The organism is Nitrobacter winogradskyi (assembly GCF_006539545.1).
Lineage (GTDB): Bacteria > Pseudomonadota > Alphaproteobacteria > Rhizobiales > Xanthobacteraceae > Nitrobacter > Nitrobacter winogradskyi_A.
In genome coordinates this window covers 1-57131 of the sequence record NZ_BJNF01000072.1, presented here as the reverse complement: position 1 = coordinate 57131, position 57131 = coordinate 1, and the positions used below count along the sequence as shown (strand labels likewise).

The 57131-nt window shown below is 63.6% G+C and carries 51 protein-coding genes and 2 tRNA genes (1 of these 53 running past the window's edge); 30 read left to right on the top strand and 23 right to left on the bottom strand.

Annotated elements, in window-relative coordinates:
* From NWI01_RS13205 to NWI01_RS13195, 3 genes are all read left to right on the top strand, one after another.
* Positions 1 to 1532, top strand: partial view of a heparinase II/III family protein gene (locus NWI01_RS13205; RefSeq protein ID WP_141384280.1) — the 3' portion only. 223 nt of this gene lie to the left of the window's left edge; the window shows 1532 of its 1755 coding nt (coding positions 224-1755); its start codon lies beyond the left edge, outside the window; it ends in the stop codon at positions 1530 to 1532.
* A 102-nt stretch (positions 1533 to 1634) separates the two neighbouring features.
* Positions 1635 to 3227 carry a bifunctional phosphoribosylaminoimidazolecarboxamide formyltransferase/IMP cyclohydrolase gene (gene purH / locus NWI01_RS13200; protein WP_141384279.1) on the top strand — a complete coding sequence of 531 codons (1593 nt, stop codon included), beginning with the start codon at positions 1635 to 1637 and terminating at the stop codon, positions 3225 to 3227.
* Between the two features lie 93 nt (positions 3228 to 3320).
* Entirely contained in the window at positions 3321 to 3980 is a 660-nt protein-coding gene (locus NWI01_RS13195; RefSeq protein WP_141384278.1) for a c-type cytochrome, read from the top strand.
* 143 nt (positions 3981 to 4123) lie between these two features.
* Here the strand turns inward: NWI01_RS13195 and NWI01_RS13190 are convergent, their stop codons facing one another.
* The gene (locus NWI01_RS13190; protein ID WP_141384295.1) at positions 4124 to 5512 is read right to left on the bottom strand and encodes an MFS transporter; all 1389 of its coding nucleotides are present in this window, start codon (positions 5510 to 5512) and stop codon (positions 4124 to 4126) included.
* A 167-nt stretch (positions 5513 to 5679) separates the two neighbouring features.
* Between NWI01_RS13190 and ggt the strand changes: the two genes are divergently transcribed.
* From ggt to panE, 3 genes are all read left to right on the top strand, one after another.
* Positions 5680 to 7389, top strand: a complete 1710-nt coding sequence (ggt, locus tag NWI01_RS13185; RefSeq protein ID WP_244613757.1) for a gamma-glutamyltransferase — start codon at positions 5680 to 5682, stop codon at positions 7387 to 7389.
* A 44-nt stretch (positions 7390 to 7433) separates the two neighbouring features.
* Positions 7434 to 8783, top strand: coding sequence for an MATE family efflux transporter (locus NWI01_RS13180; RefSeq protein ID WP_141384276.1), 1350 nt, complete (start codon positions 7434 to 7436; stop codon positions 8781 to 8783).
* Positions 8784 to 8868: 85 nt separating this feature from the next.
* Positions 8869 to 9789: a 2-dehydropantoate 2-reductase gene (panE, locus tag NWI01_RS13175; RefSeq protein ID WP_141384275.1), complete on the top strand. Its 921-nt coding sequence runs from the start codon at positions 8869 to 8871 to the stop codon at positions 9787 to 9789.
* Positions 9790 to 9832: 43 nt separating this feature from the next.
* Here the strand turns inward: panE and NWI01_RS13170 are convergent, their stop codons facing one another.
* Positions 9833 to 10525, bottom strand: a complete 693-nt coding sequence (locus NWI01_RS13170; RefSeq protein ID WP_141384274.1) for a glutathione S-transferase family protein — start codon at positions 10523 to 10525, stop codon at positions 9833 to 9835.
* Positions 10526 to 10789: 264 nt separating this feature from the next.
* Between NWI01_RS13170 and NWI01_RS13165 the strand changes: the two genes are divergently transcribed.
* Entirely contained in the window at positions 10790 to 11596 is an 807-nt protein-coding gene (locus NWI01_RS13165) for an undecaprenyl-diphosphate phosphatase (RefSeq protein WP_141384273.1), read from the top strand.
* Between the two features lie 19 nt (positions 11597 to 11615).
* On the opposite strand, the gene NWI01_RS13160 is transcribed toward NWI01_RS13165, so the two are convergent.
* Entirely contained in the window at positions 11616 to 12584 is a 969-nt protein-coding gene (locus NWI01_RS13160) for a complex I NDUFA9 subunit family protein (RefSeq protein WP_141384272.1), read from the bottom strand.
* A 151-nt stretch (positions 12585 to 12735) separates the two neighbouring features.
* Between NWI01_RS13160 and NWI01_RS13155 the strand changes: the two genes are divergently transcribed.
* A tRNA-Leu gene (locus tag NWI01_RS13155) sits at positions 12736 to 12822 on the top strand.
* A gap of 187 nt (positions 12823 to 13009) precedes the next feature.
* Positions 13010 to 13582 carry a tetratricopeptide repeat protein gene (locus NWI01_RS13150; protein ID WP_141384271.1) on the top strand — a complete coding sequence of 191 codons (573 nt, stop codon included), beginning with the start codon at positions 13010 to 13012 and terminating at the stop codon, positions 13580 to 13582.
* 165 nt (positions 13583 to 13747) lie between these two features.
* Here NWI01_RS13150 and NWI01_RS13145 read toward each other — a convergent pair whose 3' ends face one another.
* Complete coding sequence (locus NWI01_RS13145) at positions 13748 to 14107, bottom strand: hypothetical protein (protein WP_141384270.1); 360 nt, start codon at positions 14105 to 14107, stop codon at positions 13748 to 13750.
* A gap of 66 nt (positions 14108 to 14173) precedes the next feature.
* Entirely contained in the window at positions 14174 to 14989 is an 816-nt protein-coding gene (locus tag NWI01_RS13140; protein ID WP_141384269.1) for an NYN domain-containing protein, read from the bottom strand.
* Positions 14990 to 15399: 410 nt separating this feature from the next.
* Between NWI01_RS13140 and NWI01_RS13135 the strand changes: the two genes are divergently transcribed.
* The 4 genes from NWI01_RS13135 (at position 15400) to lptB (ending at position 18766) form a co-directional block, all read left to right on the top strand.
* Positions 15400 to 16020, top strand: a complete 621-nt coding sequence (locus tag NWI01_RS13135; RefSeq protein ID WP_141384268.1) for a ribonuclease D — start codon at positions 15400 to 15402, stop codon at positions 16018 to 16020.
* Positions 16021 to 16228: 208 nt separating this feature from the next.
* Positions 16229 to 16921 carry an LPS export ABC transporter periplasmic protein LptC gene (gene lptC / locus NWI01_RS13130; protein WP_141384267.1) on the top strand — a complete coding sequence of 231 codons (693 nt, stop codon included), beginning with the start codon at positions 16229 to 16231 and terminating at the stop codon, positions 16919 to 16921.
* Positions 16918 to 17595 (top strand): LptA/OstA family protein, encoded by a 678-nt coding sequence (locus tag NWI01_RS13125; RefSeq protein ID WP_141384266.1) that lies wholly within the window; start codon positions 16918 to 16920, stop codon positions 17593 to 17595. Before lptC ends, NWI01_RS13125 begins: the two co-directional genes overlap by 4 nt.
* A gap of 166 nt (positions 17596 to 17761) precedes the next feature.
* Positions 17762 to 18766, top strand: coding sequence for an LPS export ABC transporter ATP-binding protein (gene lptB, locus NWI01_RS13120; RefSeq protein ID WP_141384265.1), 1005 nt, complete (start codon positions 17762 to 17764; stop codon positions 18764 to 18766).
* 57 nt (positions 18767 to 18823) lie between these two features.
* Here lptB and NWI01_RS13115 read toward each other — a convergent pair whose 3' ends face one another.
* Positions 18824 to 19237: a hypothetical protein gene (locus tag NWI01_RS13115; RefSeq protein WP_244613754.1), complete on the bottom strand. Its 414-nt coding sequence runs from the start codon at positions 19235 to 19237 to the stop codon at positions 18824 to 18826.
* Positions 19238 to 19272: 35 nt separating this feature from the next.
* Here NWI01_RS13115 and NWI01_RS13110 point away from each other — a divergent pair, with 35 nt between their 5' ends.
* From NWI01_RS13110 to ptsN, 4 genes are all read left to right on the top strand, one after another.
* Positions 19273 to 19653 carry a DNA-directed RNA polymerase subunit N gene (locus tag NWI01_RS13110; protein WP_141384264.1) on the top strand — a complete coding sequence of 127 codons (381 nt, stop codon included), beginning with the start codon at positions 19273 to 19275 and terminating at the stop codon, positions 19651 to 19653.
* 213 nt (positions 19654 to 19866) lie between these two features.
* A complete protein-coding gene (gene rpoN, locus NWI01_RS13105) occupies positions 19867 to 21504 on the top strand; it encodes an RNA polymerase factor sigma-54 (protein ID WP_141384263.1) in 1638 nt (545 codons plus the stop codon).
* A gap of 56 nt (positions 21505 to 21560) precedes the next feature.
* Complete coding sequence (hpf, locus tag NWI01_RS13100) at positions 21561 to 22157, top strand: ribosome hibernation-promoting factor, HPF/YfiA family (RefSeq protein ID WP_141384262.1); 597 nt, start codon at positions 21561 to 21563, stop codon at positions 22155 to 22157.
* A 248-nt stretch (positions 22158 to 22405) separates the two neighbouring features.
* Positions 22406 to 22867, top strand: a complete 462-nt coding sequence (gene ptsN / locus NWI01_RS13095; RefSeq protein ID WP_141384261.1) for a PTS IIA-like nitrogen regulatory protein PtsN — start codon at positions 22406 to 22408, stop codon at positions 22865 to 22867.
* A 287-nt stretch (positions 22868 to 23154) separates the two neighbouring features.
* Here ptsN and ilvD read toward each other — a convergent pair whose 3' ends face one another.
* The 5 genes from ilvD to NWI01_RS13070 form a co-directional block, all read right to left on the bottom strand.
* Complete coding sequence (ilvD, locus tag NWI01_RS13090) at positions 23155 to 24999, bottom strand: dihydroxy-acid dehydratase (protein WP_141384260.1); 1845 nt, start codon at positions 24997 to 24999, stop codon at positions 23155 to 23157.
* A 421-nt stretch (positions 25000 to 25420) separates the two neighbouring features.
* The gene (locus NWI01_RS13085) at positions 25421 to 25687 is read right to left on the bottom strand and encodes a BQ00720 family protein (protein WP_011313547.1); all 267 of its coding nucleotides are present in this window, start codon (positions 25685 to 25687) and stop codon (positions 25421 to 25423) included.
* A 97-nt stretch (positions 25688 to 25784) separates the two neighbouring features.
* Positions 25785 to 26210, bottom strand: coding sequence for an Hsp20 family protein (locus NWI01_RS13080; RefSeq protein ID WP_009796516.1), 426 nt, complete (start codon positions 26208 to 26210; stop codon positions 25785 to 25787).
* 330 nt (positions 26211 to 26540) lie between these two features.
* Positions 26541 to 26616, bottom strand: a tRNA-Ala gene (locus NWI01_RS13075).
* 194 nt (positions 26617 to 26810) lie between these two features.
* Entirely contained in the window at positions 26811 to 27224 is a 414-nt protein-coding gene (locus NWI01_RS13070) for a TIGR02300 family protein (RefSeq protein ID WP_141384259.1), read from the bottom strand.
* 166 nt (positions 27225 to 27390) lie between these two features.
* Here NWI01_RS13070 and aroA point away from each other — a divergent pair, with 166 nt between their 5' ends.
* The 4 genes from aroA (at position 27391) to rpsA (ending at position 32162) form a co-directional block, all read left to right on the top strand.
* A complete protein-coding gene (gene aroA / locus NWI01_RS13065; RefSeq protein WP_141384293.1) occupies positions 27391 to 28719 on the top strand; it encodes a 3-phosphoshikimate 1-carboxyvinyltransferase in 1329 nt (442 codons plus the stop codon).
* Positions 28716 to 29354 (top strand): (d)CMP kinase, encoded by a 639-nt coding sequence (gene cmk, locus NWI01_RS13060; protein ID WP_141384258.1) that lies wholly within the window; start codon positions 28716 to 28718, stop codon positions 29352 to 29354. Before aroA ends, cmk begins: the two co-directional genes overlap by 4 nt.
* Before the next feature lie 26 nt (positions 29355 to 29380).
* Positions 29381 to 30088: an FkbM family methyltransferase gene (locus tag NWI01_RS13055; protein WP_141384257.1), complete on the top strand. Its 708-nt coding sequence runs from the start codon at positions 29381 to 29383 to the stop codon at positions 30086 to 30088.
* A 370-nt stretch (positions 30089 to 30458) separates the two neighbouring features.
* A complete protein-coding gene (rpsA, locus tag NWI01_RS13050; protein WP_141384256.1) occupies positions 30459 to 32162 on the top strand; it encodes a 30S ribosomal protein S1 in 1704 nt (567 codons plus the stop codon).
* Positions 32163 to 32425: 263 nt separating this feature from the next.
* Here rpsA and nth read toward each other — a convergent pair whose 3' ends face one another.
* Positions 32426 to 33325 carry an endonuclease III gene (gene nth / locus NWI01_RS13045; RefSeq protein ID WP_375782184.1) on the bottom strand — a complete coding sequence of 300 codons (900 nt, stop codon included), beginning with the start codon at positions 33323 to 33325 and terminating at the stop codon, positions 32426 to 32428.
* Positions 33326 to 33347: 22 nt separating this feature from the next.
* On the opposite strand from nth, the gene NWI01_RS13040 reads away from it, so the two are divergent.
* Together NWI01_RS13040 and NWI01_RS13035 are read left to right on the top strand one after the other, a co-directional pair.
* On the top strand, positions 33348 to 33872 hold the full coding sequence (locus NWI01_RS13040) for a DUF2244 domain-containing protein (protein ID WP_141384254.1): 525 nt from the start codon (positions 33348 to 33350) through the stop codon (positions 33870 to 33872).
* A gap of 57 nt (positions 33873 to 33929) precedes the next feature.
* Entirely contained in the window at positions 33930 to 34832 is a 903-nt protein-coding gene (locus NWI01_RS13035; protein WP_141384292.1) for a methylated-DNA--[protein]-cysteine S-methyltransferase, read from the top strand.
* Between the two features lie 6 nt (positions 34833 to 34838).
* On the opposite strand, the gene NWI01_RS13030 is transcribed toward NWI01_RS13035, so the two are convergent.
* The 6 genes from NWI01_RS13030 to dnaK all read right to left on the bottom strand — a co-directional run bounded on the left by NWI01_RS13030 (position 34839) and on the right by dnaK (position 41099).
* Positions 34839 to 35462 (bottom strand): 2,3-bisphosphoglycerate-dependent phosphoglycerate mutase, encoded by a 624-nt coding sequence (locus NWI01_RS13030; RefSeq protein WP_141384253.1) that lies wholly within the window; start codon positions 35460 to 35462, stop codon positions 34839 to 34841.
* Between the two features lie 166 nt (positions 35463 to 35628).
* Positions 35629 to 36441, bottom strand: coding sequence for a 4-hydroxy-tetrahydrodipicolinate reductase (dapB, locus tag NWI01_RS13025; protein WP_141384252.1), 813 nt, complete (start codon positions 36439 to 36441; stop codon positions 35629 to 35631).
* A gap of 104 nt (positions 36442 to 36545) precedes the next feature.
* Complete coding sequence (locus NWI01_RS13020) at positions 36546 to 37124, bottom strand: NADPH-dependent FMN reductase (protein WP_181410478.1); 579 nt, start codon at positions 37122 to 37124, stop codon at positions 36546 to 36548.
* A 96-nt stretch (positions 37125 to 37220) separates the two neighbouring features.
* Positions 37221 to 37823 (bottom strand): class I SAM-dependent methyltransferase, encoded by a 603-nt coding sequence (locus NWI01_RS13015; RefSeq protein WP_141384250.1) that lies wholly within the window; start codon positions 37821 to 37823, stop codon positions 37221 to 37223.
* A 92-nt stretch (positions 37824 to 37915) separates the two neighbouring features.
* The gene (dnaJ, locus tag NWI01_RS13010; protein WP_141384249.1) at positions 37916 to 39052 is read right to left on the bottom strand and encodes a molecular chaperone DnaJ; all 1137 of its coding nucleotides are present in this window, start codon (positions 39050 to 39052) and stop codon (positions 37916 to 37918) included.
* Positions 39053 to 39206: 154 nt separating this feature from the next.
* Entirely contained in the window at positions 39207 to 41099 is a 1893-nt protein-coding gene (gene dnaK, locus NWI01_RS13005) for a molecular chaperone DnaK (protein ID WP_141384248.1), read from the bottom strand.
* 392 nt (positions 41100 to 41491) lie between these two features.
* Here dnaK and NWI01_RS13000 point away from each other — a divergent pair, with 392 nt between their 5' ends.
* Positions 41492 to 42430, top strand: coding sequence for a hypothetical protein (locus NWI01_RS13000; protein ID WP_141384247.1), 939 nt, complete (start codon positions 41492 to 41494; stop codon positions 42428 to 42430).
* A gap of 226 nt (positions 42431 to 42656) precedes the next feature.
* On the opposite strand, the gene grpE is transcribed toward NWI01_RS13000, so the two are convergent.
* Positions 42657 to 43250, bottom strand: coding sequence for a nucleotide exchange factor GrpE (grpE, locus tag NWI01_RS12995; protein WP_141384246.1), 594 nt, complete (start codon positions 43248 to 43250; stop codon positions 42657 to 42659).
* 93 nt (positions 43251 to 43343) lie between these two features.
* Complete coding sequence (gene hrcA, locus NWI01_RS12990; RefSeq protein ID WP_141384245.1) at positions 43344 to 44432, bottom strand: heat-inducible transcriptional repressor HrcA; 1089 nt, start codon at positions 44430 to 44432, stop codon at positions 43344 to 43346.
* 194 nt (positions 44433 to 44626) lie between these two features.
* On the opposite strand from hrcA, the gene rph reads away from it, so the two are divergent.
* The 3 genes from rph (at position 44627) to hemW (ending at position 47240) form a co-directional block, all read left to right on the top strand.
* Complete coding sequence (gene rph, locus NWI01_RS12985; protein WP_141384244.1) at positions 44627 to 45340, top strand: ribonuclease PH; 714 nt, start codon at positions 44627 to 44629, stop codon at positions 45338 to 45340.
* 117 nt (positions 45341 to 45457) lie between these two features.
* Positions 45458 to 46093 (top strand): RdgB/HAM1 family non-canonical purine NTP pyrophosphatase, encoded by a 636-nt coding sequence (gene rdgB, locus NWI01_RS12980; protein ID WP_141384243.1) that lies wholly within the window; start codon positions 45458 to 45460, stop codon positions 46091 to 46093.
* Entirely contained in the window at positions 46080 to 47240 is a 1161-nt protein-coding gene (hemW, locus tag NWI01_RS12975) for a radical SAM family heme chaperone HemW (RefSeq protein ID WP_141384242.1), read from the top strand. The genes rdgB and hemW overlap by 14 nt, the downstream gene beginning before the upstream one ends.
* 128 nt (positions 47241 to 47368) lie before the next feature.
* On the opposite strand, the gene NWI01_RS12970 is transcribed toward hemW, so the two are convergent.
* The 3 genes from NWI01_RS12970 to NWI01_RS12955 all read right to left on the bottom strand — a co-directional run bounded on the left by NWI01_RS12970 (position 47369) and on the right by NWI01_RS12955 (position 52018).
* Positions 47369 to 48592: a penicillin-binding protein activator gene (locus tag NWI01_RS12970; protein ID WP_244613753.1), complete on the bottom strand. Its 1224-nt coding sequence runs from the start codon at positions 48590 to 48592 to the stop codon at positions 47369 to 47371.
* A 534-nt stretch (positions 48593 to 49126) separates the two neighbouring features.
* Positions 49127 to 50047 (bottom strand): zinc metalloprotease HtpX, encoded by a 921-nt coding sequence (htpX, locus tag NWI01_RS12960; protein ID WP_141384290.1) that lies wholly within the window; start codon positions 50045 to 50047, stop codon positions 49127 to 49129.
* Between the two features lie 621 nt (positions 50048 to 50668).
* The gene (locus NWI01_RS12955) at positions 50669 to 52018 is read right to left on the bottom strand and encodes an outer membrane protein (RefSeq protein WP_141384241.1); all 1350 of its coding nucleotides are present in this window, start codon (positions 52016 to 52018) and stop codon (positions 50669 to 50671) included.
* 368 nt (positions 52019 to 52386) lie between these two features.
* Between NWI01_RS12955 and NWI01_RS12950 the strand changes: the two genes are divergently transcribed.
* The 3 genes from NWI01_RS12950 to NWI01_RS12940 all read left to right on the top strand — a co-directional run bounded on the left by NWI01_RS12950 (position 52387) and on the right by NWI01_RS12940 (position 57075).
* Positions 52387 to 54894, top strand: a complete 2508-nt coding sequence (locus tag NWI01_RS12950) for a ligase-associated DNA damage response DEXH box helicase (protein WP_141384240.1) — start codon at positions 52387 to 52389, stop codon at positions 54892 to 54894.
* Positions 54895 to 54955: 61 nt separating this feature from the next.
* Positions 54956 to 55627, top strand: a complete 672-nt coding sequence (pdeM, locus tag NWI01_RS12945) for a ligase-associated DNA damage response endonuclease PdeM (RefSeq protein WP_181410476.1) — start codon at positions 54956 to 54958, stop codon at positions 55625 to 55627.
* A gap of 110 nt (positions 55628 to 55737) precedes the next feature.
* Positions 55738 to 57075, top strand: coding sequence for an NRAMP family divalent metal transporter (locus NWI01_RS12940; RefSeq protein WP_141384239.1), 1338 nt, complete (start codon positions 55738 to 55740; stop codon positions 57073 to 57075).
* Positions 57076 to 57131 lie beyond the last annotated feature (56 nt).

Below are 57131 nucleotides of genomic sequence, written 5' to 3'. Positions count from 1 at the left end.
GTCATTCCCGCTCGGTCTTCGACCTCGAACCGCCGTCCGAGGACTGGGAAGCCGCCCTGCTAGGCTTTGGCTGGCTGCGGCATCTGCGCGCCGCCGACACCGCGATCACCCGCGCCAATGCGCGATCGCTGGTGGAGGACTGGATCTCGAATCCGGCGCGCAGGCGGCCTGCGGGCCGGCGCGCCGACGTCATGTCGCGGCGCGTGATCTCGCTGCTGTCTCAGGCCCCGCTCGTGCTCGGCGACGCGGATGGAAAATTCTATCGCCGTTATCTGCGCGCGCTTGCCCGTGACATCCGCCTGCTGCGGTTTGGTCTGCACGACGCTCCTGACGGGGTGTCACGGCTGCAGGTCGTGATCGCGTTGTGTTACGCCTCACTGTGCCTTGCCAACCAGGCTCGCACCATCCGCGGCGCGACCCGCAAGCTCTCCGAGGAGCTGCGGCGGCAAATCCTGCCCGACGGCGGTCATGTCTCGCGCAATCCCGGCGCGCTGATCGAACTGCTGATCGACTTGCTCCCGCTGCGGCAGACCTTCGCCGCGCGCAACATCGCGCCGCCGTCGGCGCTCTTGAATGCCATCGATCGCATGATGCCGATGCTGCGTTTCTTTCGTCACGGAGACGGCAGCTTCGCGCTGTTCAACGGCATGAGCAGCACGCCGTCCGACCTTCTGGCGACGCTCCTGGCTTATGACGACACCCGCGGCATACCGATGGCCAGCATGCCGCACACGGGCTTCCAGCGGATCGACGCCGGCGCGACGATCCTGATCGTCGATGCCGGGCCTCCGCCGCCGCCGAACCTCAGCGAGGAGGCGCATGCCGGCTGCCTGTCGTTCGAGCTGTCCTCCGGACTGAACCGGATCGTCACCAACTGCGGAATGTCCTCGACCGGACGCGACACGTGGCGCGTGTTCGCGCGCTCGACAGCCGCGCACTCCGCGCTCGTCTGCCATCAGACGTCCTCGTGTCAGTTCGTCGAACAGTCGGCGATGAAGCGGCTGCTCCAGGGGGCGCCGATCGTCAGTGGTCCGGCCCATGTCGAAAGCCTGCGCGAAACCATCGACGGCGGCGAGCGGCTGACGACTTCGCATGACGGCTATCTCGCGCGGTTTGGCCTGATCCACCGACGCGTGCTGACGATGGCGCATGACGGTTCGCGGCTGGAGGGCGAGGACATGCTGGAGCCAGCCCGTGGCGGCCGCATCAAAGGCAGCCAGATTCGTTACGCGCTGCGGTTTCACCTGCATCCGTCCGTCAAGGCCACCCGCCTCGATGACGCGCATGGGGTGATGCTGGTTCTTCCGAACCGCGAGGTCTGGACGTTCGAGGCGACTCAAGACCGGGTCGAGCTCGAGGACAGCGTTTTTCTCGCCGGCAACGACGGTCCGCGGCGCACCGTGCAGATCGTGATCTACCAGAATGCGCGGGAAGTCTCCCGGGTGCGCTGGGGCTTCGTGCGTTCGGCCACCTCGGCCGCGGCCACCAATGCCCGCCGTCAGGCGCGGCGCGAGCCTGAATTGCCGCTGTAGGCGCGCATTCCGTGGCAGGCGCCTGCACATCGGACAACGCCGGTTTCATGCGCTGCGAAATCATGTTAACGGGCGGCCTTGATTTCCCCAGGATCGACGATCATGACCGACCGACCCCGCCGCGTGACCCGCGCCTTGCTTTCCGTTTCCGACAAGGCCGGCCTGATCGAGTTCGCCCACGCGCTTGCCGGCCTGGGCATCGAGCTGGTCTCGACCGGCGGCACCGCCAAGGCCATCGCGGCGGCGGGGCTGAAGGTCAGCGACGTCTCCGACCTGACGGGTTTTCCGGAAATGATGGACGGCCGGGTCAAGACGCTGCATCCGAAGGTGCATGGCGGCCTGCTCGCCATCCGCGACCACGCCGATCATGCGAAGGCCATGAAGGACCACGGCATCGCTCCGATCGACCTGCTGGTCGTCAATCTCTATCCGTTCGAATCAACGGTCGATAAAGATGCTGCCTACGAGGAGTGCATCGAGAATATCGACATCGGTGGCCCCGCGATGATCCGTGCCGCCGCGAAAAACCATGATGACGTCGCGGTCGTGGTCGAACCACAGGATTATCAGGCCGTGCTTGACGAACTTAAGGCCAACGCGGGCGCGACGACGTTGAGCTTGCGCAAGCGCCTCGCCGCGAAAGCCTACGCCCGGACCGCCGCCTATGATGCGGCGATCTCCAACTGGTTCGCGGTGCAGCTTGAGACCGATGCGCCCGACTATCGCGCCGTCGGCGGCCGTCTCGCGCAGACGTTGCGTTACGGGGAGAATCCGCACCAGACGGCCGCGTTCTATCGCACGCCGGAGCGGCGCGCCGGCGTGGCCACCGCGCGGCAGTTGCAGGGCAAGGAACTATCCTACAACAACATCAACGACACCGATGCAGCTTACGAGTGCGTCGCCGAATTCGATGCGGCGCGCACCGCGGCCTGCGTCATCATCAAGCACGCCAACCCTTGCGGCGTCGCGGAGGGCTCAAGCCTCACCGAGGCCTATCGCCGGGCGCTCGCCTGCGACCAGACCTCGGCCTATGGCGGCATCATCGCCTTCAACCGCACCATCGACGCCGACGCGGCCAATGCGGTGGCCGGCATCTTCACCGAAGTCATCATCGCGCCCGATGCGACCGAGGAAGCGATCGCCATCATCGGCAAGCGCAAGAACCTGCGGCTGCTGCTGACCGGCGGCCTGCCCGATCCGCGCGCGCGCGGACTGACCGCGAAGACGGTGGCCGGCGGGCTTCTGGTGCAGGGCCGTGACAACGCCGTCATTGATGATATGTCGCTGAAGGTGGCGACGAAGCGCCCGCCGACCGAGGCCGAGATGCGCGACCTGCGGTTCGCCTTCCGCGTCGCCAAGCACGTCAAGTCGAACACCATCGTCTATGCCAGGGATCTCGCCACCGTCGGCATCGGCGCGGGTCAGATGAGCCGCGTCGATTCCGCGCGCATCGCGGCGCGCAAGGCGGAAGATGCCGCGCGCGATCTGAAGCTCGCCGAGCCCTTGACCAAAGGCTCGGTCGTGGCGTCGGATGCGTTCTTCCCGTTCGCCGACGGCATGCTCGCCTGTATCAAAGCCGGCGCCACCGCGGTCATCCAGCCGGGCGGCTCCATGCGCGACGAGGAAGTGATCAAGGCCGCCGACGAGCATGGCATCGCCATGGTGTTCACCGGCGTCAGGCATTTCCGTCATTAGAGCATCGGACCCGAAAGTGGAAACCGGTTTTCGGATAAGATCATGCTCCATCAAAAAGTTAAGGCTAGAGCGTTTTCGAGCCGAACCAAACGGATGAGATCGGTGATAGGCGGAGCGCTGCTCTTCGTCGGCGTGTCGTCGTTGCCTGCGCTTGCGGATGACGGCAAGGGCATCACCAAGCCACCCGGCAGAGCGGCATCCTGCACGCCGTGTCACGGCCTGAACGGAGAAGGACAGCCGGTGCGAGGCATTCCACGCCTTGCCGGTCTCAATGCCGACTACTTTGAACGTCAGCTCGCGAGTTTCAAGAACGGCACGCGCAGAAACCGCATCATGCTGATGATCGCATCGGATCTGTCGGACGACGAAAGCAAGGCGCTCGCCAGCTACTATGCGGGCATGATGACACCGAAACCCCAAACCACGCCCGCCGATCGAGCCGTGATCGCGGCCGGAGCCGAGCTTGCCGCGAACGGCGATCCGTCGAAAGACCTGCAGGGGTGTGGGCAGTGCCATGGTGCTGAGGGGCTCGGCGCGGGATCGGATTTTCCCCGCCTCGCGGGACAATCGGCGCTCTATATCGAGAAAATGCTTCGGTCATGGAAAGCCGGCGACCGCAAGAACGATCCCGGTGGCGTGATGGCCGATGTCGCGAACAAGCTGAGCGACGACCAGATCAAAAGCGTCGCCGCCTATTACGAGAGCCTGCCCATTGCAGCGCCTGCCCCGACTCCTGAAGCCAGCAAGCCGTGATCCGCATGCGGGTGGCTAGAGCATGATCGCTTCTGATTGAATCAGAAGCGAAGCTCCATGATATTGATTTGACGCGTTTTCTTCACGCGAACCGGTGTCCACCCTCGGGTCAAGCCCGAGGACATGCTTCGCTCGAAAACGCTTTAATCCCGCACGCGCGACAGCAGTGCAAGCCCTGCGACGAAGAACAGCACCAGCACCGCCATGCCCGCTTTCTGGCTGGCTGTGACGGCGGTGATGAAGCCGATCAGCAGCGGACCGACGAACGATGTCACTTTTCCGGTCAGCGCGAACAATCCGAAGAACTGGGTGATGCGATCCTTCGGCGCCATCCGGATCAGCAGCGTGCGCGAGGCCGCCTGCAACGGCCCGCCCGCGCCGCCGATCAGGCATCCGAGGATGAGATAGGCCTTCTCCGCCGGTGCGGCGAACAGGCCGCCGCCGGGTACGGGAGGCGTCACGCTCACGAACAGGATCGAGTCCTTGTCCACCATCAGGATCATGATGATCGATAATAACAAGACCGTCATGCTGGTCGCGATGACGGCCTTGGGCCCCACCCGGTCGTCGAGTTTGCCGCCGATCCACGCGCCGAGCGCGCCGGCGATCGCCAGCAGCATCCCGAACGTTCCGATCTCGATGGTGTGCCAGCCGAAGGTGCCCGCGGCATAGATGCCGCCGAACGCGAACAGCGACACCAGCCCGTCGGTGTAGATCATGTTGGCGAGCAGGAAGGTCGCCAGCGATCGCCGCTGCGGCAGTTCGCGGAGCGTGCCGCGCAACTCGATTAGTCCTTCGCGGAGCGCCATCCGCACCGAGCGTTTCGCCGGAAGATCCGGCGTCAGCAGGAACATCGGCAGGACGAAGACGACGAACCAGAGGCCCGTCAGCGGACCGGTGATGCGATCGCCCTCGTGGGTGGCGGGATCGAGACCGAACAACGGCGTCAGGCCGAACAGCGTCTTGCCGGTGGCCGGATTGGCGGCGAGGAAACCCAACACCAGGATCAGGCTGAGGATGCCGCCGACATAGCCGGTGGCCCATCCGGTCCCCGACAGGCGGCCGATCCTGTGCGGCGGCACCAGCGACGGCATCATTGCGTTGTTGAACACGGTGGCGAATTCGACGCCGATGGTGGCGATGCCGTAGGCGATCAGCAGCGGCAGGATCACGCCGGCGTCGCCGGGCTTGCCGAGCCACATCAGGCTGGAGCCGATCACCAGCAGCGCGCCGAAGGCCGCGATCCACGGTTTGCGCCGGCCGCTGGCGTCGGCGATGGCGCCCAGCACGGGCGAGGCGAGCGCGATCACGAGGCCGGCGGAGCCGGTCGCAAATCCCCACAGCGATTGCCCCTCGGCCGGCGTCGCCGCCACGAAAGTAGCGAAGTACGGCGCGAACACGAAGGTCGTGATCAGCGTGAAATAGGGCTGCGCCGCCCAGTCGAACATGATCCAGCTATTGATGGCGGCGCGAGAGGCATAGCGCTCTCCGGGTTCCGCGCCGTCCGCCGGTAAGGCTGTCGTCACCGCCATGCCCGATATGTTCATGCTCGATATGTTTCGTCGAATCGCGTGAGGAGTCTGACCCTGCGCCTCAAATCCTATAGCATCGTTCCCGTTAACGACAACGAATCCTCCAGATACGGGACCAATGGATGATCCGCCGCGAGCTACGCCGGTATATATTTTCCCTGTTTGCGATGGGCGTGATCGTCGCATGGGCGCCGTTGTCGTCGCCCGCCTTCGCGCAGGATGCGCGCGGCGCGGTCCCGGCAGCGATCTCCGACGCGATTCGTCCGGTCGCCGCCAAACACGGCATGGTGGTGGCGCAGGAGCGGCTCGCGGCCAGGATCGGCGCGGACGTACTCGCGCAGGGCGGCAACGCCGTCGATGCGGCGGTCGCGACCGGTTTCGCCCTAGCGGTCACCTATCCGCGCGCCGGAAACATCGGCGGCGGCGGGTTCATGCTGATTCACCTGTCCGATTCCAACCGTGACATCGCCATCGACTATCGCGAGACCGCGCCAGGCGCGACCGGACGCGACATCTTCCTCGGCGCCGACGGCAAGCCGGACCCGGCGAAGTCGCGGGATTCCGCGCTCGGCATCGGCGTGCCCGGCACCGTCGCGGGACTAGCGCTGGCGCTCGACAGGTACGGCTCCGGCAGGTTCACTCTTGCCCGCCTTCTTCAGCCTGCGATTACGCTGGCGCGCGAGGGGATCACGGTCGCCGACGACAGCGCCGACACGTTGTCGGGGTCGCATGACCGTCTTGCGCGCTGGCCGTCCTCGATGAAGATTTTCGCGCGTCCCGACGGCGCCGTCTTGCGCGAGGGCGATCGGCTGGTCCAGGCCGATCTGGCCGCGACCCTGACCGCGATCGCCGGGCAGGGGCCGCAAGGCTTCTATGAAGGTCCGGTGGCCTCGAAGCTGGTGAAGGGGATCGGCGGGGCCGGCGGAATCATGACGCTTGAGGACCTCAAGTCCTATCGGCCGCTGATCCGGGAGCCGGTGCGGGGCAGGTATCGGGGCTATGACATCATCTCGATGCCGCTATCCTCGTCTGGCGGCACCGTGCTCCTCGAATCGCTGAACATCCTCGAAGGCTTCCCGATGCGCGACCTGCATCAGGGATCGCCGGATTCGCTGCATGTGCTGATCGAGGCGATGAAGCGCGCCTATGCAGATCGCGCGCGCTTTCTTGGCGATCCCGCTTTTACCAAAGCCCCGATCGAAACCCTGCTCGCGAAGGACTATGCCGCGAAACAGCGCGCCTCGATCGATATGGCGCACGCGACGCCCGCGGCCGCCGTGTTCCCGCCGCCACGCGAGGGAGACAACACCACGCATTTTTCCGTGGCCGACGCCTTCGGCAACGTCGTCAGCAACACCTATACGCTGAACTTCAGCTACGGCGTCGGACTGGTGGCGGAGGGCACCGGCGTCCTGCTCAACAACGAGCTTGACGATTTCACCGCGGCGCCCGGCGCGGCGAACGCCTTCGGACTGGTCGGATTCGAGGCCAACCTGCCCGGTCCCGGCAAGCGGCCGCTGTCCTCGATGACGCCGACCATCGTTCTGAAGGACGGCAAGCCGGTGCTGGCGACGGGATCGCCCGGCGGCAGCCGCATCGTCTCCACCGTGCTTCAGGTGATCGTCAACGTGCTCGATTACGATATGAACATCGCCGCCGCGGTTCACGCGCCGCGGCTGCATCATCAGTGGCTGCCGGATGAAGTCCGCGCCGAACAAGGATTTCCCGATGACGTCATCGCGGAATTGAGGGCGCGAGGCCACACCGTCGTTATCCCGATGGGACAGACCTCGGCCAACTCCATCGCCATCACCCCGGATGGCTTGTTCGGTGCGCCGGATCCGCGGACCCGCGGGTCAAGCGCCGCCGGATATTGAGGTGGTGACCTGCGCGGGCACTGAGCCTCCACAAGGATTCGATCATGATGACCACGCAACCGCTGTGGCGGGCGTATGTCCTCTTCCTGATGCCGATGATGCTGAGCAACGTCCTCCAGTCGCTGTTCGGCACCGTCAACGGCATCTATCTCGGCCAGATGATCGGCGTCGATGCGCTCGCCGCCGTCTCCATCTTCTTTCCGGTGATGTTCTTCTTCCTCTCCTTCATCCTTGGACTCGGCGCGGGTTCGTCGATGCTGATCGGCCAGGCGTGGGGCGCGCGTGATGCCGGCAAGGCGAAGGCGATCGCGGGGACCACGCTTGCCCTGACATTGCTCGGCGGCGGCGTCATCGCGGTCGGCGGGGGACTGTTCGCACGCGAGCTGATGATGGCGCTGGCCGTGCCATCCAACATTCTCGACGATGCGACGGACTATGCCCGCATCATGATGATCACCATGCCGGCGATCTTCACGTTCCTGCTCGCGACCGCGATGATGCGTGGCGTCGGCGACACGGTCACGCCGTTGTGGGCGCTTGCGATCTCGACGGCGATGGGGCTCATCGTGACGCCGGCGCTCATCCGTGGATGGTTTGGATTGCCCCAGTTCGGCGTGGTCAGCGCCGCGATCGCGTCCGCGATCTCGGCGGTGGTGACGCTGCTGTGGCTCGGGCTGCACATGCGGTGGATGAACCATCCGTTGGCGCCCGATAAGGTGCTGCTGCGCGCGATGCGGCTCGATCGCGAACTGCTCGGCAAAGTGCTGCGCATCGGGATTCCGAGCGCCGTCCAGCTTGTGGTGATGTCACTCGCCGAGATCGTGCTGCTCGGGATCGTCAATGGCTTCGGCTCCGACGCCACGGCCGCCTATGGCGCTGTCAACCAGGTGCTGGGCTACGCGCAATTCCCGGCGATCTCGATCGCCATCACCGCGTCGATCTTCACGGCGCAGGCGATCGGCGCGGGCGAGATCGAACGGATCGGCCCGGTCGTGCGCACCGCGATGTGGCTCAACCTGTTGCTGACCGGCGGTCTGGTCGTTCTTGGCTACGTGTTTTCACGGACCATCATCGGGCTCTTCATCACCAGCCCGGAGGTGCTCGAAGTGACGCAGACGCTGCTGTACATCGTGCTCTGGAGCACGGTCCCGTTCGGCATGGCGTGCGTATTCGCCGCCACCATGCGGGCGAGCGGCACGGTGATGGTGCCGATGCTGCTGTCGATTCTCGCGATCGTTGTGGTCGAGGTGCCGGTCGCCATCGTGCTCAGCCGCCAGATCGGGGTGGAGGGCGTCTGGATCGCCTATCCGGCCGCGTTCTGCGCCATGATGGCGCTGCAGATGGCCTTCTATCTGATGGTCTGGCGCAAGCAGGAGATCAGGCGGCTGATCTGACGAAGAAGGATGAGCCTTGCCGCGCGCACGGATATCCACTTCGCCGGAGAATGCTCTGGGGCATGGCCAAACAGGGAGCAGATCGATGCGCATTCTCGTCGTCGGAGCCGGCGCGACCGGCGGCTATTTCGGCGGCAGGCTGTTACAGGCCGGTCAGGATGTAACCTTCCTGGTGCGCCCCAAACGCGCCACTGAGCTGGCGAGCGCCGGTCTTGTCGTCAGGAGCCCGCACGGCGACTTCACGCTCGATAATCCGCCGACGGTCCAGGCCGATGGCGTGAGCGGGGCATTCGATCTCGTTCTGCTGAGTTGCAAGGCGTTCGATCTGGAAGACGCGATCGCAGCGTTCGCGCGGGCGGTGGGACCGCGGACGGTGATCATTCCGCTGCTCAACGGGATGCGGCACCTGGAGACGCTCGACGCGACATTCGGCCGCGCGCGCGTGCTCGGCGGCCTGTGTTCGCTCGCGGTCACTCTCAATGAGAAGCGCGAGGTCGTCCATCTCGCGCCGATGCACTCGCTTCGCTTCGGCGAGCGCGACGGTGGCGCGAGCGAGCGCGTCCGGGCCATCGCCGAAGCCTTCGCCGCCGCAAGGTGCGGCGCGCAGCCGTCCGAAGCCATCATCCAGGACATGTGGGAGAAGTGGGTGTTTCTGGCGACGCTCGCTGGCGCGACCTGCGTGATGCGCGCATCCATCGGCCAGATCGTCGCCGCGCCCGGCGGCCGCGATTTCATTCTGGCCTTGACGGACGAGGCCGCCGGTATCGCGAAAGCGGCAGGTTATGCACCGCGCGAAGAATTCCTGAGCGGCGCAACCGCGATGCTGACGGCGGCGGGCTCGCAGCTCACCGCATCCATGTTCCGCGATATCGAGACCGGCGCGCGGGTCGAAGCCGACCACATCATGGGTGATCTCATCGCTCGCGCCGAGGCCGCGAAGCTCCCGGTGCCGAAGCTCCGCACCATCCATACGCATTTGAAGGCGTATGAGAACCGGCGAGGGTGATGCGAGGCATGTGCGATGCCCACCGCATTCAGACCCGCCGCGTTCAGAAGTCCAGGTCGACATAGGTGCGCGACGCCGGCACGCCCGCCAGCCATTCGCTCAGCAGCGGGCGGAATGAGGGCCGCGACTTGACCCGCGCATACCACGCCTTCGCCGCCTCGTCCTCGGCCCATGGCACGTCGCCGAGGTAATCGATCGCCGACAGATGCGCCGCCGCGGCGAGATCGGCATAGGTCAGCCGATCTCCGGCCAGATAGTTGCGCGTTCGCGCCAGCCAGCCGATATAGGCGAGGTGATAGCGCACGTTCGTCCGCGCGGCGCGCATCACGTCGGTCTCGGGCGGACCGCCGCCGATCTCCTCTGCCATGAAGCGCTTGTAGATGCGTTCGGTCACGAGCGGGCCGGAGACCTCCTCGAAGAACTTCTCGTTGAACCACGCCATCAGACGGCGCACCTCGATGCGCTCGGGCATCGAGGTCGGCAGCAGCCGGCGCTCGCCGACGCGTTCGCCATAGGTCTCGTCGAGATAGTCCGCAATGATCGCGGCGCCGGGAACCGCCGGGATGCCGTCGGCGATCAGCACCGGCGTTGTGCCCGCCGGGTTGAGTCGCAGGAACGCCTCACGCCGCTCCCACACCCGCTCTTCCACCGGCCTGACATCGAGTCCATGCTCGCCGAGAATCAGGCGGATGAAGCGCGATTGCGGACAGAATGGATGGTGAAGCAGCGTGAACATGGCGCCCTTGATAGGTTTGCGATGCTTAAGAAAGTATCTCTAAAGCGTTAACGGCGACTCGCTTCCGATCTGTCGGGCAGCGGGTGAATCCGCCTTAGCCGCCGCCTCCCTTCCATGCACGCGAAGCCTGCTGAAACAGCATCCGAACGGAATCTGAGGCTGCTCCCGGCGCATTCATGTATTTTGGGCATTGCTGCTCTGCGGCGAATAAGCGAGAAGGACCAATCGTTCGCAGTCGAATAGAATTCAGAGCAGGCTATTTTCATGATTTCCGATGCGATCAGAGCCGTGATTCTCGGCGTCATCGAGGGCGTCACCGAATTCCTGCCGGTGTCCTCAACCGGCCATCTGCTGTTGGCGGAGCGTTTCTTCGATCTCGGTTCGGGGAACTTCTGGGACACGTTCACCGTGCTGATTCAGCCTGGCGCGATTCTGGCGATTGTGGTGATCTATTTTGCCAAACTGTGGCGGGTCGCGCTCGGCATGTTCTCCAATCCCGCGGACCGGCGCTTCGTCATCGGCGTGCTCGCGGCCTTCCTGCCCGCGGTGATCGTCGGCCTGATCGCCGGCAAGTACATCAAGGAACTGTTGTTCAATCCGTGGGTGGTGTGTTTCTCGCTGATCGTCGGCGGCGCGGTGCTGATGTGGGTCGATCAGCTCGATCACCGGCCGCGTGAACACGACGCCACGGCGTTTCCGCTGCCGATGTATGTCTGGATTGGAATCGCGCAATGCGTCGCGATGATTCCCGGCGTGTCGCGCTCCGGCGCCACCATTGTCTCTGCGATGTTGCTCGGCGCCGACAAGCGCGCGGCGGCTGAATTTTCGTTCTTCCTCGCGATTCCCACCATGACCGGCGCCTTCGCCTATGACTTCTACAAGAACCACGCCGACATGACGACCGACGATCTCGGGACCGTCGCGATCGGCTTCGTGGTGTCGTTCGTCACGGCTATCGTCGTGGTCAAGGCGTTCCTGAGCTATGTCACGCGCAACGGCTTTACGTTCTTCGCGTGGTGGCGGGTGATCGTCGGCACGCTCGGTCTGATCGCGCTGGCGCTGGGACGGTAGAGCTGACGGGGCGCGAAACTCACGCGCCCTTCGCTGCGAACTGGCCGGCCTTGCGGAAGCGCCAGAGATATTGCGGCACCACGGCCTCCATCGAGTCAGGCGCGATCCCCAATCCTTGCAGCGTCAGGCCCGCGGCCGTCGCCGTGTTGGAAACGACGGCGTCGGTCCTGAGCAGCGCGACCTGGTCCGGCGTCAGTTTCAGAGGCCCCGGCGCGAACTGCAGGAACATCGCTTTGAGGCGCGCAATTGCGAACGGCAGCGGCACCAGCATCCGCTCGCGTTCGATCACGCGCAGGATGATCTGCATGATCTCGCGCATCGAGAGCACCTCGGGGCCGCCGAGTTCATAGACGGCGCCCGCTTTGGTTCTGCCGTCGACCGCGTCGGCCACGGCGGCCGCGACGTCGCCGACATAGACCGGCTGCATCCTGGTCGCGCCACCGCCGATCAGCGGCAGCATGGGCGACATCAGCGCCAGGGCGGCGAACCGGTTGGCGAACTGGTCCTCGGGACCGAACATCACCGACGGCCGCAGGATGGTCGCGGACGGCACCGCAGCCAGGACCGCCTTTTCTCCGGACGCCTTGGCGCGGGCGTAGGCCGAGGCTGACGCCGGGTCGGCGCCGATCGCCGAAACGTGCACCAGGCGCGCGCCGGCGGCCGCGGCCGTTTCCGCGACGGTGGCGGCGCCTTTGGCTACCACGGCGTCGAACGTCTGCCGGCCGCTCTTGGTCAGGATGCCGACCAGGTTGACGGCCACGTCAGATCCGCGCATGGCCGCGCGGACCGACGCCGGATGGCGCAGATTGACCTGGACGGCATGGATCTGGCCGACCTTGCCGAGCGGTTGCAGATGCCCGGCCAGTTCGGGCCGCCGGACGCCGACACGGATGCGGTAATCCCGCTTGGCGAGAGCGCGCACCACATATCGGCCGAGGAAGCCCGAGCCTCCGAAAACCGTGACGAGCGTGTCCGAATTCGATGCCATGATGTGGTCCTCAAAGGCGTTGGTATCAGGTCGGGAGAAGGGATATTCCGCCGTTCCGCGGCACGTCAACCGGCGGGCCGTCCAGCCCGCCATTCGAGCAACGCTTCAAGGATTTGACAAGCGCGCGCTCGATGCCTACTAACCCGCCCGGGCCCAGGTGGCGGAATTGGTAGACGCGCTGGCTTCAGGTGCCAGTGGCTGCAAGGCCGTGAAGGTTCGAGTCCTTTCCTGGGCACCACGAGGCTTCAAACGTTTGTTTGAAGCCAAATTTCCCCGATCGTCGATGCGTTTGGCAAACTGATTGATGTCGGCATTCGTTGCTTGCTGGGCCGCCCGAAACATCCTCTGCCAATGTGCGCGGATTAGTGGCATACGGTTGTCCGGTTTTCTTGCTTATTCACCCATGCGTCAGGAGTGCATCGTTCATGGCTGTGTCCGATATCATGCTGGCGGCGAGGCTCAACGATCAGGCCGAACTCTTCAGGGAAAAGGGACGCTATGACGAGGCCGAGCCGCTCTACAAGCAGGCGCTGGCGATTTTCGCCAAGGCGCGCGGGTTAGATCATCCCTCAGTCGCGCTGGCGCTGACCGATCTTGCCGAATTGTACACCCTCCAGAGCCGCTATGACGAGGCCGAGCCGCTTTACCAGCGGGCGTTGGTGATCTGGAAGAAAGCCGTCGGACCGCATCATCCTGATATCGTGCAGTCGCTGAACAGTCTGGCTAATATGTACAGCGTCCAGGGTCGTTACGCCGAGGCCGAACCGCTCTACAAGCGGGCGATCGCGATATTCGGGAAGTCGCTCGGCCCCAATCATCCCTCGGTCGCATCGGCGCTGGACAATCTGGCCTCGATCTACAAGGCGGAAGCGCGTTACGCCGAGGCTGAGCCGCTCTATAAGACCGCGCTGGCGATCCGGGAGAAGTCGCTCGGTCCCGATCACCCCGATGTCGCGCGATCACGGGATAATCTGGCCGGCCTTCCTGGCGCCCAGTAGGGGCGCCGCCGGCGGTTCTTTTTCAAGCGAAGCGGACACCGGTTCGCTTGAAAAAGACGCGTGAAATCAAAATCATAGAGTCCGCCTTTGATGCTATCAGAAGCGAATGCTCTAGGAGCCCCGATCCTTGCCGGATCAGCAGCCGAACCCTGAGGTGCGGCGTCTTTACGGGGTTTCCCCCGCCGCGCCGGACGAGGGTTGGGGCGGCAGGATTGAGTCGTCGGACGGCAGGTTTCGTGTCTTGCGCAATTCCCACAACACGATCAGGACCGGCGATAGAAAAACCAGCAGAAGGCCGAAGACGACAATCCCCAGAAGGATCGCCTTCAACGCCGACCAGACGGCCAGCAGGAGGTGCATCAGTATCTTCAGGACGAGCACCACCTCGCCGTAGACCATCGAGAAATATCCGAGGGCATACATCACCATGCCCGCCAGGATCGACAGGGCCAGCGCCGGCACCAACAGCGCCAGCAGCCGGAAGTTCAGTATGGAAAGCATCTGCTTCTTGACGTCCGCCTGCATCGCTGCTTTCGCCTCCGGCTGATCTATTATCCGAATCGTATCGCTGAGAGGCCCGCTATGCAAGGATCAGGACGACCTTTGGCGGGCCGAACTGCCTGCCGGTTGATTCAAATCCTGGACTTGACGACCTGGGGGCGTCGGATTCCATCGTTTTGCACGGCGGATTCGCATCGGCCCGTTGTTCTCGTCGATCTCGAATGCCCCTGTCTTTCTGACAAGGCTGCTGAGCTTGCTGAGGCCATAGGTACGGATATCGAAATCCGAGAACAGTTTGGGTATCTGCTGCCCTACAGGACCGAGAAGCGCCCATCCATCCTCGCTTTCGATCTGCGAAAGCGCCTTGGCGAGGATCGGAACGGCGGCGCTCGGCGGCTTCAGGGCTTTTGAGTTGGGCGGTATCGATGGCGGAACAACTAAGGGTTTGAGTGCGGGCTTTCTCGGAAGGAGACTTTCAAGCGAGATGAAACTATCGCAAGCTCGCTGAAAGCAGTCCGGCGTTTTCTTTTCGCCGAATCCATAAACCTTCGCGCCCTCACGCCGCAGCCGGGCAGCGAGACCTGTGAAATCGCTATCGGACGAGACCAGACAAAATCCATTGATCCGGCCGTCATGCAAGAGGTCCATGGCGTCGATGACGATCGCCATGTCCGCCGAATTCCTGCCTTTCACCGCAGAATCGCGCCTTTCGAGCGAATGATCAGGTAATACGCTGGCCCAGCCCTTCAAGCTCGGACTCGAGAGATTTCCATAGATGAGCCGGACCGGCGCATTGCCCAGTTGGGCGATTTTCTTGAAGATTCCGTCGGCAAATTTCGGCGAAACATTCTCAGCATCAATGAAAACGGCGAAACGTGGCAACCGCTGTCGTGGTTCGGCTTTCATCCGGCACCCTTGATCAAACTGCGCAATCCGCCGATTTTGCCTCGTTATCGTTGATATTATTGAAATCGGGTCGTTGTCGTGCATACAAACGAGGACTGGGGTTAGCTAAATCTTGCAGAATGATCCGGCATTTCCAGCGTGTTGAAGGTATTCATCAGTCATTCGAGATGATGCGAGCCGGACGCCGGCCATCCAGGTCTTTCAAAGGATCGGGCCGCTCGTATGTGAGAGCGCTTCAGCTTCTGACGGAATCAGAAGCGGGGCTTTATGATCTTGATTTAACGCTTTTCTTCGTTTGAACCGGTGCCCATCCCGAGGACATGCTTCGTTCGAAAACGTTATAGTCATTCAACGATAATTTAGCTGCCACCGATTCGACGACGTCAGGACACCATGAAGGCCGAGACATCATGACCATCCGCCTGCACCGCGGCGACCTGCCGCATCAGGATCTTGCGCGCTACACCGGTTCGGCGGCGATCGATACCGAGACCATGGGGCTCAAGCCGCACCGCGACCGGTTGTGCGTGGTGCAGATGTCGCCGGGCGACGGTTCGGCCGACGTGATCCAGATCGCGCGCGGGCAGCGTGAGGCGCCGAACCTGATCAAGCTTCTCAAAGACCCCGCCATCGTCAAGATCTTCCACTTCGCGCGATTCGACCTCGCCGCGCTGTACAACGCATTCGGCGTGATGCCCAAGCCGGTCTACTGCACCAAGATCGCCTCGCGGCTGATTCGCACCTACACCGATCGGCACGGCCTAAAGGATCTCGTGCGCGAACTGCTCAACATCGATTTGTCGAAACAGCAGCAATCGAGCGACTGGGGATCGCCGGCCCTGAGCGACGCACAACTCGCCTACGCCGCGTCCGACGTGCTGCATCTGCACGCCTTGCGCGATAAGCTCGAGGCCACCCTGGCGCGCGAGGATCGTTCAGCGCTCGCGCAGGCGTGTTTCGAGTTCCTGCCGTCGCGGGCGATGCTCGATCTGTCCGGCTGGGAAACCGAGGACATCTTCGCGCACTCATAAGCCACAAGTCGCGTCGATGATCGCTGCCTCGTGGTCGACCGTTACACCTTTCGCCCCCTTTCGGTCACACTCCTCGTTCCCGGTGGGGCACGCTTTCGGGGTCGAAAGCGGTCAGGAAGCGCCATGATGTGCCGCCGCACGATGTCCGGGCTGCGAAGCCCCGCATTTCGGGGTAGGATAAATCAGAACAGGCCGCCTTGGAGCAGTAGTGTACCCGGTTCAAAATCCCACCTACCAAGCCGGAGTGCGAACCGGGCTGGAAGCCAGGTTTGCCCGCGCGGCCCGCCACAGCCGCATGGTGCGGACCTTGCGGATCGCGGTGCCGGCGGCGGTCGGGCTGGCGATGGCCGGGCTGATCGGTATTGCGACCTTCAACCCCTTTCGTACGCTGGCGAATCTGCCGCTCGATATGGATAATCTCGTGGTCTCCGGCACCAAGATTACGATGGAATCGCCCCGCCTTGCCGGTTTCACGCCGGACAAGCGGCCCTACGAGATGCAGGCCACGACGGCGACGCAGGACGTCGCCGATCCCGATCATGTCGAACTGCACACCTTGCGCGCCAAGGTGCTGATGGAGGACCGCACGACGGTGACCCTGAATTCCCGCACCGGAGTGTTCAACACGAAAACGCAAGTACTCGACCTGCGCAAGGATATCTTCATGCAGTCTTCGACCGGATACGAGGCGCGGCTGACCCATGCGATCGTCGATATGGGCCGGGGCACCGTTACCTCGGACCAGCCGGTGGATGTCAAGCTGCTGAACGGAACGCTGACCGCCGATACCATGGAGGTCACCGAGAAGGGCGATGTGGTGCGTTTCGAGAACAATGTCGTCATGCACCTGGTGATGGATCGTCCCCCCCCAACCGCCGGCGCGGACGGCGACAAGGAATGAATTCGGCCGTGCAGAGCTTTCGCTGCTTTCCGCCGGGCTCCCGCATGGCCGTCCTGCTGCGCGGAGGGCTGGTCGCCGTCGTTTTGATGGCGGCGGGTGAAGCGTCCGCGCAAAGCACGATGCAGGGTGTCCCTAACGCGATGCAGGGCTTTTCGCAGAATCGTGATCAGCCGATTCAGATCGAAGCCGCCAGCCTGGAGATGCGCGACAAGAAAAAGGAGGCGACGTTCTCGGGCAACGTCAAGGTGGTGCAGGGCGACACCACGATGACGTCAAAGACTCTCGTCGTCTATTATCAGAGCAGCGATACGGCCAAGGGCGGCGCGCCGTCGAAGAAAAAACCCGCCACGGCGGCGCCGGCGCCCTCGGGCGCGTCCTCGATCAAGCGGCTCGAGGCGAAGGGCAACGTGGTTGTGACCCAGAAGGATCAGGTCGTCACAGGCGATACCGCCGTGTTCGATACCACGACCAATCTGATCACGATGCAGGGCAAGGTCGTCTTGAGCCAGTGCAAGAATGTGTTGCGGGGGGACCGCCTTCTGGTCGACATGACCACCGGGGTCTCGCGAGTGGAATCCAATAGCGGCAGGGTCCAGGGTCTTTTCATCCAGGGCGATCAGGATTGTGCTTCCCCAGGGCCGGCCATCCCCCTTGCCCCCAAAAAACCCAAGTAGCATCGTGGTGTCCCGCCACTCTGAGGGCGGTCCTCCGATCCTGACACTCGCAAGAAAGTTCGTTGAAATGGGATGCGAATGTTAGAATCCGGTTACATGGTGACACCACGAATCAGACGCGCCGGGGAATGCATGCGAGCAACCGTGAGAGGCTGAACAGGCGCCCATGGTGGATATCTTCAATGTATTCCGCAAACGACCGCAGAAACGCGGGACGCAGGGGATCGCGCGCACCCGGACGGACATCACGGCGCTCGGCGACGCCATCGGCGACATGCTGACCCATCCGGTGCGCGACGCACCGCCGGTCGCGCGCGGGTCTCGCCGCGACGCTCCGCGGGCTCCACAGCCTGTTCCGCCATCCCGGGCTCCGGCGCGCCCGGCGCCTGAAACTTCCCGGACGCGCGCCGCCTCCAGCGGAGCTGCCGCGCCGCGGATGGCCACGCGTCCCGGCTATCTTGCCGTCCACGGGGTGGAAAAAAGTTTCGGTTCCCGCCAGGTGGTGCGCGGCGTCAGCATCTATGTCCGGCGGGGCGAGGCGGTCGGGCTTCTGGGTCCGAACGGCGCCGGCAAGACCACCGTGTTCTACATGATCACCGGCCTGATCCCGGCGGATCGCGGCGCCATCGAGCTTGACGGTCACGACGTGACCAGGCTGCCGATGTATCAGCGGGCGCGGCTTGGTATCGGCTACCTGCCGCAGGAAGCTTCGATCTTCCGTGGCCTCACCGTCGAGCAGAACATCCGTGCCGTGCTCGAGGTCGTCGAGCCCAGCAAGAAAAAACGCGAAGCCGAGCTCGATGCGCTGCTTGAGGAATTCAACATCACGCGCCTGCGCAAATCGCCATCGATTGCGCTGTCCGGCGGCGAGCGGCGGCGCGTGGAAATCGCGCGCGCGCTGGCGACGCGTCCGAACTACATGCTGCTGGATGAACCTTTCGCCGGCATCGATCCGATCGCGGTCGGTGATATTCAGGATCTCGTGCGCCATCTGACCAATCGCGGCATCGGCGTGCTGATCACCGACCATAACGTCCGTGAAACGCTCGGCCTGACCGACCGCGCCTACATCGTCTATGCGGGCGAAATCCTGACCGAGGGCAGCCCCGAGGCGATCGTCAACGATCCCGACGTGCGGCGTCTGTATCTGGGCGAGGAATTCCGGCTTTAGAGCAGGCGGCAAACGTTTTCTGCCTGGCTCCTGCGGCGCGGTGTGCGATTCGAAATCTCACCAGGGGTCGCCATCGCCCGGCACCGGGCCGTCGTGGCGGTAGAATCCGCTGGGCGGCGCATGATAGCCGGAACGGTAGTCGGGGCGCTCATAGGCGTCATCGCCACCCTCGTCGTCCTGCCAGCGCTCGGCGAAACGCGGCGGGTGCGCGTGATGGCAGTTCCCGTCGTCGTCGCAAATCATCTGCGGGGCCTCCTCCGTGAAGAAGAAGTCCGCGGCGGACGCGGGGAGCGCGAGAAGAAAGCCCGCGGCGGCAACCGCTATAAGGCCGGTCTTGAGCATATGACGTTTTCCTCGTGTGATTCGCGCCGGGCAGCCGGCGAGAATCCGCCCAAGCTGAACCGTGCCGATGGCCGAATTGGGAGGTTCCCTGGGTATGTCGGTGGCGGCAAGACCCCGGTCTCGCCGCATTCTTCGTTTCTCGTCGGCGAAACGGGGAGCGTGAAATGAAGACAGTCATTGCCGTGGTTGCGTCGCTGGCGTTGCTATCGTCGGCGGCGATGGCGCAGGAGCGGGCCGGCAGCGCGGCGCTCGGCGCGCTGTCGGGCGCGGTGGTGCTGGGTCCTGTCGGCGCGGTCGCAGGCGCGGTGGTCGGTTATACCGCAGGGCCATCGATCGCGCGTTCGTGGGGCCTGCGCCGTTCATCGGCCAGGCAACGGCAATCCTCCAAACGATCGCATCGGTCGCGAACGACTGCGAACGGCAGCCGCCGCACACCCGATGCGCAGACGGCAAGCCGGAACGCGGCACCGGCGGCAGCGACGGCCGCCGAACCGCATTCGGTTCATCCCAGGCCATCCATACCTCCGGTGCAAGCCTTGGATTAGTGGAGCATTTTCCGGCGAAGTGGATGACCGGTTCGCCGCAGGAAAATGCGTGATTCATTGGAAGCGAGCCTCTCAGATTTTGATCTGACGCGGTTGCTCACGCGGGTCCCGGCCGGGCCGGTTATTGCCGGAAACCGGATTCGTCGCCGTCAAGCGTGTACATCCGTCCGCAGAAAAGCTAAGCAAGAATCGGACCGTTGGACCGATGCTGGCATGGCGCTGACGCAGAAACTCGAATTTCGACAGTCCCAGTCGCTGGTGATGACGCCGCAGCTGATGCAGGCGATCAAGCTGCTGCAACTGTCTAATCTGGACCTCTCAGTATATGTCGAGGAGGAACTGGAACGGAATCCGTTGCTGGAGCGCGCCGGCGACGACCCTGACCCGCCGGCCGCCGAAGCATCGGCCGCAAGCGGTGCTGAATATTCAGAAGGCGACGAAGCGGCGTTCGAGGCCCCCGGCGGCGGGGACGAGCGCACCGGCGGTCAGGATCCGCCCACGCCCGACGAATGGATGAACCGCGATCTCGGCAGCCGTGCGGAGATCGAGCAGACCTTCGACAGCGGTCTGGAGAATGTTTTTCCGGAAGAACCGGCCGAGGCCGCGGCGCGGACCGCGCAGGATGCCGCGCCGAGCGCGTTCACGGAATGGGGAGGCGGCGCCTCGAGCGATGACAGCTACAATCTCGAAGCTTTCGTCGCGGCGGAGATAACGCTCAGTGAACATCTCGCCGAACAGCTTGCGGTGGCTCTCACGTCGCCGGCGCAGCGCATGATCGGACGGTATCTGATCGATCTCGTCGATGAGGCCGGTTACCTGCCGGCCGACCTCGGCGAAGCCGGCGACAGGCTCGGCGCCAACGAAAGCGACGTGGCGGCCGCTGTCGCGGTGTTGCAGACATTCGATCCGCCCGGCATCTGCGCCCGCAGCCTGAGCGAATGCCTTGCGATCCAGTTGCGCGAGAAGAACCGCTACGATCCGGCGATGCAGGCGCTGGTCGAGCATCTCGAGCTGCTGGCGAGGCGCGACTTCGCGGCCCTGCGCAGGATCTGCGGCGTCGACGATGAAGACCTCGCCGAGATGATCGGTGAAATCCGTCATCTCGATCCCAAGCCGGGCTTGCGGTTCGGCGCCGCGCGCACGCAGTCGGTGGTGCCGGACGTGTATGTGCGTCCCGGCCCGGACGGCGGCTGGCTCGTGGAACTCAACAGCGAGACGCTGCCGCGCGTGCTGGTCAACCACACCTATTATGCCGAATTGTCGAAGACGATCCGCAAGGACGGCGACAAAACCTATTTCACGGACTGTCTGCAAAACGCGACCTGGCTGGTCCGCGCGCTCGATCAGCGCGCCCGCACCATTCTCAAGGTGGCGACCGAGATCGTGCGGCAGCAGGACGGCTTTTTCGCGCACGGCATCGCCCATTTGAGACCGCTCAATCTCAGGACCGTGGCGGATGCGATCCAGATGCATGAATCCACCGTGTCCCGCGTCACCGCCAACAAGTACATGGCGACGAATCGCGGCATCTTCGAATTGAAATACTTCTTCACGGCCTCGATCGCCGCGGCCGACGGCGGCTCCGCCCACTCGGCGGAAGCGGTCCGGCACCACATCAAGCGGCTGATCGATGCCGAATCGCCGTCGGCGATTCTATCCGACGACACCATCGTGGAACGGCTGCGCGAGGCCGGAATTGATATCGCACGCCGCACGGTGGCGAAATATCGCGAAGCGCTGCGAATCCCTTCCTCGGTGCAGCGCCGCCGCGAAAAGCAGAATCTGCCCGGCGGCGCGCGGACGGAGACCGGGACGCCGCCGAACCGCCCGCGCGATGCCGCACCGGCTTGATTGCGCACCCGCGACACCCGATAATCTCTTCCCACTCATGATCGATGAGGCTTGTCATGACACTTCGAATTTCGGGCAAGAGCATCAATGTCGGCGAGGCGCTGCGAGGGCGTCTCAACAGTCGGACCGACGAAGTCCTCCGGAAATATTTCGATGGCCAGTATTCGGGCCACATCACGCTGAGCAAGGACGGTTTCGGCTTCCGCACCGACTGCGCGCTGCATCTGGATTCCGGAGTGACGCTCGAAGCCGAATCGAATGCCGCGGATGCCTATGCCAGCGCCGATCAGGCGCTGTTGCAGATCGAAAAGCGGCTGCGCCGCTACAAAAGCCGTCTCAAGGATCACTCGGCGCGCAAGGCGCGCGCGGCCGCGGAAACGATCGCCGGGCTCGACGCGCCGAGCTACGTGATCGAAGCGCCGGCGATGGACGGCGACGGCGAGGTCACCGCTTTCAATCCGGTGATCATCGCGGAAACCATCACCTCGCTGAGGCGGCTCTCGGTCAGCGAAGCGGTGATGGAACTCGATTTTACCGGCGCGCCCGTATTGGTGTTCCAGCATGGCTCCAGTGGCCGCGTGAACATGATCTATCGCAGGCCTGATGGAAATGTGGGCTGGATCGACCCGCCGGCCGTCAACGGCTCTGCCTGACCCGCCGCCATTGACGCCTGGAACGGCGATCCATATGGTCCGCGGCCTTCGCGCCCGGTTTTCCACCGGTCCGGACGAAAGTCCGGGATTTGGCATCGGGCGCGCGTTAGACTATAAGGCCGGTCATCCTGGCCGGAGGGCCGCGAACCGCTTACCGTGTGCGTTCGCCCGTATGTGGGCTCACGTTTGTGCTGCTTGTCTGACGTGTCTTTCGCAACCTGACGGCAAACCTCACCTCGGAACGTCATATGATGATTACGGATCTGGTCGCACCCGAGGCGATCCTTCCCGCTTTGAAAGTCACCAGCAAGAAGCAGGCGCTGCAGGAACTGGCGGCGCGTGCTGCCGAGCTCACAGGACAGAACGACCGCGCGATCTTCGAGGTGCTGCTGCGGCGCGAGAAGCTCGGGACCACCGCGGTCGGCTATGGCGTTGCGATTCCGCATGGCAAGCTGCAGAAGCTTGAAAAGATCTTCGGTCTTTTCGCACGGCTCGAGCGTCCGATCGATTTCGAAGCGATGGACGGGCAGCCGGTCGACCTCATCTTTTTGCTGCTCGCTCCCGAAGGCGCCGGCGCGGATCATCTGAAGGCGCTGGCGCGCATCGCACGGCTCTTGCGCGATCAGGACATCGCCAACAAGCTGCGCGCCTCGCGCGACGCGGAGGCGATCTATTCCGTGCTGGCGCTGCCGCCAGCGACGGTTCCCTGAGCCGTTGTTGAATTGGGGCGGCAAGAGCGGGATGAAGGAAAAAAGCGTGATGCGGTTTTCAGCCCGCGTCGTCGTTTCGCAGCGCCGCTTCTGATCGAATCAGTCCCGATCTTCGAACGATTCTTGTTTCCAGAGTTTGATCCGATCGAATTGAATCGCTCTGGGAGTTTCCGGAAATTATTGCCGGGCCGCATTTTCTTCCGGCGAACAGGTCATCCATTTCGCCGGAAGATGCTCAGGTTCCGTCAGGAGCGGAAAGGTTCGCGTGGTGTGCCCGCGTGGTACGCTCAGTCCTTCACCACCCGCACGGCGCCGAGCGCGGCGCTGCTGGTATGCGCGGCATAGGCTTTCAGCGCCATGGTGATGCGGCGCGTGCGCGGAGCGGCCGGCTTCCAGGCCTTGTCGCCTTTCGCCTCCATCGCCGCGCGGCGTCGCTCGAGTTCGGCATCGCTGACATCGAGATGAACCTTCCGGTTCGGGATGTCGAACGCGATGAGATCGCCTTCCTCGACGAGACCGATCGCGCCGCCCTCCGCTGCTTCCGGCGAGACGTGGCCGATCGACAGGCCCGATGAGCCGCCGGAGAAGCGACCGTCGGTAATCAACGCGCACTGTTTGCCCAGTCCCTTCGATTTCAGATAGCTCGTTGGATAAAGCATCTCCTGCATGCCCGGACCGCCGCGCGGCCCCTCGTAGCGAATCAGCACCACATCGCCCGGCTTGATCCTGTTGCCCAGGATGGCGTCCACTGCGGCATCCTGACTTTCGAACACGCGCGCGGGACCTGAGAAGGTCAGGATGCTGTCGTCGACGCCGGCCGTCTTCACGATGCAGCCGTCGCGCGCGATGTTGCCGTAGAGCACGGCGAGACCGCCGTCCTTCGAGAACGCGTGTTCGGCGTCGCGGATGCAGCCTTTGGCGCGGTCGGCGTCGAGCTCCTCGAACCGCTTGTCCTGGCTGAAGGCGATTTCGGTGCGGACGCCTCCCGGCGCGGCCGTGTAGAAGGTGCGCACGCTCTCGCTTTTTGTCTGCTTGATGTCCCAGCGCTCCAGGGCTTCCTTCAGCGAGGTGCTGTGGACCGTCGGCAGGCTGGCGTCGATCAGTCCGGCGCGATCGAGTTCGCCGAGAATGCCCATGATGCCGCCGGCGCGATGCACATCTTCCAGATGCACGTCCGCGACCGAGGGCGCGACCTTGCACAGCACCGGCACGCGCCGCGACAGCCGGTCGATATCCGCCATCGTGAACGGCACCTCGCCTTCGTAAGCCGCGGCGAGCAGATGCAGCACCGTGTTGGTGGAGCCGCCCATCGAGATGTCGAGCGTCATCGCGTTCTCGAACGCCTTGAAGCTCGCGACCGAACGCGGCAGCACACGCTCGTCGTTCTGCTCGTAGTAGCGCCGTGCCATATCGACGATGAGATGTCCGGCCTCGACGAACAGACCCCTGCGGTCGGCGTGGGTGGCGAGCACCGAGCCGTTGCCGGGCAGCGCAAGTCCGAGCGCCTCGGTCAGGCAGTTCATCGAATTGGCGGTGAACATGCCCGAGCACGAACCGCAGGTCGGGCACGCCGATCGTTCGATCGCCTCGACGTCGGCATCGCTCACGCTGTCATCGGCGGCGGCGACCATGGCGTCGATCAGGTCGACGGACTTGACCTTGCCGTTGAGCGTGACCTTGCCCGATTCCATCGGGCCTCCGGAGACGAACACCGAGGGAATGTTGAGGCGCAGCGACGCCATCAGCATGCCGGGCGTGATCTTGTCGCAATTGGAGATGCAGACCATGGCGTCGGCGCAATGCGCGTTGACCATGTATTCGACGCTGTCGGCGATGACCTCGCGCGAGGGCAGGCTGTAGAGCATCCCGTCATGACCCATCGCGATGCCGTCATCCACCGCGATGGTATGGAATTCCTTGGCGACACCGCCGGCCTTCTCGATCTCGCGCGCCACCAGCTGGCCGAGATCCTTGAGGTGAACGTGGCCGGGCACGAACTGGGTGAAGGAGTTGACCACCGCAATGATCGGCTTGCCGAAATCCTCGTTCTTCATGCCGGTGGCGCGCCACAGGCCGCGGGCGCCGGCCATGTTGCGGCCGTGGGTGGAGGTGCGGGAGCGATAGGCTGGCATGTTTTTTCCGAACGGTCAGTGGTTTGGCGGGACCATACCCCCGCCGCCGGAGGCCGCAAAACAGAAAAGCGGCTGCGCTCGACTAGATCACGATGGTTCTGGATCGAATCGATCCAGAACCATGAACGTGATCAATTCCAATATTTCGAGACGCGGGATGCGGGCGGAAAACCGCGCCACACTTTACACCTTTCCTCATCCCGCTCTAGCCGCCGCTTCCTGCTAAACGGATGTCGCGCGCAGCGGCGGCGTGTCTCTCAATCGATAGTTTCGCGCGTATTCTGATCGCAAAACCGGTATCCACTTTTGCGGAATACGCGCCGGAGTCTGTTTCAACTGCGTTGAATCAGACTCGTCGCTTATCTTCTTGTTTGAGCATGATCCTTTCCGAAAACCGGTTTCCAATTTTCGGGATCATGCTCTAATGCACGCTGACGGCCTGCAACTCGTTGCTCCACGCGCTCGCGACCGCGGCCTCGCGCGAATCGGTGAGCATGATCGGGGTGCCGTCGGCGGCGTGCAGCGCGAACAGCATGAGGCCGGGCGCGATTCTTGGAGCCTGCGGAAACAGTTCCGGCACGTCCTCGGAACGCACCTGCTTCACATAGGCGATGTGGCCTTCGCCGAGCTGCGCCAGCGACTCGGTGGAGACGCTTTCAGGCCGGATCGTGGAAATCACTTCACTCATGGTCTCGACTCCTTTTACCAGACTAAGCGGTCGAGTCCGCTACTTGTTGCACCCGAAAGCTTTTATGCCGGCTCACCGGCGTTTGTCGGGTTGTGCATTATTCGTGTTCATTGATCGCGATTGTCTTAACGACCCTTTCAGGTTCCGGCCTGGCCAGATCGATGGACAATAGCCCGTTTTTCAGGTCCGCGCCCAGCACCAACATCCCCTCCGCCAGCACGAAGGTGCGCTGGAAGTGGCGCGCGGCAATGCCGCGATGGATATATTGCCGGGCTTTATCCTCCTGCTGCCGGCCCCGGATCACAAGCTGATTTTCTTCAATGGTCACATCAAGCTGGTCGCGGGTGAACCCCGCCACCGCCAGCGTGATCCGCAGCCGTTCGGGCTCGCCGCTGTCGCGGTCGCACCGCTCGATGTTGTAGGGAGGATAGCCGTCGGCGCCTTTGACGACGCGGTCGAGCGCCCGCTCGATTTCGTCGAATCCCAACAGGAACGGACTGGATAACGAAGGAACACGAGACATTACAAAGTCCTCTCGAAGCGACTTTGACGCGCGCGACCAGCAAAAATGATTTCGGTCGGGCGTGCGGTCGCGCGCCGGAGTTGATGGCGCGTGTTCCATCGGCCGAACCGCCACATTTCGGCGGATCAAGCGCAGGGCCCTTGCGGCGCCCCGCTGGCCGTCTGACGTTTCCAGACGGTCGAATCAAATATGGCATGATTTGCACGCCGTTCAAGATGTGCGGCGCGGTACCAAAGCCTTGATATCAGAACAGGAACACGATTAGCGGGCCGCGGGCGCGGAACGAATGCACGCCCGGCATATTGCCCCATCCCTGGAAAGGAAGGCGCGTGGTGGAGCCAGGCGGGATCGAACCGCCGACCTCTTGCATGCCATGCAAGCGCTCTCCCAGCTGAGCTATGGCCCCAGGATCACGCTCATGGTTCTGGATCGATTCGATCCTCGATCATGAACGTGATCAATTCCAGTATTTGAGGGCAGGATGGCGGATGGAAAACCGCACCGCACTTTAAAAATTTACCTCTTCCCGCTCTCGACCGCGCCGCACCTCATCGGACGGCGCGATCCACAGAGACCCTGAACCACAGTTCAGGACCGATCTCAAGTCTCCTCGTCGTCTCCCACGTCTCCGATGATATCGGTGACGTCCTCGTCGCCCTCTTCCTCGTCGGCGATAAAGGTCGAATCATCGTCCTCGTCATCGTCGAGGGTATCATCGATCTCGATATCATCCTCCGACTCGGGGACAACGGCCTTCTTGACCTTTCCGGTGTTCTCCTCGGCGTCGGCCTCCTCCAGCGAGACCATTTCTTCGGCCTCGGCGGGCTCCGGCGTCGCATCGGCCCCTGACGCCGCGGCAGCGCGGGCGGCGTCGCTGCGGCCTCGCACCGGCGCCACGACGATCGGCACGACCTCGCCGGTGTAAGGCGAGATCACCGGGTTCTTGTTCAGATCGTAGAACTTCTTGCCAGTCGTCGGGCAAATACGCTTGGTTCCGAGCTCGGATTTGGCCACGTGTGGAATCCCGGGAGTTCTTGAAAAAACGGAGCTTCACTTGGCTAGTTGCAGCGGCCCTGTCAATAGCGCTTTGAAGACCGGTCCGCAGGCGTGACGCGCCATCGTCCCTGTGATACCAGCCGCCACAACGGGGATATGCAGCTTGACTCTTTCCGGCCAGACCATGCCGCTCGAGGCGCGAAAATGCCAGTCATTGACCGGACGCGTCAGGGTGCCCGGGGATAAATCGATCTCCCACCGCGCGCTGATTCTGGGTGCGCTGGCGGTCGGTGAAACCCGAATCTCCGGCCTTCTCGAGGGTGAGGACGTACTCAACACCGCGAAGGCGATGCAGGCGCTGGGAGCGAAGGTCGAACGGCGGACCGATGATAATGGCGGGATCGTCTGGTCGGTGCGCGGCGTCGGCACCGGCGGGTTCGCGGCGCCGGAAGCGCCGCTGGATTTCGGCAATTCAGGCACCGGATGCCGCCTGGTGATGGGCGCGGTGGCCGGCTGCCCGATCCGCGCGGCCTTCGATGGCGATGGCTCGCTGCGCTCGCGGCCGATGCGCCGGATACTCGACCCGCTGGAGTTGATGGGCGCGCGGGTGATCGCGCAAAGCGACGGCGGCCGCCTGCCGCTGACGCTCGAAGGCGCGCGCGATCCGCTGCCGATCGTGTATCGCACGCCGGTGGCTTCTGCGCAGATCAAATCGGCGGTGCTGCTGGCGGGGCTGTCGGCTCCGGGCGTCACCACCGTCATCGAGCGCGAGGCCAGCCGGGACCATACCGAGCTGATGCTGAAGCATTTTGGCGCCGATATCGTCTCCGTGGCCGAGGGCGCGCATGGGCGGAAAATCTCGCTGACCGGACAGCCCGAGCTGCACGGCGCGGGGGTCACGGTGCCGGCCGACCCGTCATCGGCGGCGTTTCCGATCGTTGCCGCGCTGATCACGGAAGGCTCCGACATTGTGCTGAATGAGATGATGACGAACCCGTTGCGAACCGGCCTGTTCGTCACGCTGCGCGAGATGGGGGCGTCGATCGAGGAAAGTGAAACGCGCCTTGATGCCGGCGAGCCGATGGCGCAACTGCGCGTGAAGGCGTCGCGGCTGCGCGGGATCGAGGTGCCGGCGGAGCGCGCGCCCTCGATGATCGATGAGTATCTCGTGCTCGCGGTCGCCGCGGCCTTTGCCGAAGGCACCACGGTGATGCGCGGCCTGCGCGAATTGCGGGTCAAGGAATCCGACCGCCTCGAAGCCGCCGCCGCGATGTTGCGCGCGGGCGGCGTCGCGGTCGAGATCGCCGGCGACGACCTCATCGTCGAGGGTCGCGGCCGCGTGCCCGGCGGCGGTCTCGTCACCACCCACATGGATCATCGCATCGCGATGTCGGCGCTGGTGATGGGCTGCGCCTCGGACGCGCCGGTCAAGGTCGACGACATCGCCTTCATCGCCACGAGCTTCCCGGATTTCGTGCCGATGATGCAGCGGTTGGGAGCAAATTTCGCATGATCATCGCCATCGACGGGCCTGCCGCTTCGGGTAAGGGCACCCTCGGCAAGCGCCTTGCCGCGCACTATCACTTTCGTCATCTCGACACCGGCGTGATCTATCGCGCGGTCGCCAAAGCGTTGCTCGACGCCGGCGCGGATCCGGCGGACGAGGCGCGTGCGATCGCGGCCGCGCTTGAGCTCGATCCGGAGAAATTCGGCCATCCGGCTCTCAAGGCCCGCGCGATTGGTGAGGCCGCGTCGGTCGTCTCGACATTTCCCAAGGTGCGCGAGGCGCTTCTGACCTTTCAGCGCCAGTTCGCATCCGAGCCGCCGGGCGCGGTGCTCGACGGCCGCGACATCGGAACCGTGATCTGCCCGAACGCCGAGGTAAAGATTTTCGTCGAGGCCGATCCTGTCGTGCGAGCCAGGCGACGCACGCTGGAAGCGCGGGCGCGGGGCGAGGAGGTCGATGAGGCGGTGGTTCTGGCGGATATTCTCAAGCGCGACGAGCGGGACCGCAACCGGCCCGTTGCCCCGCTGAAGGCGGCCGCGGACGCCCATGTGCTGGATAATTCCAACCTCGACATCGAGGCCGGCCTGAAGGCCGCGATCGCGATCGTCGAGTCGGTGAAGGCCCGTTCCGGCTGCGCGTGACCGATCGGAAGGTTCCGGAGGCAGCAATGAATGCGCGTTTCGTATGGCGTGCGCTGAAAGCACGATGGCGGGATCAGCGCGCCGAGCTTTCGGTCATCGGCGGCCATGTCAGACCGGGCGATACCGTGTGCGACGTAGGCGCTCACAAGGGCAGCTATGTCTTTTGGCTGTCACGGTGGGTCGGCAGTTCCGGCCGCGTCCTCGCATTCGAGCCGCAGCCCTCTCTCGCCGCCTATCTGCGCGAGGTCGCGCCAAGGCATAACGTCGTCATTGAGCAGAAGGCGTTATGGTCGGGCAGCGGCGTGCTCGATCTTGCCATCCCCGCGATCGATTCTCCCGGCGCCTCGCTGGTCGCGCTCGTGGCCGGCGGCACGCGGATTCAGGTTCCCGTCGTCGCGCTCGACGACTACTTGCGGCCGGGGCAGCGGGTCTCATTGATCAAGATCGACGCGGAAGGGGCGGAACTGGCGATCTTCCAGGGCGCCCGGCGCATCCTGTCCGAAGCGCGACCGTGGCTCGTTTTCGAATGTGAGACGAGGCACCTCGCGGAAACCACGGTCGAGGATGTCTTCGGGCTGCTCGATCGGCTCGGATACGAAGGTTTTTTCTTCAAGCAAGGTTCCCTGCACCCTGTATCAGCGTTTGATCCGGCGATTCACCAGAAGCAGTCGGGTCCGCGATTCTGGGATCATCCGGACTACTGCAATAACTTCCTGTTCAGGCCGCGAGGCTGAGGGAAGCCTACAAAAGCCTTGTTCGCTTGCGGCTTTGACGGTATATCCGCCGCGTCCGGATCATCGTCGACGTGTCGAGGCTGTCCGAGCGGACCGGCCGGAGTTTCAAGCTCCCGCCGCCATTGGAGGAACGTTCCGCTCAGTCTCGATATTGATCGTCCTCGATGTCGATCGCTCTTGATGTCGATCGCTCTGCGGTCGATCGCTTGTGTTAAAGACTCCGGGCCACATCATCGTTTCGAACGTCAAGGCTTGACGCCGGCCCGTCGCTGCATGTTCCGCGCGACGGTTGTCAGGGTTGCGGACCCCTGACCCTTCGCGCGCGAAACGCATATCAACCCGAACTGCCGGTCGCCGCATTGGAGAACACATGGCTTCGACTGATACCCTCAATCCGTCCCGTGACGATTTCGCCGCGATGCTCGATGAGTCCTTCGCTGGCGGCAGCCTGCAGGAAAGCTCCGTCATCAAAGGCAAGGTGGTTGCGATCGAGAAGGACATGGCCGTCATCGACGTCGGCCTCAAGACCGAAGGCCGCGTGGCGTTGCGTGAATTCTCCGGTCCAGGTCGCGAGAGCACGCTGAAGGTCGGCGACGAGGTTGAGGTGTTCCTTGATCGCATCGAGAACGCGCTCGGCGAGGCCGTGCTGTCGCGCGACAAGGCGCGCCGCGAGGAAAGTTGGGGCAAGCTCGAGAAAGCCTTCAACAACAACGAGAAGGTGCACGGCGTCATCTTCAATCAGGTCAAGGGTGGCTTCACCGTCGATCTCGACGGCGCCGTCGCCTTCCTGCCGCGCTCGCAGGTGGACATCCGTCCCATTCGCGACGTCGGTCCGCTGATGAACAACACCCAGCCGTTCCAGATCCTCAAGATGGATCGCCGCCGCGGCAACATCGTCGTCTCCCGCCGCACGGTGCTGGAGGAGACGCGCGCCGAGCAGCGTCAGGAACTGGTCCAGAACCTCGAAGAGGGTCAGGTCATCGACGGCGTGGTCAAGAACATCACCGACTACGGCGCGTTCGTCGATCTCGGAGGCATCGACGGCCTGCTGCACGTCACCGACATCGCCTGGCGGCGCGTCAACCATCCGACCGAGGTGCTGGCGATCGGCCAGACCGTGAAGGTCAAGATCATCAAGATCAACCACGAGACCCACCGCATCTCGCTCGGCATGAAGCAGTTGCTGGACGATCCGTGGCAGGGCATCGAGGCCAAGTATCCGCTGGGCGCCCGCTTCACCGGCCGCGTCACCAACATCACCGACTACGGCGCGTTCGTGGAACTGGAGCCGGGCATCGAGGGTCTGATCCACGTCTCGGAAATGTCCTGGACCAAGAAGAACATGCATCCGGGCAAGATCGTCTCGACCTCGCAGGAAGTCGAGGTTCAGGTGCTGGAAGTCGATTCCGTCAAGCGCCGCATTTCGCTCGGCCTCAAGCAGACCATGCGCAATCCCTGGGAGGCCTTCGTCGAGAAGCACCCGGTCGGTTCGACCGTGGAAGGCGAGGTCAAGAACAAGACCGAGTTCGGACTGTTCCTGGGCCTGGAGGGCGATGTCGACGGCATGGTCCACCTCTCCGACCTCGACTGGAAGCAGCCGGGCGAGCAGGTCATCGACAACTTCAAGCGCGGCGACATGGTCAAGGCCGTCGTGCTCGACGTCGATGTCGAGAAGGAACGCATCTCGCTCGGCGTCAAGCAGCTCGAGGGCGACCCGTTCGCCGAACCGGGCGACGTCAAGAAGGGCGCGGTCGTGACCTGCGAGGTGCTTGAGGTCAAGGACGGCGGCATCGAGGTGCAGATTGCCGGCACCGAGTTCCAGACCTTCATCAAGCGTTCGGAACTGGCGAGGGACCGCAATGATCAGCGCACCGAGCGTTTCGCCGTCGGCGAGAAGGTCGATGCCCGCGTCATCCAGTTCGACAAGAAGGCCCGCAAGGTGCAGGTCTCGATCAAGGCGCTCGAAGTGGCCGAGGAGAAGGAAGCCATCGCGCAGTATGGCTCGTCCGACTCGGGAGCAACGCTGGGCGATATCCTCGGCACCGTGCTGAAACAGCGCACCGACAACAAGTAAGCGCGCGCCTCTTAACTAGAGCATGATCCCATCAAGTTGAATCGGACCATGCTCTAGAAATGGTTGTCTGGTCGCATTTTCTTGCGGCGAACCGGTATCCACTTCGCCGGAAAATGCTCTAGCAGCAGCCAAAGGCCCCGGATTTCGCCGGGGCCTTTTTCGTTTCCCGAACGAGCATTTGCGATTCAAATCGGCCGGAACTTAAGGCGGCGTGTGCCGTTCTGGTCAGGTGTAGATATCTGCGTACCTGCGGGACGAGGCGATCATGACGGCGCGTCCTCTATCGTCTTGTCGGGCCAACGGCACAGGTCGTTAATCAGGCACACTTTGCAGCGCGGCGATCGCGCCAGGCAGGTGTAGCGTCCGTGCAGGATCAGCCAGTGATGCGCATGCAGCATGAATTGGTGGGGGATCACGCGCTCAAGCCCGAGTTCGACCTCGAGCGGCGTCTTCCCTGGCGCCATGCCGGTGCGGTTGGCGACGCGGAAAACATGCGTGTCAACCGCCATGGTGCGCTCCCCGAACGCCATGTTGAGCACGACATTGGCGGTCTTGCGTCCCGCGCCGGGCAGCGATTCGATTCCCGCCCTGCTGGGTGGAACCTCGCCGTCAAAGTCCGCGAGCAGTTTTTCCGAAAGCGCGATGATGTTCCGCGCTTTGGTGCGATAGAGTCCGATGGTCTTGATATAGTCGCGGACCTTCTCCTCCCCGAGCGCCAGCATTCTGGCGGGCGTGTCGGCGACAGCGAACAAGGCGCGCGTGGCCTTGTTGACGCCTGCGTCGGTCGCCTGGGCCGACAACACCACCGCGACCAGCAATGTGTAGGAATTGATGTGTTCGAGCTCGCCTTTCGGCTCGGGATTGGTTCTGCGGAAGCGCGCGAACGCCTCGCGGACTTCAGCCGGCGTCCACGGCCTGAAAGATGGCGGCGGTCCCGCTGGTTCTCGCGCCGGCTTGACGGCCCGCTTGCCCCCGGAGATCGGCTCCGCCTGACGTGCGGGCGGCTTTCCGGTTCTCTTCTTTACTCCCTTGGCCTGTCCTGCTGTCGCCGCAGCGGGTTCCTGCTTCCGAGGGTTCGCCACAGGGCCCTCCCTGACTGATTTGTCGGTCCCGGCTGCGGCGGGCTTCTGCCTTGCAAAGCTGCGGCGGATGTTTTTAGACATGATCGTGGTATAGTGATTAACGATGACCGTAGACAATAACCTGGCTGGCCTCGGACCCGCCGAACAGACGCTGTTTTCGGCGCTCCTGACGCCGCACCGTTCATTAAGTCACGCCAGCTTCATGGTGCTGATGGCTGTATTGGCGCTGGCGAGTTTCGCCACCGGAATGGTGTTCCTGCTGATGGGAGCCTGGCCGGTATTCGGCTTTCTCGGCCTCGATGTTCTCGCGATTTACTGGGCTTTCCGCATCAATTTCCAACGCGCGCTCGCGACCGAGGAAATTTCCATCACCCATTCCGAGCTCAGGGTGCGCCGCACCAGTCATCGCGGCCACATCGTCGAGTGGGTTTCGAATCCGCTGTGGGTGCATGTCGACCAGAGAGTCCACGAGGAATACGGCATCGAGCGGCTTTATCTGGTTTCGCGCGGCCGCCGGATATCGATCGCGAATTTCCTGGGGCCTGACGAGAAGCTGAGTTTCGTCAAAGCCTTGTCCTCTGCGCTCCAGCTCGCCAAGCGCGGGCCGATCTACAATCCGGTGACCTGAAGGGTCGCCGGAAATCGGGTGGCCGGCAGACGGCGACCGTCCTACATCCTGGCCATGATGACGCTTGAGAAAAATCCTGCTCCGGCTGATCCGTGGACGCAGCCGGACGCGCCGGGTGCAGCATTGCGCGACTATGACGCGGTGCGGCGAGCGATCGCCTTCATCTCCGAAAACTGGCGTTCGCAGCCTGCCATCGCAGCGATGGCTGACGCCGCCGGCGTGACGCCGGACGAGTTGCACCATCTATTCCGGCGCTGGGCGGGGCTGACCCCGAAATTGTTCATGCAGGCGCTGACGCTCGACCACGCCAAGGGACTCCTGCGCAAATCCGCCAGCGTGCTCGATGCAGCCCTCGATTCCGGCCTCTCCGGTCCGGGACGCCTGCATGACCTGTTCGTTACGCACGAAGCGATGTCACCCGGCGAATGGAAGAATGGCGGCTCCGGCATGAAGCTCGCTTTCGGTTTTCATCCGTCGCCCTTCGGCATCGCGATCGTGATCGCCAGCGACCGTGGCCTCGCCGGACTGGCGTTCGCCGACGGCGGCGAGGAGCAGGCCGCGCTCGCTGATATGAAGCGGCGGTGGCCCAATGCGACCTATGTCGAGGACGCAGGCCGCACCGGGGCGCTCGCGCAGCGCGTGTTCGATACGAGGCTTTGGCGAGCCGACCAGCCGCTGCGCGTGATTCTGATCGGGACCGATTTCGAGGTCCGGGTCTGGCAGACCCTGCTCAGGATTCCCATGGGAAAGGTCACGACCTACTCAACCATCGCCGCCAGTATCGATCGCCCGACCGCCTCGCGCGCCGTCGGCGCCGCTGTCGGCAAGAACCCGGTGTCATTCGTCGTGCCCTGCCATCGCGTGCTCGGCAAAAGTGGCGCGCTGACGGGGTATCACTGGGGAGTCACCCGCAAGCACGCGATGCTGGGGTGGGAAGCCGGGCGGATTGGACTGGAATGAGGTGCGTCAGGCCGCGAGATCAAGTTTCGAGGCCACCGTCGCATCGGCGTTGAGCCGATAGATCACGGGCGCGCCGGTCGCCAGTTCGCGCGCGAGAATCTGTTCCGGCGACAGTTTTTCCAGCACCATGACAAGCGCGCGCAGCGAGTTGCCGTGGGCCGCCACGAGCGTGCACTCGCCGCGAAGGACGCATGGCAGGATTTCCTGCACGAAGTACGGCAGCGTGCGCGCCAGCGTATCCTTCAGGCTCTCGCCGCCGGGTGGCGGCACGTCATATGACCGGCGCCAGATCAGCACCTGTTCGTCGCCCCACTTCTTGCGAGCCTCGTCCTTGTTGAGGCCCGAAAGATCGCCATAGTCCCGCTCGTTCAGCGCCTGGTCTTTCCTGACCGGAATTCCGGCCTGGTCCAATTCCTTCAGCACAAGATCGAGCGTGTGCTGGGCGCGGATCAACGTCGAGGTGAAGGCGATGTCGAAAACAAAGCCCTGCGCTTTCAGCTTGCGCCCCGCATCCTTCGCCTCAGCCACGCCAAGCTCCGTCAGATCCGGATCCTTCCAGCCTGTGAACAGGTTTTTCAGATTCCATTCGCTCTGGCCGTGACGCACGAGCACCAGAAGACGTTCGCTCATTCTGCCTGCTCCATTCCTGAGTTCCTGGAGCCTTTCCGCTTCTGACGAATCAGCAGCGTGGCTCTCAGATCTTGATTTGACGCGGCGTCTTCGCGCGAACCGGTATCCATCCTTGGATCAAGCCGGAGGACATGCTTCGTTCGAAAACGCTGTAATAATCGCAATACTAAACATCCAGCCCGAGCACGTCGGACATCGAGTAAAGGCCAGGCGCTTTACCGAATGCCCACTTTGCGGCCTTCAATGCCCCATGCGCGAAAATCATCCGGTCCTCGGCATGGTGCGACAGGGTGATGCGCTCATATGGACCCGCGAAGATGACGCTGTGATCTCCTGAAACGGTGCCGCCCCGAAGCGAGGCAAAACCGATGTCGCCCGCCTCGCGGGCGCCGGTAAGGCCGTCGCGCCCGCGCGCCGCGCGCTGATTCAAATCGACCTTGCGGCCGTCAGCCGCCGCCTGCCCCAACATCAACGCGGTGCCCGAAGGCGCATCGACCTTGGCCCTGTGATGCATTTCGAGAACTTCAATATCGAAACTCTCGTCGAGCGCCTGCGCCATGCGCTTCACCAGCGCGGCGAGCAGGTTGACGCCCAAACTCATATTACCCGACTGCACGACCGCCGTGCGTGAGGTGACGCTCCGGATCACAGCCATATCCGACGCCGAAAGGCCGGTGGTGCCGATGACATGGACCAGCCCCCGCTCGGCGGCGATGGCCACATTCGCGATGGTTGCGGCCGGAACGGTAAAATCCAGGATACCGTCGGCATTCGCCGACAATGACCAGAGATCCGCTGACACGTTGATTCCGCTGCCGGGAAGGCCGGCCAGAACGCCAACGTCTTTCCCGATCAGCTCGGATTCCGGCGCCTCGAGCGCGCCAGCCAGCACGGCGCCATCGGTTTCCGCGATCGCGCGCACCAAAGCGCGGCCCATCCGGCCGCCTGCTCCTGCAACAATCAAACGCATGTCAGCCACGGCCGAGTCCTCGAATGCTTCTGCGGTATAGCGGGGGCTGCGTTTCGCGGCAACCAATCAGGTCCGGCATCTGCCGCGCGGTGCCGTTCCCATTCAGTATGGTCTCACGGCATATTCCCGGCGACCGTGATCAACTGGCGTATCATCTTCTTAAGCGCATCGGCATCCGCCGAACGCTTCAACCGCTCCATATCGTCATAGGCGTCCCCGGCGAATGACAGAGCGAGCTGATTGGGGATCACCATCGCTCCGCACGCCGTGAGGATCAGGCGTAGCTGAGCAAGACATCGTGCGCCGCCGAATCGGCCCGTGGAGGCCGACGCGATCGCAAATGCGCGCTCATGGAAAACCTGGCCGCGCGCTTCATGCGGACTTTGGACGCGTGATATCCAGTCGATCGCGTTCTTGAGCAATGGCGGCAGGGAAGCGTTGTATTCGGGCGTCACGAGGAGGACCCCGTGGTGCGCGGCGATCATCTGCTTGAGGTTGACGGCGCTTGCGGGCACGCCTGCATTTTCCTGCAGGTCGGCGTCGTAGATCGGCAGCGGGAAGTCTCCGAGCGAAATCCGGGTGACTTCAACGTCGGCCAGGATAAACTCCTTGGCTATAACCGCGGCAAGCCTTGCATTCTGCGAGCCGGTGCGAAGCGAGCCGGGGATGATGAGGATTTTCGGTGCGAACAGGCCTGTCGATCGCATTGCAGGGACACCTGCGGCCCGCGCTATAGCGTTTTCTTCACGCGAACCGGTCAAACACTTCGTTTGAAACGCTATAGTCCATCAGCGCTTGCGATACACCCAGACGCGCGCGGGAGGCAGGTTCATCCAGATCCGCTCGGACGCCTCGGTCGAAATGCCCGGGAGAGATTTGGGGATGGGCGGCACCACCGAATAGGTGAACTGCACGAAGGGGGCGCCGGGGGCGAGCGTCGCGAAGGCGTCCCGTATCAGCCTGAGCCGGGTCAACATCGGCTTGGTGACGAGCGGCAGGCCGGAGACGATCGCCGAAGCGCGCGCGCTCAGCACGTTCCACAGCGAGTCCCGCAACGTGTAGGCGTCGCCCTGCACGACTGTCGCCTGCGGGTAGCGGTCGCGAAGCAGCGCACAAAAGCCGGGATCGTATTCGACCAGCACCAGACGTTTCGGATCGACGCCGTGCTCGATCAGCGCGTTGGTGATCGCCCCGGTCCCCGGTCCCAGCTCAATGACCGGGTCGGTGGATGCGACATCGACATACTGCGCCATCGTGCGCGCCAGAATGCGTCCGGACGGCATGACCGCGCCCATATGGAGCGGCTTCTCAATCCACGAGCGGAGAAAGCGGACCTCATCATCAAGACGAAGGGGCTTCTTCGACGCACGCGCGGACAATTGCAAAGGCATTTCGCACCCAGGTGGGTCAATACTGGCAGGGAGGCAGGCTTAAGTTATTCACAGGTACATCCGACGATCGGCCCGGTCAAGCAAAACGGTGATTACGGGGTCGCCCGAGTGCCGAAGAAGTCCTTGACCTTAGTGAAGAAACCCGCCGCCTCGGGTTGGGTCTCTCCCGACGACAGCTTTTCAAACTCGGCCAAAAGATCCTGTTGTCGCTTGGTCAGGTTCTGCGGGGTTTCCACCATCACCTGAACATACATGTCGCCGGTCTGACGAGAGCGCAGCACGGGCATTCCCTTTGTTGCAATGCGAAAACGGCGGCCGGATTGGGTTCCGGACGGCACCCGCACCTTGGTGTTGCCCTTGTCGATGGTCGGCACCTCGATCTCCCCGCCAAGAGCGGCGGCGACCATTGAGATCGGAACACGGCAATGCAGATCTGCGCCGTCCCGCTGGAAGAACTGATGCGGAACCAGCGAGAGGAAAATGTAGAGGTCGCCAGGCGGACCGCCACGGACTCCTGCCTCACCCTCGCCAGCGAGGCGGATGCGGGTGCCATCCTCGACGCCGGCGGGAATATTGACCGACAGCGAGCGCTCCCGGTTGACGCGGCCCGACCCGCCGCAGGGCGGGCAGGGATCCTCGATCATCTGGCCCCGCCCCTGACAGCCGGGACAGGTGCGCTCCAGTGTGAAGAAGCCCTGAGCCTGACGAATCCGGCCGGCGCCGCCGCACATCGCGCAGTTCTTCGGCTTGGTCCCGGCCTTGGCGCCGGTGCCTGAGCAGGATTCGCACGTCACCGAGACCGGAATCTCGATCTGTGCGGTCTTGCCGTGATAGGCCTCCTCAAGCGTGATCTCCATATTATATCGAAGATCTCCGCCCCGTTCGCGGCCACCCGACCGGCCGCGCTGTCCGGCCATGCCGAACAGATCCTCGAAGATGTCGGAGAATGAGGAAGCGAATCCTGCGCCGAACCCGGCACCGCCACCGCCCATGCCACCCTGCTCGAACGCGGCATGGCCAAAGCGGTCGTAAGCCGCGCGCTTGTTGCCGTCTTTCAGGACCTCATAGGCCTCATTGATTTCCTTGAAGCGCACCTCACTGGACGCGTCGCCCGGATTCCTGTCCGGGTGCCATTTCATGGCCAGCTTGCGAAAGGCCGCCTTGAGCTTGGTCTCGTCCGCGTTCCGATCGACTTCAAGGGTTTCGTAGTAACAGCGCTTGTTCGACATCAGTCCATTCCGCTCGAACGTCGCTTCATTACGGAAGACGCATGATAAAATTGGCTCATCGATGGATGAAGGGTCTTGCTAAGACAAGCGTGACCCCGCCCTTCGAGACGCGATGAGCACTCGTTCGGGGGCGGGGTCATGTCAGTTCTGCCGTTTAAGCAGACTTCTTGTCGTCGTCGACCTCGGTAAACTCCGCATCGACGACATCGTCCTTCGCGGCGTCCTTGGCGGCATCGGCCTCAGCCTGTTGTTTATACATGGCCTCGCCGAGCTTCATGGAGGCCTGCGCCAGCGTGTTGGTCTTGGCCTTGATCGCCTCCGCATCGTCGCCTTTCAGCGCTTCCTTCAGATCGCTGACCGCATCCTCGATCGCGCGGCGTTCGCTTTCCTCGATCTTCGAGCCGTGTTCGGTGAGAGCCTTTTCGGTCGAATGCACCAGGCTGTCGGCCTGATTCTTGGCGTCCACGGCCTCGCGGCGCTTCTTGTCCTCGGCGGCGTTGGCTTCCGCGTCCTTGACCATCTTCTCGATGTCAGCCTCCGACAGGCCGCCCGAGGCCTGGATGCGGATCTGCTGTTCCTTGCCGGTCGCCTTGTCCTTGGCGGAAACGTTGACGATGCCGTTGGCGTCGATGTCGAACGTCACTTCGATCTGCGGCATGCCGCGCGGAGCGGGCGGAATGCCCATCAGATCGAACTGGCCGAGGATCTTGTTGTCCGCCGCCATTTCACGCTCGCCCTGGAAAACGCGAATGGTGACGGCGTTCTGGTTGTCCTCGGCTGTCGAGAACACCTGACTCTTCTTGGTCGGGATCGTGGTATTGCGGTCGATGATGCGGGTGAATACCCCGCCCAGCGTCTCGATGCCCAGCGATAGCGGCGTGACGTCGAGCAGCAGCACGTCCTTGACGTCGCCCTGCAGCACGCCGGCCTGGATCGCCGCGCCGATCGCGACAACCTCGTCCGGGTTGACGCCCTTGTGCGGCTCCTTGCCGAACAACTGCTTGACGACTTCCTGGACCTTCGGCATGCGCGTCATGCCGCCGACCAGCACCACTTCGCCGATCTCGCCCGCCGTCAGGCCGGCATCCTTCAGCGCCTTGCGGCACGGCTCGATCGTCTTCTGCACGAGATCATCGACCAGCGCCTCGAACTTGGCGCGAGTGAGCTTCATCGTCAGATGCTTCGGGCCGGACTGGTCGGCCGTGATGAACGGCAGATTGATTTCGGTCTGCGTGGTCGACGACAGTTCGATCTTCGCTTTCTCCGCGGCTTCCTTCAACCGCTGCAACGCCAGCTTGTCGTTGCGCAGGTTGATGCCCTGCTCCTTCTGGAATTCGTCCGCGAGATAGTTGACCAGACGCATGTCGAAGTCTTCGCCGCCGAGGAACGTATCCCCGTTGGTCGACTTCACCTCGAATACGCCGTCGCCGATCTCGAGAACCGACACGTCGAACGTGCCGCCGCCGAGATCATATACGGCGATGGTGCCGGCCTTCGACTTGTCGAGGCCGTAGGCAAGCGCGGCCGCGGTCGGCTCGTTGATGATGCGCAGCACTTCGAGGCCGGCGATCTTGCCGGCGTCCTTGGTCGCCTGACGTTGCGCGTCGTTGAAGTAGGCGGGCACGGTGATGACGGCCTGATCGACCTTCTGACCGAGATGAGCCTCGGCGGTCTCCTTCATCTTCTGAAGCGTGAAGGCCGAAATCTGCGAGGGCGAATAGGTCTTGCCATCGGCCTCGACCCAGGCGTCGCCGTTACCGGCTTTCGCGATCTTGTAAGGGACAAGCTGCTTGTCCTTTTCAACCGTGGGGTCGTCGTAGCGCCGGCCGATCAGGCGCTTGACGGCGAAAATGGTCCGCTCGGGATTGGTCACGGCCTGGCGCTTGGCCGGCTGCCCGACGAGACGCTCGCCATCATCACTGAAGGCGACGATGGACGGCGTGGTCCGCATCCCTTCCGCGTTTTCGATGACTTTCGGCGCCTTGCCGTCCATTACCGCCACGCACGAATTGGTGGTGCCGAGGTCGATCCCAATGACCTTTCCCATGGTCCTCATATCCTTCTTGTTACGGCAGTCCGGGCAGGCCCTGACGGCACCCTCATCCAGACCCCCAGATATCAATTACTCGCGATATAGCGACGGTGAGCCTCATATAGGAGGGGGGGTGGGGGCCGCAAGGACCGGACATCTCTCCGCCGTCTGAAAACGCAATTCTTTTGCATCCCCTGCCAGCCAGGGACGATCTGGACAAGCGATAATTAACCTAGCCGGACCAGCCGTCTTGGGCCATGGTGAAGACGGTCGCCGCCGCCTGCGCCAACGGCTCATGCGCTTGATGCGGCAGTCAGGTTTCGTAGAATGCATACCCTGAATCATCTTACGGTCCCGCCGGCCTGACGATCATTGAACGGCCTCAATGCAAATCCAGATAAGCGCGCATGAGACATTTTCTGCACGTGTTTGCCATTCTCTGCCTGCTGACCGGCGCTAATCCGTCGCTCGCCAGCGACGTGATCTATGCGCCGGGCAGCCGGATCGGGCTGGTTCCGCTGATAGGCCTCAATCCGGCAAAGACATTTCCGGGTTTTGAGACTGCGGATCAGCGCGTCAAGGTCGTCGTCGCCGAGCTCCCCGTCGCCGCTTTCAGAGACGTGGAAACTGTCGCGAAATCGAACGCCGCCGACCCCCGAGGTCTAAAGCCGCAAGGCCTCGAGACCGCGAGTGGACCGGGTTATTTCATCGTCGAGACCGCCAAGAACGGCGAAGACAATGTCCGGCGTTATTCAATGGTGATTTCCGGCGGCACCTTTTCCGGATACGTCGCGGCGCAGGTGCCGGAGAACGTCGGGAAGATCTATTCCGACGAGGCCGTGCAGAAGATGTTCGCAACGGTCGCCCTGCGCAAGGAAGTCCCGCTCGAGGAGCAACTGGGCCTGCTGCCCTTCAAGCTGAGCGAACTGAGCTCCTTCAAGCTGATCCGCACGCTGACGCCGGGAGCCGTCATCCTGTTGTCCGATGCGGAAACGGAAAACAACATCGACGGCAGCGCCTTCATCATCATCAGCCCGATCGGTTCGGTCCCGGAGCGGCCGGATGATCGGAGCCGGTTCGCGCGCGATGTCGCCGCCACGATCCCGAACCTGCGTGAGGGACGCATCACCATGTCGGAGCCGATTCGGATCAACGGATCGCCCGGCTTTGAAACGCGAATCGACGGCACCAACACGCGAACGAATACGCCGGTGACCGTGGTGCAGTGGCTGGTGTTCGGCAGCGGAAAAACAGCCATGCGCCTGATCGGGAGCACGCCGCGGAACGAATGGTCGGACGTTTTTCCGCGCTTCCGCGCGGTTCGCGACGGGATCCTGCCGCGTTAGCTCTTTCGCTTCTGACAGAAGAAGCGCGGCTCCGTGATTTTGACCCGACGCGCTATCTTCACGCGAGCTGACATCCATTCCTCGCGGCCTTGCTTGCGCAGGCCGCTTATCTCTTTTGATTGAGCATGATCTTACCCGAAAACCGGTTTCCACTTTGCGCTGGCGCGGCTCTTCGGGTCGGGATCATGCTCCAGTGCCGCAGCAAAGCCTCAAAACGCGGAGGCTGTTATTCCGGCGCGGCTGCCTTGGCTCCGCCCTTGGCGACGCCCACCAGCGCCGGACGCAGCACCCGCTCGCCGATCATGTAGCCGGCCTGAATGACCTGGGCGACCGTGCCGACGGGGACGGACGGATCGGGAACTTCGTACATGGCCTGATGGACGTTGGGATCGAACTTTTCGCCGGCCGGATCGAATTTCTTCACGCCGTGCTTTTCGAGAGCGTTGTGCAGCGAGCGTTCGGTCAGCTCCACGCCCTCGATCAGCGCTTTCAGGCCGGGATCCGGCGCCGCGCGCGCGTCCGCCGGCACCGCATCAAGCGCGCGCTGCAGATTGTCGGCGATCTCCAGAACGTCGCGCGCGAAGCCCGAAATGCCGTAGGTTCGCGCGTCCGACACCTCCCGCGCCGTGCGCTTGCGCAGATTCTCCATCTCCGCCAGCGTACGCAACGTCCGATCCTTCGCCTCCGCGAGTTGCTTGTTCAGCGCGTCGAGCGCATCGTCCTCGGGATCGTCCGGCATGACGTAAGGCTTGGACACCACGGGCTCGACCTCCGCAGCCGGTTCGCCGGACTTGTCTGTTTTGCCGTCGGAATCGGTCATTACGCAGCCTTCTCGCAGTTGTCTCGAATGGAAAGGAATGGTCGTGCGGGATATCGTGGTTCAGGCGTAAAAATCAAGCGCGGTGGGTCCGGCTCATCTGCCGAGCATCCGGCTGACGATGCGCGCGGCATAGTCCACCATCGGGATCACGCGCGCGTAGTTCAGCCGGGTCGGTCCGATCACGCCGAGAACGCCGACGATGTGGCCGGCGCCATCGCTATAGGGCGCGATGATCGTCGAGGATCCGGACAGCGAGAACAGCTTGTTCTCCGAGCCGATGAAAATGCGCACGCCGTCTGCGCGCTCGGCGCGGCCAAGCAGATCGATCACCCCGCGCTTGGTTTCGAGGTCGTCGAACAATAGCCGCACGCGTTCGAGGTCCTCCATCGCATGCAGGTCCTCGAGCAGGTTGGCATGGCCGCGCACGATCAACTGCCGGTCGTCGCTGTCGCCGCCGGACCAGCTCGCAATTCCGGCTGCGATGATTTTTTGTGTGAGCTGATCGAGCTCCGCCTTGCTTTGCGTCAACGCGGTTTCCAGCTCGAGCCGTGCCTCGGCGAGCGTCCGGCCGCGAATCCGGGCATTCAGAAAATTTGACGCCTCCGTCAACGCTGAAGCCGGAACGCCGGACGGGAGCGTCAGCACGCGATTTTCGACCTGCCCGTCTTCGGCGACCAGCACCACCAGCGCCTTGTCGGGCTCCAGCCTGACAAACTCGATATGCTTCAAGCGTACGTTGGATTTGGCCGTCAGAACCACCGCCGCCGCCCGGGTCAATCCGGACAGCCGCGTCAAGGCTTCCTCCAGCGCGGCCTCGACCGATTGCGCCTTGCCGACCGACGCGAGCTGGTTCTGGATCGACTGGCGTTCCGGCTCGGTGAGATCTCCAACCTGCATCAGGGCATCGACAAAAAAACGCAGGCCGAGCTCGGTCGGCAGGCGCCCGGCCGAGGTGTGCGGCGCATAAATCAGCCCGAGCTGTTCGAGATCCGACATCACATTGCGGACCGAGGCCGGCGAGAGCGGCACCGCGATCAGCCGGGAAATGTTGCGGGAGCCCACGGGTTCGCCCGTTGCAAGATAGCTCTCGACAATCTGGCGAAAAATATCGCGCGAGCGCTCGTTCAACTGGGCAAGTCCGGCGTTCGGTGCAATCAGACCGATCGGATCGTGATGGGCCAACGCTATTTTCTCCCGCGCATAATGTTCATCGTGCCTGAGACCGCTTCTAATTTGTCTCTCCCGCGCACCAGTTACAAGCAGGCTTTGGGTAACTGCCGTTCTGAGGGCAATTGCACGTCTGACCCTTGCCGGTGCGGCTCCCCACCCCTAAAAGCACGGCACGAGGATTCTCATGAATAGCTGGAGGGGTTCCCATGCGACCTAGCCGTCGTGCACCGGATGAACTGCGCGCCGTGTCGCTGGAACGTGGCGTGGTCAAATACGCCGAAGGCTCCTGCATGGTGAAATTCGGCGATACCCATGTGCTGGTCACCGCGACGCTTGAGGAGCGGCTGCCGCCATGGCTCAAGGGTCAGGGCCGGGGCTGGGTGACGGCCGAATACGGAATGCTGCCGCGCGCCACGCTGGAGCGGACCCGGCGCGAGGCCTCCGCCGGTAAGCAGGGCGGCCGGACCGTCGAAATCCAGCGCCTGATCGGTCGTTCCCTGCGTGCGGCGGTCGACCTCGAGGCGCTCGGCGAGCGCCAGATCACGATCGATTGCGACGTCATTCAGGCCGATGGGGGTACGCGCACCGCATCGATCACCGGCGCCTGGGTCGCGCTGGCCGACTGCGTCAACTGGATGAAGGCCCGCAACATGCTCAAGGCCAGCGTGCTTCGAGGCAATGTCGCAGCCATCTCATGCGGCATCTACAACGGCACGCCCGTCCTCGATCTGGACTATGCCGAGGATTCGGAAGCCGATACCGATGCAAACTTCGTCATGACCGGCGAAGGACGAATCATCGAGGTGCAGGGAACCGCCGAAAAGGTGCCTTTCTCCGATGATGAGTTTCTGGCGCTGATGGCGCTGGCGAAAAAAGGGGTCGCGCGGCTGGTGGATTTGCAGAAAATGGCGGTGGCGTGATTCGCCGCTTGCGCGGTTCATCCGCAGGACTCGCGTCCTGTCGCGTTTTCCGGCGAAGCGGGCCTCCCGTCGCGTCAGGAAAACCTTTCAGAACAAGAAGCTGAAACCCGATCGGTCATGCATCGTCGAATCGCCGGCAAGCTCGTGATCGCCACCCACAATCCCGGTAAGCTCGCCGAGCTTCGCGAGCTGCTTGCGCCGTATGGCGTCGAAGTGGTCTCCGCCGGCGAACTCGGTCTCGACGAGCCTGAGGAAACAGGCGAGGATTTCCGCGCCAATGCCCGGATCAAGGCGACCTCTGCTGCCCTGAGCGCAAGGCTTCCGGCCTTTGCCGATGATTCCGGCCTGGTCGTCGAGGCGCTGGACGGCGCGCCGGGCATCCACTCCGCGCGATGGGCCGGCAAACCTGCGGATTTTTCCGCGGCGATGACGCGGATCGAGCGCCTGCTGCAGGAGCGTGGCGCGACCAGCGCGGACAAGCGCAAGGCTCACTTCGTTTCGGCGCTCTGCGTTGCGTGGCCGGACGGCCATCTCCAGGAAGTCGAAGGCCGCGTGGATGGCGCGCTGGTCTGGCCGCCGCGGGGCACGGCCGGTTTCGGTTATGATCCGGTGTTTCTGCCGGACGGGCACAGCCGTACCTTCGGCGAGATGGCCGGCATCGAGAAGCATGGGCTTCCGCCGGGCGGTCTTGGCCTGTCGCATCGCGCCCGCGCGTTCGTGAAACTGGCGGAGATTGCCCTTGAGCCCCGCTGATCCGGCCGCTGCGTTCGGCGTTTACGTCCACTGGCCGTTCTGCCTGTCGAAGTGCCCGTATTGCGATTTCAACAGTCACGTGCGCCACGCGCCGATCGATGAAGAGCGCTTTACACGGGCTTTCGCGCGCGAGATCGAGACCACGGCGGTCCGCTCGCGCGGGCGCACGGTGTCCTCGATTTTCCTCGGCGGCGGCACGCCGTCCCTGATGCGGCCGCAGACCGTCGGCGCCATTCTCGACGCAATCGGAAAACATTGGAGCGTTGCCGATGACGTTGAGGTCACGCTGGAAGCTAATCCGACCAGCGTGGAGGCCACGCGATTCCGCGGCTACCGCGCCGCGGGCGTCAATCGGGTCTCGCTCGGCGTGCAGGCGCTCGACGATTCCTCGCTGAAGGCGCTCGGCCGGCTGCACACCGCGCGCGAGGCGCAGGATGCGGTTGCGATCGCGCGCTCGGTCTTCGATCGCTATTCCTTCGATCTGATCTATGCGCGTCCGGACCAGACACCGGCGATGTGGGCCGGGGAGTTGCAGCGCGCGATATCGGAAGCGGCGGAGCATCTGTCGCTTTATCAATTGACGATCGAAGCGGGGACGCCGTTTTTCGACCTGCATGCGGCCGGGAAGCTCAAGACCCCCGATGAGGCGATCGCGCGCGACCTGTACGACGTCACGCAGGACGTCTGCGCGCGTTATGGCCTGCCCGCTTACGAGATCTCGAATCATGCGCGGCCGGGCGCGGAATGCCGGCACAATCTGGTTTACTGGCGCGGCCAGGAGTATGCGGGCATCGGCCCCGGAGCGCACGGCCGCCTCGACATCGACGGCGTCAGGCACGCCATCGCCACCGAAAAGCGGCCTGAGGCGTGGCTCATGCGCGTCGAGGCGATCGGCAACGGAATGGTCGCCGACGATCTGCTGAACAGCGAAGAGCGCGCCGACGAATTCCTGCTCATGGGGCTGCGCTTGCGCGAGGGCATCGATCCGCGGCGCTACGCGGCGCTGTCGGGCCGCTCTCTTGATCCGCGGCGCATCGCGATCCTCCGTGACGAAGGCGCGATCATGATCAGTACCGACGGCCGCTTGCGCGTCACGCAGGATGGCTTCCCCGTTCTCGATGCCGTGGTGGCCGATCTAGCCGCATGACATTTCCGCTTCTGACAGAATCGGAAGCAGGACATCTATGATGTCGATTTGACGCGTTTTCTTCACGCGAACCGGATTCCATCCTCGGGTCAAGCCTGAGGACATGCTTCGCTCGAAAACACTATGGATCAGGCGCCAAAACTTTTTGGCGAGCCTGCCACCGACTGGCCGCCGCCGGATGCGACGCGCATGACGGCGAGGCCGCGCTGATTGGTGCCGTCGGAACGGAATCGAAACAAGCCGTCGATGCCGGCAAACCCGGAGGCGTTGGTCAGCGTTTCCGCGGCGAAGCGCTGCGATCCCTGAGTGCGGGCGAGGGCGGCCACCAGCGCGACCGCATCATAGGCAAGGGTCGCCGTACGCACCGGCTCGCCGCCGAACTTGGTGCGGTAGCGGTTTGCGAAGGCGCGAAAGCCCGCCGGGTCTGGGGCGGCATAGAGACCACCCTGCAACGCTGTGCTTGCGAATACGCGAGGATTGTCCCACAGCCCGGTGCCGAGAAGCTGGACGTTGCGCAGATTCGCCCCCGCCGCCGTGAGCGCGTCGGCGACGGAAACCACCGCATCGCCATCATCGGCGATCAGCAGCGCATCGGCCGAGCGGAGCGACTGAGCAACGTTCCGCGCCGCGCTGACGCGATCGGAGCCGTACTTTTCGAATGCGGCGATCCGCCCTCCGCGACGGCCAACCGTCTGCTTGAAGGCCGCCTCCACGACATTACCGTAGGCGTTCTCGGGCACCATCGCGGCGAACGAGCGCTTTCCGGTGCTCGCGGCGTATTCGACGATCCGGGTGATGTCCGATTCAGGAAGAAAACTCAGAAGATAGACGCCTCTGCCGGCAATGCTCGAATCCGTCGAAAATGCGATCACCGAAACATTGCGGGTTCGCACCACCTGGGCAACCCCCGGGACCGACGCCGCAAATAGCGGGCCGAGAATGATTTCGGCCCCTTCATCGAGCGCCTGTTGAGCCCCCTGCTGCGCACCCCGCGCCGTGCCTGCCGCGTCCTTGACCAGCACCTGGACGTTCGGATTCTGGAATTCCGATAGCGCCATCTCGGCCGCATTCCGCATCGACTGCGCCGCAATGCTCGCATTACCTGCCGCCGACAGTGGAAGGATCAGGCCGACCTTGACCTGACCGGTGCCGATTGTGGCTCCCTGCTGGGGCCCCCCGGTCGACTCGGGCTGCGGAGAAGAACCGGGAGGGCTGGAAAAATTGTTGGTCAGCGTTTGCTGGACTCCCGAGCAGGCCCCGAGCAGAGGCGCACCCACGACGAGGCCCAGCGCGGTTCGCCGCGTGGAGCCGTGACGCTCCGTTTGTGGTCCGAAAGGGTCTTTCATCATCATCCTTGCAGCGGACCATCCGGACAGGTCCGAGCACAATCCAGTCAGCGGGGGAATCAACCATGATGCCGGCGCACATTTAACCAAAACAAACGGATCATGTCCGCCCCGAATTTTCCCCGCACGCGCCAACCGGCGTCTATTCTCGGGTTTTGTCCGGAAGGCATGAGTGGCGTCGAAAACGCCGGAGCATGATCCTGGAAAGTGGAAACCGGATGTCGGACAAGATTCGTGCACGATCAAAATTTAAACCCGGAGTCTGATTTCGACGCAGTTAAATCAGACTCCGGGGCGAACGGCGGAAGCCCGGAAGATCCGGTTGATTGATCTTGCGCGTCGACGGATGGGCATCGCGGATTATAGCGTTTTCGAGCGAAGCATGTCCTCGGGCTTGACCCGAGGATGGAAACCGGTTCGCATGAAGAAAACGCGTTACATCAAGCGCATGGAGCCTCGCTTCTGATTCCGCCAGAAGCGAGAAGGCGCCACACGCGCCACGATGGCGCGCCCCTGCGGTTCACAACCCTTGCTGCCGCTTCAGCCCCATGGACCGCTGCGAGGGCCCCTGTTCCAGGGGCTACGCGGGTTGGGCTCCGGACGGGGGGCAGGGCCACCGCCGGATTGTCCGGCGAGCCTCTGCAATGCGGCGATGCGGTTTTCAGTCGAGGGATGGGTCGCGAACAGGTTGTCCATGCCGCGCCCCGACAGCGGGTTGATGATGAACATGTGCGCGGTCGCGGGCGCGCGTTCGGCCTCCATGTTCGGCACCTGATGCGCGGCGTTGTCGATCTTGGCCAGCGCCGAGGCAAGCCAAATCGGCTGGCCGCAGATGCGCGCGCCCATTTCGTCGGCGGCGTATTCGCGCGTGCGGCTGATCGCCATCTGCACCAGCATGGCTCCGAACGGCGCGAGGATCATCATCGCTAGCGAGCCGATGATGCCGGGACCGTTGTTGCCGCGGTTGCCGCCGAAGAACATGCCGAACTGCGCCAGCATCGAGATCGCGCCGGCGAAGGTTGCGGTAATGGTCATCAGCAGCGTGTCGTGATGCTTGATGTGCGCGAGTTCATGCGCGATCACGCCGGCCAGTTCCTCGCGGCTCAGCGACTGCATGAGCCCCGTCGTCACCGCCACGGCGGCATTCTCCGGATTGCGGCCGGTGGCGAACGCGTTCGGCTGCGGATTATCCATGATGAACACGCGCGGCATCGGCAGGCTGGCGCGCGCAGCCAGTTCGGCCACCAGCCGGTGCAGGTCGGGCGCGGTGCCGGTATCGACCTCATGTGCGCCATACATCGACAGCACCATGCGGTCGGAGTTCCAGTAGGCGAAGAGGTTGGTCGCAGCTGCGACGACGAGCGCGATCGTCGCGCCGCTGGCGCCGCCGATCAGATAGCCCACGCCCATGAACAGGCCCGTGAGACCCGCCAGCAGGATCGCAGTACGAAAATAATTCATCGGATTCCTCGAAAGACTCGTCGAACGCTCGCCGGAATGGCGGCCGGCATCCAGAACATGGGAACTCCGTATCAGGGCGCGCAAGTGCGGCGGCCGGTCGCGGCGAGGAAATTCCGGGATCATTCCTCCCGGAGGAGGAAACAGGACGCCGGGGGAACGGGTACTGTCACCGCGGTATCCCCGGCGCTTCGTCGGTATTGTTGCGTAGCCCTCGTCGAGTGCGAGCCGCATCATCAAGCTATCGAGCCAGCGGGCCGGATTTAAGGCCGACGCAGAGGCGGATAACGATCATCTCGAAGCTCCGCCGCGCGCATAAATCGATCGATGCCGCATTGGCGGAATCTCCGGTGGGGGCGATCGTTTTGCCGATAGCCACGCGCCGCGCATTCGTCCATCAGGCAGCGCAGCAGTTCCATTCCCACGCCGCGCCGATAGATAGCGAGCGCCCATGGATCGATTTTCGACTGTGAAGCGCGACGCTTTGGTCAAATCCTCTCCTTGCGACGGCCGCTCATGAAGAAAGCCGCATCGCGATGCGATGCGGCTTTCTTGCCCACTCCCCCAGAATTTTAACCCGTCAGGCCAGGGCTTCGAAAACCCCCGTCCCTGGGACCGTTACCGTCAATAGCCCGGAGCCAACGGGGTATTGAAGTGATAGTTCAGGCCGGTGCGGAAGATGTGCTCCTGCGCGCCAGTCGTCAGTACGTTCGGCCCGCCACCGATGTTGAAGCTCGAGCGGCCGAGGTCGACGTAGAGATACTCCGTCGTCGAGGTCCAGTTCGGGCCGAACAGGGGGCCACCGAACAGGTTCACCAGTGGGAGCGGCGTCTCGATGCCGCCGCCCGCCGTCCAGCCGGTCCGGGTGTCGGCGAAGCTCAAATTGTTGAGCGCGGTCCGGACGTTGCCGTAGGCGAAACCGCCGGTGGCATAGAACATCGAGTTTCCGACGGCGTAACCGAGACGGCCGCGCACGGTGCCGAACCACTGCAGCTTCGAATTGAAATCGATCGAGGCGCCGGGCACGCAGCCGAAGCAGGTCTTGTTGTCCTCAAGGGTCGAGCCCTGGAAGTCTGTCTCGAGGCCGAAGACGATATTGGCGGCCTGCCAGTTGTAGCCGATCTGGCCACCGCCGATGAGGCCGTTGGGCGCGAGATTGAACTGGGCGAGGTTGCCGGCCGGATTGGAAATGGTGTTGCGGTTGCGACCGAGGCCGCCGCCGATATTGCCGCCGAGATACAGGCCGTTCCAGTTGGTGGTGGCGACCGGTGCGTAGGGGTTGCTGGCGCCGATGCGATAGTTCAGGCCGGCGCGGAAGATATTTTCGCGCAGCTCGGAATGCAGGGCCTGACCGCCGATGAAGTCGGTGCGGTTGCCGAAATCGAGATGAAGGTATTCGATCTTGCCGGTCCAGTTGCCGCCGAGCGTGGCTTCGACGCCGCTGCCAAAGGTCCAGCCGCTGCGTCCGCCGCCGAACGCGGACGGCACACCGCCTTGAATGACAGTGGTGCCAACGTTACCGTAGGCCCAACCGCCGGTGACGTAAGTCAGCATCGGACCGTTGACCAGACCGATGCGGCCGCGCGCCGTGCCGAACCAGTTGAGCCGCTGATTGTATTGCAGGACACCGGCAAAGTTGGTCCGGTTGTCGGTCATGTCGGCGCCCTGGATGTCGGCTTCGACGCCGAACACGAGCGGGCCGAAGAACGAGTTGGTCTGCCAGTTGTAGCCGATCTGGCCGCCTCCGATCGCGCCGAGCGGCTGCAGCTGGGTCGAAATCGCCGCGGGGCCAAAATCATGCACGACACGATTGCGGCCCAGCCCGAGGCCGACGTTCACGCCGAAGTAAAGGCCTGTCCAGTCGTAGATCGGGGCTATCGGCGGAGCCTTGGTGTAGGGCCGAGGTGCGAGATCCGCCGCCTGGGCGGTCATCGCGGTGCTGGCCAGCAGAACGCCGAGCAGAATCTTTTTCATTATGGATAGTCCCCGTCTGCAAATGACCCGGAGACTGTACCCTTCGATGGGAAACTTGTCTGTGGTTCGGTAGCCACACCTGCCGGGAATGATGCCGTGAAGATGAAAATCTCGCGAAAATCAGCGGCTTGCGTGGCGATTCCGGCTCCCGGCGCGGTTCTGCCGCCGTCTCCCGGCCATGCCGAAGCCGGTTCCGGCCGGTGTACCGGGTTCGCTGATTCGCCATCGTTTCGCGCGGCTGGAGCATTTTCGCTTCTGATTGTAGTTTGACGCGTTTTCTTCACGCGAGCAGGTCATCCGCTCGCTCGCAAACGCTTTGGTCGCGTTCGAACTCGACCGGACAGGCGGGACGCCCTACCTCTTGCAGCGTGGGAATCGCTGATCGCGAAGCGCAGCCATTGCTGCCGGACGGCTTTCTGCGCTGGTTCGCGGCGCGGGGATGGTCGCCGCGCGCACATCAGCTGGCCTTGCTGCGAAAGGCGCGTGACGGCCGCCCGGCGCTGCTGATCGCCCCCACCGGCGCGGGCAAGACGCTGGCCGGATTCCTGCCGACGCTGGTGGAAATATCAGGCAAGGGACAACACCTTCACACCCTCTATATTTCCCCATTGAAGGCGCTGGCGGTCGATATCGCGCGCAATCTGGAGACCCCGATCGCGGAAATGAATCTGCCGATCCGGGTCGAGACCCGCACCGGCGACACGCCGGTGTCGCGGCGGCAGCGGCAGCGGCGTTACCCGCCGGATGTCCTGCTGACCACCCCCGAACAGATCGCGTTGCTGCTGGCCTCCGATGACGCGTCCTTTCTGTTCTCGTCGTTGCAGCGCGTCGTGCTCGATGAACTGCATGCGCTGGCGACCTCGAAGCGAGGCGATCTGTTGTCATTGGCATTGGCTCGGTTATGGCGGCTCGCGCCGCAAATGCGCACGATCGGCCTGTCGGCGACGGTGGCCGATCCGCACGCGCTGGCGCGATTCCTGGCGCCGCAGCCGCGAGGCAAAACCGTTTCGGCCGACATCGTCGAGGCCGACGGCGCCGCTGCTCCGATTGTCGAGATGCTGGACACGAGCGAACGGCTGCCGTGGGCGGGGCACTCGGCGCGCCATGCGCTGACCGAGATCTACGATCTCATCAGGCGCAACAGGACGACGCTGGTGTTCGTCAACACCCGGAGCCAGGCGGAGATGTTGTTCCAGGATCTCTGGCGCATCAACGACGACGGCCTCGCCATCGCGCTGCATCACGGCTCGCTCGATGTCGCGCAGCGCCGCAAGGTGGAGCAGGCGATGACGGCCGGACGGCTGCGCGGCGTGGTCTGCACCTCCTCGCTCGATCTCGGGGTCGATTGGGGCGATGTCGATCTCGTCATCAATATCGGTGCGCCCAAAGGCGCCTCGCGGCTGATGCAGCGGATCGGCCGCGCCAATCATCGCCTTGATGAAGCCTCGCGCGCGGTTCTGGTCCCGGCTAACCGGTTCGAAGTGCTGGAATGCCGCGCCGCCATCGACGCGGTCAACGAAAACGCGCAGGACACGCCGCCGCTGCGCACGGGCGCGCTCGATGTTCTTGCGCAGCATGTCATGGGCTGCGCCTGCGGCGGGCCGTTCCACGCCGATGACCTTTACGAGGAAGTGCGGACCGCGGCCCCCTATGCGGCGCTGCCGCGCGCCGACTTCGACGGCGTGGTCGATTTCGTCGCCACCGGCGGCTATGCGCTGAAGAGCTATGAACGCTTCGCCCGCATCAGGCAGGACAAAGAGGGGCGTTGGCGTGTCGCCAATCCGCGCGCGCGGCAGAGCTATCGCCTCAATGTCGGCACCATCGTCGAGGAGGCGATGCTGAAGGTGAGGCTGGTGCGCTCGCGGCACGGCGGCGGTAAAGGTCCTACCGGCGCGATCGCGCGCGGCGGCCGGATGCTGGGCGAGATCGAGGAATATTTCATCGAGGGGCTCGTGGCCGGCGACACCTTCGTGTTCGGCGGCGAGATCGTGCGCTTTGAGGCGCTGGTCGAAGATCAGGTCTACGTTTCACGCGCGAACGATGAGAGCCCGAAGGTGCCGTCCTACATGGGCGGCAAGTTTCCGCTCTCGACCTATCTGGCCGAACGCGTTCGCCGCCTGCTCGACGACGAGCGCGCATGGCGCGGCCTGCCGCATCAGGTGCGCGAATGGTTGAATTTGCAGTCGCGGTTCTCACGCGTGCCGCATGCCCGCGAGATGATCGTCGAAACCTTTCCGCGCGCCGGCAAGCATTATCTGGTCTGCTATCCGTTCGAGGGACGGCTTGCGCACCAGACTCTCGGCATGTTGCTGACGCGGCGATTGGAACGCGCGCGGGCGCGGCCGCTTGGCTTCGTCGCCAACGAATATGCGCTCGCGGTCTGGATGCTCGGCGATCCCTCGTCGATGATCCGGCAGGGACGGCTCGATCTCGACGCCTTGTTCGATCCGGACATGCTGGGTGATGATCTGGAAGCGTGGCTTGCCGAATCCGCGTTGATGAAGCGCACTTTCCGCAGTTGCGCGATCATTTCGGGCCTGATCGCCCGCCGGTTCACCGGAGCGGAAAAGAGCCGGCGGCAGGTTCTGTTCTCGACCGATCTCGTCTATGACGTGCTGCGCAAGCATCAGCCCGACCACATGCTGCTGCGCGCCGCGCGGGCAGATGCAGCAACGGGGTTGCTGGATATCCGCCGCCTCAGCGATATGCTGGCGCGGATTCGGGGACGGATCGATCACAAGCCGCTCGAGCGCATTTCACCGCTCGCGGTGCCCGTCATGCTGGAGATCGGGCGGGAGACGGTCTATGGCGAAGCGTCGGACGAATTGCTGGCCGAAGCCGCCGAGCAACTCGTCCGCGAGGCGACGGGAACATGAACTGATCATGCTGGATATGGATCGCCGTGCGCGTGACGCGCTTTCTCCCCAGGGAGAGCAGATGAGCCGCGTCGCCGCCGTTACCGTCGCGGGCGCGGGCTTTGCCGCCGATCTCTCGGGCGCGTTGTTCTGGGAACGGGAGCGCCTGCTCGTTGTCTCCGACCTTCATCTGGAAAAGGGATCGAGCTTCGCGATGCGCGGCGTGCTGCTGCCGCCCTATGATACGGTGGCGACGCTCGACCGGCTCGCCGCCGTCATCCGGCGCTTCGATCCGCGCATGGTGATTGCGCTCGGCGACAGTTTTCACGATCGCGACGCTCACAACCGTCTGTGTGCGGGGGATCGCGAGGCGCTGTCGGGTTTGCAGGCAGGTCGCCGCTGGATCTGGATTTCGGGCAATCACGATCCGGCGCCGCCGTCCGGACTCGGTGGCCTTGTCGCAACCGAATGGGAGATCGGCGGGATTGTGTTTCGTCATGAGCCGACGGGCGCTTTCGGCGAAATCGCGGGCCATCTGCATCCCAAGGCGCGGGTCTCGGCGCGAGGCCGTTCGATGGAGCGGCGTTGTTTCGCCAGCGACGGCGCGCGCATGGTGATGCCGGCGTTCGGCGCTTTCGCGGGAGGCCTGAGCATTCGAAACGGGGCGTTCGCCAGAATCTTCTCGGCCGATTTCACGGCGCATGTGCTCGGCCACAGCCGCCTGCACGCGATCGCGGCCTCGCGCTGTAGCTGACAGCGACGACCTTCTTCTGCTTGGCAGGTGCGGCGCGGCTTTCGTCCATCGGGCGCTGAGATGCTTGGAACTGGAATGAGCCGGTCCGTGTTGTCGAGGCGGCCGTAGCCATGACGCATTCAAAATCGACAACACGCGGACGACGTGGAAGGTGGCGCCGGAGCGAACCGTCTCCGACAGGTGCGCCTTCACGACGGCATCGGGATGTCTTCAAAACGCTCGGGCCTGGGCTTATCACCGGAGCCGCCGACGACGATCCCTCCGGCATAGGCACCTATAGCCAGACAGGTGCGCAACTCGGTTACGGAGCGAGCTGGACGATGCTGCTGACGTTTCCCCTGATGGTGGCGATCCAGGAGATTTCGGCGCGGGTCGGTCGCGTTACCGGACACGGCATCGCCGGCAATGCCTGTCGTCACTATCCCGCAAGCCTGTTGATCGCCATTGTGATCTTACTGTTTGTCGCCAACACCATCAACATCGCCGCCGACCTTGGCGCCATGGCGGATGCGTCCAGGCTGCTGATTGGGGGCCCCGCCTTTGCCTACGTGCTGATGTTCGGCATCACTTCGGTTGCGGCGCAGATCTTTCTCGATTACCGCCGCTACGTCGCTGTGTTGAAGTGGTTGACGCTGAGTCTGTTTGCCTATGTCGCCGCGCTCGCTGTCGCGCAGGTGTCGTGGAGCGAAGCGATCGCGGGATTGCTGATTCCGCGCGTCGACTTCAGCGCACCCTTTCTCACCACTATCGTGGCCATCCTTGGCACGACGATTTCACCGTATCTGTTTTTCTGGCAGGCCTCGCAGGAAGCGGAGGATCAGCGGGTCGATGCCGGAAAACGGCCCCTGATACAAAGGCACCATGGCGCGCAGGAGGAGTTTCATCGCATTCGCGCCGACACCATCATCGGAATGGCGTTTTCGGGCCTGATCGCGGTCGCGATCATCCTTACCGCTGCCGCGACCTTTCACGCGGCGGGCAAGACCGATATCGAAACCTCCGCACAGGCTGCGGAAGCCTTGCGACCGATCGCGGGCCCGTTCGCGGAAACGGTCTTCGCGCTCGGTATTGTCGGCACCGGGTTGCTGGCGGTTCCCGTGCTCGCGGGTTCGGCGGCCTATGCCATTGGAGAGGGGTTGCGATGGCCGGTGGGCCTGGCGCGCAAGCCGAAGAAGGCGGCGGCGTTTTATGGGGTGCTGGCGCTGTCGGCAGCGATCGGCATTCTCCTGAACTTCACCCCCATAAACCCCATCCAGGCGCTGTATTGGAGCGCGGTTATCAACGGCGTGCTTGCGGTGCCGGTGATGGTGCTGCTGATGGCGATGGCGCGACGCCATGATGTCATGGGCGGGTTCAGGGTGGAGGGCCCGCTGTATTGGCTCGGTTGGCTCGCCACCGTCGTCATGGCGCTCGGCGTTGTGGCGATGGCGATCGCGTGGGCGCTATAGGGCATTCCGCAGATGATTAGCCGGGGCATGCCAAGCTACAGCGTTTTCGAGCAAAG

Excerpts from the sequence above, each read along its gene's own strand:
- purH (WP_141384279.1), top strand. The coding sequence starts at position 1,635 with ATGACCGACCGACCCCGCCGCGTGACCCGCGCCTTGCTTTCCGTTTCC.
- NWI01_RS13195 (WP_141384278.1), top strand. The coding sequence starts at position 3,321 with ATGAGATCGGTGATAGGCGGAGCGCTGCTCTTCGTCGGCGTGTCGTCG.
- NWI01_RS13190 (WP_141384295.1), bottom strand. The coding sequence starts at position 5,512 with ATGGCGGTGACGACAGCCTTACCGGCGGACGGCGCGGAACCCGGAGAG.
- ggt (WP_244613757.1), top strand. The coding sequence starts at position 5,680 with ATGGGCGTGATCGTCGCATGGGCGCCGTTGTCGTCGCCCGCCTTCGCG.
- NWI01_RS13180 (WP_141384276.1), top strand. The coding sequence starts at position 7,434 with ATGATGACCACGCAACCGCTGTGGCGGGCGTATGTCCTCTTCCTGATG.
- panE (WP_141384275.1), top strand. The coding sequence starts at position 8,869 with ATGCGCATTCTCGTCGTCGGAGCCGGCGCGACCGGCGGCTATTTCGGC.
- NWI01_RS13170 (WP_141384274.1), bottom strand. The coding sequence starts at position 10,525 with ATGTTCACGCTGCTTCACCATCCATTCTGTCCGCAATCGCGCTTCATC.
- NWI01_RS13165 (WP_141384273.1), top strand. The coding sequence starts at position 10,790 with ATGATTTCCGATGCGATCAGAGCCGTGATTCTCGGCGTCATCGAGGGC.
- NWI01_RS13160 (WP_141384272.1), bottom strand. The coding sequence starts at position 12,584 with ATGGCATCGAATTCGGACACGCTCGTCACGGTTTTCGGAGGCTCGGGC.
- NWI01_RS13150 (WP_141384271.1), top strand. The coding sequence starts at position 13,010 with ATGGCTGTGTCCGATATCATGCTGGCGGCGAGGCTCAACGATCAGGCC.
- NWI01_RS13145 (WP_141384270.1), bottom strand. The coding sequence starts at position 14,107 with ATGCAGGCGGACGTCAAGAAGCAGATGCTTTCCATACTGAACTTCCGG.
- NWI01_RS13140 (WP_141384269.1), bottom strand. The coding sequence starts at position 14,989 with ATGAAAGCCGAACCACGACAGCGGTTGCCACGTTTCGCCGTTTTCATT.
- NWI01_RS13135 (WP_141384268.1), top strand. The coding sequence starts at position 15,400 with ATGACCATCCGCCTGCACCGCGGCGACCTGCCGCATCAGGATCTTGCG.
- NWI01_RS13125 (WP_141384266.1), top strand. The coding sequence starts at position 16,918 with ATGAATTCGGCCGTGCAGAGCTTTCGCTGCTTTCCGCCGGGCTCCCGC.
- lptB (WP_141384265.1), top strand. The coding sequence starts at position 17,762 with ATGGTGGATATCTTCAATGTATTCCGCAAACGACCGCAGAAACGCGGG.
- NWI01_RS13115 (WP_244613754.1), bottom strand. The coding sequence starts at position 19,237 with ATGCGGCGAGACCGGGGTCTTGCCGCCACCGACATACCCAGGGAACCT.
- NWI01_RS13110 (WP_141384264.1), top strand. The coding sequence starts at position 19,273 with ATGAAGACAGTCATTGCCGTGGTTGCGTCGCTGGCGTTGCTATCGTCG.
- rpoN (WP_141384263.1), top strand. The coding sequence starts at position 19,867 with ATGGCGCTGACGCAGAAACTCGAATTTCGACAGTCCCAGTCGCTGGTG.
- hpf (WP_141384262.1), top strand. The coding sequence starts at position 21,561 with ATGACACTTCGAATTTCGGGCAAGAGCATCAATGTCGGCGAGGCGCTG.
- ptsN (WP_141384261.1), top strand. The coding sequence starts at position 22,406 with ATGATGATTACGGATCTGGTCGCACCCGAGGCGATCCTTCCCGCTTTG.
- ilvD (WP_141384260.1), bottom strand. The coding sequence starts at position 24,999 with ATGCCAGCCTATCGCTCCCGCACCTCCACCCACGGCCGCAACATGGCC.
- NWI01_RS13085 (WP_011313547.1), bottom strand. The coding sequence starts at position 25,687 with ATGAGTGAAGTGATTTCCACGATCCGGCCTGAAAGCGTCTCCACCGAG.
- NWI01_RS13080 (WP_009796516.1), bottom strand. The coding sequence starts at position 26,210 with ATGTCTCGTGTTCCTTCGTTATCCAGTCCGTTCCTGTTGGGATTCGAC.
- aroA (WP_141384293.1), top strand. The coding sequence starts at position 27,391 with ATGCCGCTCGAGGCGCGAAAATGCCAGTCATTGACCGGACGCGTCAGG.
- cmk (WP_141384258.1), top strand. The coding sequence starts at position 28,716 with ATGATCATCGCCATCGACGGGCCTGCCGCTTCGGGTAAGGGCACCCTC.
- NWI01_RS13055 (WP_141384257.1), top strand. The coding sequence starts at position 29,381 with ATGAATGCGCGTTTCGTATGGCGTGCGCTGAAAGCACGATGGCGGGAT.
- rpsA (WP_141384256.1), top strand. The coding sequence starts at position 30,459 with ATGGCTTCGACTGATACCCTCAATCCGTCCCGTGACGATTTCGCCGCG.
- nth (WP_375782184.1), bottom strand. The coding sequence starts at position 33,325 with ATGTCTAAAAACATCCGCCGCAGCTTTGCAAGGCAGAAGCCCGCCGCA.
- NWI01_RS13040 (WP_141384254.1), top strand. The coding sequence starts at position 33,348 with ATGACCGTAGACAATAACCTGGCTGGCCTCGGACCCGCCGAACAGACG.
- NWI01_RS13035 (WP_141384292.1), top strand. The coding sequence starts at position 33,930 with ATGACGCTTGAGAAAAATCCTGCTCCGGCTGATCCGTGGACGCAGCCG.
- NWI01_RS13030 (WP_141384253.1), bottom strand. The coding sequence starts at position 35,462 with ATGAGCGAACGTCTTCTGGTGCTCGTGCGTCACGGCCAGAGCGAATGG.
- NWI01_RS13015 (WP_141384250.1), bottom strand. The coding sequence starts at position 37,823 with ATGCCTTTGCAATTGTCCGCGCGTGCGTCGAAGAAGCCCCTTCGTCTT.
- dnaJ (WP_141384249.1), bottom strand. The coding sequence starts at position 39,052 with ATGTCGAACAAGCGCTGTTACTACGAAACCCTTGAAGTCGATCGGAAC.
- dnaK (WP_141384248.1), bottom strand. The coding sequence starts at position 41,099 with ATGGGAAAGGTCATTGGGATCGACCTCGGCACCACCAATTCGTGCGTG.
- NWI01_RS13000 (WP_141384247.1), top strand. The coding sequence starts at position 41,492 with ATGAGACATTTTCTGCACGTGTTTGCCATTCTCTGCCTGCTGACCGGC.
- grpE (WP_141384246.1), bottom strand. The coding sequence starts at position 43,250 with ATGACCGATTCCGACGGCAAAACAGACAAGTCCGGCGAACCGGCTGCG.
- rph (WP_141384244.1), top strand. The coding sequence starts at position 44,627 with ATGCGACCTAGCCGTCGTGCACCGGATGAACTGCGCGCCGTGTCGCTG.
- rdgB (WP_141384243.1), top strand. The coding sequence starts at position 45,458 with ATGCATCGTCGAATCGCCGGCAAGCTCGTGATCGCCACCCACAATCCC.
- NWI01_RS12970 (WP_244613753.1), bottom strand. The coding sequence starts at position 48,592 with ATGATGATGAAAGACCCTTTCGGACCACAAACGGAGCGTCACGGCTCC.
- htpX (WP_141384290.1), bottom strand. The coding sequence starts at position 50,047 with ATGAATTATTTTCGTACTGCGATCCTGCTGGCGGGTCTCACGGGCCTG.
- NWI01_RS12955 (WP_141384241.1), bottom strand. The coding sequence starts at position 52,018 with ATGAAAAAGATTCTGCTCGGCGTTCTGCTGGCCAGCACCGCGATGACC.
- pdeM (WP_181410476.1), top strand. The coding sequence starts at position 54,956 with ATGAGCCGCGTCGCCGCCGTTACCGTCGCGGGCGCGGGCTTTGCCGCC.
- NWI01_RS12940 (WP_141384239.1), top strand. The coding sequence starts at position 55,738 with ATGACGCATTCAAAATCGACAACACGCGGACGACGTGGAAGGTGGCGC.